Below are 55,740 nucleotides of genomic sequence, written 5' to 3' on the forward strand. Positions count from 1 at the left end.
GTTTATAAGACCGGATATGTGCAAACTGGAAATGATAATTCGGTGTGGAGTGAACCCTATGCAGTATCGGGGGCACAATGGTTGGCCTCTGGAGGTCAATATAATTGGAGTTATGTAGAAATTGTTAGAGAAGCGAAAGTTGAAGGAAGAATCTATTATCAATTTAAAGTAAATGGCAAATTAATAGGCTGGATGGATCAGCATGCATTTTGGGTGTTCAATGACACACCGCATTATGATAAAGAAGTAAAAATGACTGCCCAGATTACGGCTGGGGATCAAAATGGTATCTGGACGAAGCCGTTTGCAGAGAATGCAACACAATTTCTTGGTTATGGAGGTCAATATAACGGAAAGCGAGCGGAGATCATCCGTGAAGCAGAAACGAACCATGAAACGTATTATCAGTTTAAAGTGAATGGAAATTTGATAGGCTGGATGAATACGTCAGCTTTTAGTAATCTTGGGGATGGAATTGACTATGATAAATCCGTTTATAAGACCGGATATGTGCAAACTGGAAATGATAATTCGGTGTGGAGTGATCCATATGCTGTATCAGGTGTTCGCTGGATTGCACCAGGTTCCCAGTTCAATGGCAAAAATGTGAAAATTGTAAGGGAAGCAAAAATTGAAGGCAGGGTTTATTATCAGTTTAAGGTAAATGGTCAAATAATAGGTTGGATGGATGAAAATGCATTTACATTCTTCCAATCCCGCAAGCAAAATTTTATTGAATATCAAGGGACTGTATTCTTAGCTACCGATGCTGCACTTAATGTAAGAAAAGGACCAAGTACAAATTATAGTATTATAAAAACTTTACACTCGAATGATGTTGTTACCGTAATAGGAGAAAAAGTAGTTACAGTAAATGGAGAAAATCAATATTGGTTACAAATAAAGACTGGTAGTGAAACGGGTTATGTTTCAGCAACCTATATCCTAAAAGGAAATTCTCCTGTGAATGGCGGTAATTCGGCCAATCCGTCAACTCCGCCATCCAATCAAAACGCTAAAAAAGGAATTGATGTTTCACATCATCAAGGTGTTGACGCTCAAGGTAACACAACGATCGATTATACTGCCGTCAAAAACCAAGGGTATCAATTTGTCATTGCAAAAGCAACACAGGGACAGGATTATGTGGATTCATCGTTTGCTTCCAATATACAAAGAGCAAATGAAGCGGGATTAACCACCAATGCTTATCACTTTTTTGAAGCAAATTCGATAAATGATGCAATTGCAGAAGCAGATCACTTTATCGAAGTTTTAAAAAAGAGTCATGTCAATGGATATATATTTCTTGATGTCGAGGATCCACCACCACCTCAACTATCATTGGAAAAAGATCCTAATAAGCTGACAACTTATGTAAATGCATTTTTTAACCGGTTGTATGATAGTGGATATCGAAATTTTGGATTATACACCAACCGCAGCTTTTATTACGATCGTCTAATAATCTCAAACTTGCCTAATAATGCAGTGACATGGATTTCAAGATATCGCTACAAAAGAGAGGAAGGATGGGATTCAACTTACAAAGGTGCTGAAGTGCCATCAGATATCTGGCAATATCGAAAGGATGGATCAATATTTGGAATTGATGGCGAGGTTGATATCAATATTAGTTACAGTGATATTTTCTAAAAAGTTGAGAATTTAACAACACATTATATTTCTAAGTTTGGATATGTAAGTACCCCCTTGATGTTTAATTTTTATTAAATCATCCAGGGGGTACTGTTTAGAGAATAATTCTTGTTGAATAGGAACATATTCAAGTTATCTATCTGTCTTATATTAGTGTTATTGCTCGCCGAATATAGCCGAAAGTTGACGGAATTGCCTGTCCAATAAGTGCCAGCTATAATGTCCGTAGGACTTATAGCTGGCACTTATTTTAGGAAAGGAAAAAGGACATCTCTTTGATCGTGTAATACCACTTACACGAGAGACGTCCCCCAAATATCTACTATATGATTATTATATCAGACTATGAGCTTGTTGATAAGCATTTAACAGGTGTTTTCAGTCAAGAGTACGGAGAAGGTTCCTTGTCCCTGTTGCGGAGGACTCGTTAAAGTCATTGGAAGTAGACGGAGAAAAAGAAGGCGCCTATAGCGAATTCGATTTTCCGTCACCGCTTGGTGTTTATGGCCAGTCCAAGTATGCCGGAGAACAATTCGTTCACGACTTTCATTCTAAATTCTTCATTGCCCGTACCTCTTGGGTATACGGTCAATACGGCGGCAATTTCGTGAAGACGATGTTAAACCTAGATTCCCGTGAAATTATACCATGGTTGGTGGTTCAACACCCAGAAGACGGTATAAATCAATCTGTTTCTTGGTCAACTCGCCAATATGAGTATGGCCTCCAGGCTGACGGTATTGCTCAATGATATCCATTTCATCTAACAGTTCTTGTAACGTGTATTTTTTAAACAGCCCATGGTCACTCATGGCTTTTTTTATGTAAGAGAGATAGAACAGAGCCAGAAATTGAACGAAGAGTTTTCCTTCGAGGTTTTCTTCGGAGGAAACCGAGGTTCGCCGCATATTCAGCCGCTCTTTCAAGTTGCCAAATGCTTTTTCAATCATGTCTTTTGTCCGGTAGATTTCGACCGCTTCGATCGGATCCTTGATGCCGTTCGAGATCAGGGCGAAATAACCGAAATCCTTTTCTGCTTTGGCAATGGCCTCCGTTTTCGGCGTGAGGGACAAACCTCTGACCGGCGTTTCCTTCCATTCGTAGTAGCGAGTATAAAGCTTTTCATGATCAGGATTTCTTCGCCCGGATTGTAATTCTTCTTCAAGAGAATCCAGCAGTTTATTAAAGGCTGTTTTGTCATCGGTCGCTTTTTGATCGTTATAATAGAGATGCAGATAAAGCCGCTTTTTGTCTTTGACCGTTTCGCCAGATCTCTTTTTTACTTCCGTATAGTCCCAGTCGGTTAAAAACGACTCATAATAAAGGCCGCATCCGGAATGATAATGGCTCCTTGTGATCAGGCTCTGCCGCACATCATCTAAATGCTTCCGAACAAATTTCAGTGAGGTTCGGACACCAATTAAAAATTTGACATGATCTTGAAAGAAAGCGTTGATATTTTTCTCACTATAAAAGCCCCGATCCATAACCAGTTTGATTTTCTTTTGTTTCAGAAAATCCATGTCTGCCAGTAAATGACGAATCGTCTTTACGTCGGCAATGTTGCCCGGCAGTTTCCGATAAGCCACGGGCAGACCGGAGGTCTCACCATAAAGAAGAGCCAGATTAATCTGCGGAAGCGGTTCGTGATCCTTGTTTTTTCCATATTTGACCTGTTTCAGTGTCTTGGAATAGGACGAAATGGAGGTGGTATCATAGGCAAGAAATTCTTCACGAATCCGTCGCTTATTTTGGAGCAGAAAGAAATGATGTTTGGCATTTTCGGTGATTGAACTGAATAGATCGCTGCTTCGTTGGGAAGGGAGATTCCGTCCATAGGGATGAACGTGAGTTTTTGCCCAACGAGGAAAGCGGCTCATTGGATTTCGGTCTTCTAACACGAGGTAATAAGCCAGTGAAAGCAGCTGTTTGTAGGATTCTGGGAAACAACGTTCCAGATCTTCAGTGATCCCGAGTTTCGTGCCGATGGCATCAAACAAGTAGGTGGCTCCATAGAATTGACGCTGGTAGATAACGGAGGGAACAGGGCCACGTTTCTTATGGGTTAAAAGCTTCTGTATCGTTTCAGCATATTTTTTAGAAGGAATCAGTTCGCCGGTTTGCGGATCGAGCTTCCCAATACATTTTCGATGATTACGTGTCTGTTTCTTTTCTTTATCCCAGTACCCTACAGATTCATAGACGTAGGTAACTCCGTTTTTCTTATTCTTTAAATAGACCAGCGACATGTTCATCCCTCCTAAGAATGGTATAATTATACCATGCTTAGTCAGAAAAAGCAACATTAAAAATGCCTGAATCCCTTGATATTAAAGGGTTCAGGCATGATCATTGGTATAAATGTTTGGGAATGCAGGGTTAAAGCTCGCCGAAACCCATGATCAGCTCAAAGTGGTTAATGACCAACGTGGCTGTCCAACCTATACCAAGGACCTTGCAGAAAAAATTATCGAACTGTTTCAAACGGATAAGTACGGTGTATACCATCTCTCTAATTCAGGAAGCTGCACCTGGTATGAATTTGCGAAGGCAATTTTTGAAATGAAAGGGTTGGATGTTACAGTTAATCCATGCACGACAGAAGAATTTCTGCGTCCAGCCAAACGCCCGAAGAATTCAGAGTTTGAACATATGGCACTGAGGTTGAATGGGTTTGCGGATATGAGAGATTGGGGTAATGCTTTAGAGGACTTTCTGAGCATCGCGAATTGAACACAAAGCAATTGATAAAAAGAATGGGGCGATCGCCTCATTCTTTTTGATTGTTTATACTAATTAAACGGCCCAAATTTTTTATCTCTTGACACCTGCATGCCATTGCGGTATTTTGACAGTTGATCCCGAAAAAGCATTGAGATTTTTCGAAGATTATGTAAAGGCATGGTTAATAGATGTTAACAGGAACAATGCATGTAGAAATGAAGATTGCTTCATGAGTTTTCATCGAATGTATGATGCATGTTAAAGGAGAAATGGACAGCGTGAGTAGGCTAAAGAAGGTTATAAAAAGAAGGCTGCGATTCATTTTTGGACCGCTGTTAAATGGCTTGAAAAAAAACCATCGCGTGAGAAGGATTTATGCACGCTATTATGATCGGAGCGTCATAAAGAAGAATGTCATCCTTTATGAGAGTAGAGATGGTCATAGTATCACGGATTCTCCTTATGCCATTTTCAAGTATTTGCTGGGGCATGATCCGAAACAGAAGTACACGCATATTTGGAGTATTACCGAGGGAGATCCTGAACTTGCTGAGGTTACGAAAGACTATGCAGAACGGCCAAATGTTCATTTTGTACGGCGTAATTCGCGGGCGTATGTGAAGACGCTCGCAGAAGCAGAGTATTTAATTACTAATTCGACATTTCAAACGTTTTTTGTCCCAAAAGAGGGACAGAAATACATTAATACATGGCATGGGACGCCTTTGAAAACGATGGGCTTCGATATTCCTGGTAATCCGTCGCATTCGCAAAATGTGCTTCGCAATTTTCTTTCGGCGCATTATCTATTGAGCCCGAACGCACATACGACGAAAATGTATGCGAAAAGCTACAAAATGGATGGACTGTATTCAGGGGAAATATTGGAAAGCGGTTACCCGCGCATCGATTTAACCTTGACGACGTCTAAAGCGGAAATCTTGGCGAAACTGAGAAAGAAACAGGTGAGCATCGACCCGGCTAAGAAAATCTTCCTTTACACGCCAACGTGGAAGGGAACGAATGTCAATCATGCGCAAGGAAATATCAAACAGATTATTGCGGAGCGAAATTTCTTAGAGCAGGAACTGGGCGATCAGTACAATGTGCTGATCAAGGTACATCCTTTCTTGTACCCACATGTCCGAGGGCAAGAAGAATTACAAGGCAAGCTGATTCCGGATGTGACCGATACAAACGAACTGCTCAGCGTTGTCGACTTGCTCGTCACCGATTACTCAAGCATTTTCTTTGATTACCTCGTTACTGATCGACCGATCATTTTCTATTGCTGGGACAAGGATCTCTACGATACCGAGCGTGGGATGTATATTAAAGCGAAAGCGTTGCCTGGACCGACTGCATTCAATGTATGGCAGTTGGTTGATCTGGTCAAGCGCGTCAAAGAAGTTGAGCAAGACTATAAGCATGCCTATCAAAAAATGAAAGATCGTTTCGTCAATTATGATGATGGGCATGCAACGGAGCGCTATGTGGACTATATTTTTAATCATAAGCACGAGGAACGGATCAATCGTGTTCGCTTAAACAGCAAGAAGAAGAAAATACTGATCTATCCCGGTGGTTTGAAGAACAATGGGATCACATCGAGTTTTATTAATTTGACGAACAGTATTGATTACGATAAATATGATGTGACGCTCTTTACAAACACGCCGCATCGTGCCGAAGTGTTAAATAATCTGAACAAGGTTAATCCGAATGTGCGCATGTTGTTCAAACCGGGGATACCGATTTATAAATTGAACGAAATCTATCGAGATAAACTGATTCAGAATCGCTCATTAAAAGGTTATTTGAAGATGTTTTATCCGAAGAAAGCGTATAAGCGGGAAGTTAATCGCTTAATGGGGAATCAGAGCTTTGATGTCAGCATTGATTTCAGTGGCTACAGCTATTTTTGGGCGAAATATATTATTGAAGCGAATTCTGCGAAAAAGATCTGCTTTATGCATAACGATGTGAAAGCAGACAGTGAACGAACGATTGGGAACAAACATCCTCACTTGATTAATTTGCGCGGTATTTTTTCGCTCTATGATAAGTTTGATAAGCTGCTCAGTGTTTCCAAGGCGACAATGGAGCTGAATAAAGCAAAATTAAAGCAGTATGCCAATGAGGATAAATTCGATTACGCGGTGAATACGATTGATCCACAGAAAATACTCAGTCTGAACGAGGAAGAAGATGCGTCCGTTTCAGAGACCTTGTCGATTAAACCCGTCAAATTCAATGCTAAATTCACGGAAACGTATTCACAAGTTAACATTTGGCCGGAGCTGACTGATCCGGCGGCTTCCTCGCCGGTTGCACACCGTGTTCCGAAGCATGCCTCAGTCTTTGTTCTTGCGGAAGCGAGGGAACAGAATGAAACGAAGTACTGCAAAATCTTGATTAATTCAATTTATGTTGGCTGGGTGATGAAGCATCAAATCGAGTACCTTCAAGACGAAATTCTCGAGCAGCATGCGAGCCAAGCCTATGGATCGATTCAATGGCCGGGACACAATGGTTTATGGACCAAGCCATATGATGTCGCGGGTTGCCTGCGCATCTCTGACGTTCACTTTTTAAAGAATGTGCTGGTGCGTATAAAAGAAGAAGCTGTGACGACAACAGCAACCTATGCGCGAATTGCTGTTAAAAATCAAGAATTGGGCTGGCTGGATGCGAACGCGATGAAGTACCTTGGTGAAGAAAAAAGTGTTTCACAGCGCTTGAGACGAACAGTTAAGGAATTCATGAACCATGTCAAACATCGTCACGTCATTGCCGCACTGCCGAACCGTACGCTTGAGGAAGAGCGTTTGTCTCTTTTTGGAACGATTACGGAGGATTCGGATCGCTACACGATTTGGAACAAGCCCTATCCGAATTATGGTTGTAAACAAGTGTGCAACGCAGCTGAATTCGCCGGCAGAATCGTAACGATCCGAAAAAAAAGCACCACAAGAGTAGGCGCTTTTTACTTGTGCAACTGCGATCGAAAGACGCTCGGCTGGCTGGATGTACAGGCTGTGCGGACATTCGATGAATCCGAACGGACTAATGTGATCATTGAAGAGAAAGACGTCCACTATTCTGTGAGACTCAAGCGAGGTGCTGATCGTTCCATTTGGAAAGCGCCGATCGGCTTCAGCGAAAATGAACAGATTGCTTTGCTAAATGATGAGGTCAACTACCTGGTTAAGAAGGAAATTCAGACATGTGAAGCAAGAAGTTTGAAATTGTTCACTGATGACGGATCAGAATGCATCGGCTACATTGCAGACGATATGGCAATGCTCAATGAGAAAGACTTAAGAACGATTAATGGCGAGTTTATCGGAGAAATTGATCCAAATTGTTTCAACTTTATTTCGATGGGGCGCCTGTCACCAGAGAAAAATCAAAAAGAATTGATTAAAGCCATTGCGAAACTGGCCAAAGCGTATGCGAATGTCCGTCTTTATCTTCTTGGAAGTGGACCGTTGAAAAATGAACTCTTGACGCTCATTTCCGAGCTGGAGGTAGAAGATAAGGTCTTTCTACTGGGGCAAGTCGAGCAACCGTTCCGCATCATGCGGCAATGCGACTGTTTTGTCCTATCATCCATCTATGAGGGACAGCCGATGGTGCTTCTCGAAGCAATGACGCTCGGAATGAAAATTGTCGCATCAAATATTGTTGCGAATAGGTATGTGCTGAAGAACGGCATCTATGGGCTGTTAACGAAGGGTACGGATGACTTGAGTATCTATGAGGCGTTGAAAGAAATTTATGATCATCCGTCAATGAGCTTCAAGCCATTCGACTATGAGAGGTACAATGAACAAGCCATTCATGAATTTTATCAAAAAATTAGTGAATAATGTATAAGAATCGATAAAGTGAATCAGTAAGTGATAGAAACTTGGAACACCGCTGCATCATTTTCGCATTACATTTGTAATGATATAAAAGGATATGTGGGAAACCAATGGGCAGAATTAAAGTTGCTGTAATCGGAAGCTGTGCCTCAAGAGATAATTTTAATCATCATTTTGTTCCGAACTATAAAGAGTTCTTCCAATGTGTCGTTTCACAGAATCAGATGTCGATGATTTCACTCATGGCAGATCCGCTTCCGTTTGATGCGGATCATGTAACGGGTGATGTTTCAGATTATGCTAAACAACATTTTATATCGGAGTTAGAGAAATCGGTCTTCTATAACCTTTTAATCAACGATCCGGACTATGTGATTTTGGATTTCTACGCGGATGTATTCTATGGGGCGCGGAAAATCAATCAATCGTTTATCACCAATAAGGTTTGGCAGTTTAAGAAGATCAATATATACAAGCATTTTGAAATAGGTGAAGCGATTTCCTTTCCAAAAAATAAGCCATCTCTGCTTAAGGCTTGGACATGCAAAAAGAAAGAACAGCGCTTCATGACGCTTTGGAAAGATAGTGTCGATCAATTTGTTTCGTTTATGCGCGACTACTTGCCTAACTGCAAAATCGTCATTAATCAATCGCGATTCACGAACGCGTAGTTTGATGAGGAAAAAGGTGAGATTGCCCGAATCACCGATAAATTAAACCACCAATACGACCTTGAACGATTAAATCGTATCTGGTCGGAGATGGACGCCTATTTCATTGAGAAGTACAAGGTAAAATCGATAGACTTCGGGGATAAAAAATATCTTGCAGATCCGAATAATCAATGGGGATTGTTCTACCTGCATTTTGAAAAGACACATTATCTGGATTTTCGCGATCGGTTCTTGAAGATCGTTTTCGATGATTTGCTCGAAAATCAAAAAGCACGAAAAAGAATCAATTCCTGCTCGGTTAATCTGATCAAAAATGCTACGTTCAATTTGGGCAAGAAATACTGGACCTGCTGGCAGGACGCATTTGTCATTCACGAAAATGGGACAAAAGCAAATAGCGTAGCGTTCAAACAAGCGCATCTGAAGGAGGATACCAATCGGCAACTTTGGTCAAACGCAGTTGAGATCAATGCCGACGGTAAATCAGCCTATACGTTGTCCTTTGATGTGCGTATTGAAAACAGACGACGCGTTGATAGTAAACAAGCGATTTTTGGTATTCGACTGTACAACAAACCTAAGTCTATCTTTCAAAAAGATTCGGTGGCTCATTACTACTTAACCATGCATCAGTTTCCCATTAAGGACAGTGAGTGGACGAGGTGTACGTTTACTTTTGCGCCAACTGAGGGACGATTCATAAAAGTGGGGCCTTATCTGTTTCGCAATGGTTCGGTTGAATGGCGGCGCATCCAATTAGAGAAGGGAAATCATGCCACCTCATGGAAGCCGGGCTACAGAGAACAGTGAATCAAGGATTGAGAGCCGAGTTGTCCGGGTGCATCATGAGTAACCGCATTCGATGTCTAGTGATGGCTAGTCCAACCGAAATCCGACTGCATCGCGCACTTAGGACATAAACGAGAGACACGCGCGCCGTGCAAGGGGGGACAGTACTAAAAAGCAGAAGCATCATCTAGAAATGATGCTTCTGTTTGCCATTTTTTTGAGTACGTGTCTTTCTCGCCTTGGCACCTCTTCATCGATAAGCATCATGTGTGAATCGATCGAGGATGGCTGTTTATGACAGAATAAAAGTACAGAGTTCTGCAAGGAATTTGTGCAGAACTAAGTCGCATAAAAAATAGGCTTGCTAGCCCTTAACATAACCTCTACCATTTGGTGTTTGGATTGAGCGATCTTAACAGTGGGAGGAAATGAAAGGAGGCTAGCAATGTCTGAAATCAATTGTATGAAGCGCAGAAAGCAAAGACTTTTACCGATTAGTGAAATCAAGAAAGGCTGCCTGTAATGGGTAAACCGCAAACCTGAAGATGGAAATCGTCTTCATAGTATCCCCCTGATAAGAATGATGAAAAAAATAACAGGCCCCCCTACATTATACACATGCGTATAGCCGTGGTAGGTGTATAGGTGTGATGAGAAACGCAACTTTGTACACTTGAATCGGGTAGTATTGAACGGTATGCTAATCACAATCACAAACGTTATTTAGATGTTTCCATCAAAGATGCAACCTCAACCGTTACCATTCAACAATGCTGGTTTCTAGATTCAATGCCCTCTGCGTTGATCAATTTAGAAATTAAGGGCAACTCTCCAATCGCAATAGCAAGAAAATCTATTAGTAATGAATGAAAAAAAGAAATGCGCCGTTGTAGGATCAATCATCCATGAATCGTGCAGACGTATCAACGGACATTGATATTCGGAGGATTTGAAAAAATGGAAAAATTCGCATTTTATTTAGAGTCCGACGGCAACAGGCCGGTAACCAACAACGATGGGTCGCCAAACGAGATCATTCGTGCGGTGTATATTGCCATTGAATAGTGCCAGCTGTGCCATATTTTAGGGCGTGTTAGGACAAAATATAGAGCCACTTGTGCCATAACCAGAGCCACCTCCTGTATACTAGGTTTGCACCATCGGTGCAAATTCATTAAATAGGAGGTTTTCGTGTGATCAAATACCGTGAAATCTTACGTCTTCATGCACAGGACCTAAGTATTCGAAGCATTGCTTCAGGCGTGGGTAGTTCTAGGAATACAGTCAGTGACGTCTTGAAACGTGCTAAGGAAAAAGACGTTTTATGGCCGCTTGAAAAAGATGTTGATGACGCAGAACTGCAGGCACTTCTGTTTCCAGAAAAGAATCAATCAGAGGTGAGACAGAAACCGGACTGTGACTACATTCATAAGGAAATGGCTCGGAGCGGTGTGACTCTGTCTCTGCTTTGGCACGAATATGTTCAATTATGCCGTGAGCGCAGAGAGATCCCTTATAGCTATCGGCAATTTTGTCGCTTTTATACGCGTTACGTCACAAAGACAAAGGCAACGATGCGGATTAAGCGAAAGCCAGGAGAAGCAATGGAAGTCGATTGGGCGGGACAAACAGCGTCAGTTAACGATTCGATCACTGGACAAGTGCAGCCAGCCTATGTTTTTGTCGCAGTCCTTCCCTGCACCCAATACGCGTATGTTGAAGGTTTTTTGTCCATGGACACATCGAGTTGGATCCAGGCACATATCCATGCTTTTCAGTTTTTTAACGGCGTTCCTCGAACCGTTGTCCCTGATAATCTAAAAACAGGGGTTGTTCATTCCTCAAGTACAGATCCGATTATCAACCGGACTTACCAAGAATTAGCGGAACATTATCAGACAGCAATTATCCCCGCAAGAGTTCGTCATCCCAAAGATAAGCCAAATGTCGAAGGAACCGTAAAAATCATATCAACTTGGATTATTGCCGCACTAAGAAATGGTCAGTACTTTTCCATTCAAGAACTTAATGAAGCCATTAAAGAAAAGTTAATTGAATACAATCAAAAACCATTTCAAAAGAAAAATGGAAGCAGACAATCCGCTTTTGCGGAGGAAGAGAGCTTTGCACTGCTCCCTTTGCCTGCTTCCCCATACGAATTAGCCACTTGGAGAACAGCTACCGTACCCTATGATTATCACATATCTGTAGAAAAAATGTATTACTCCGTTCCCTATGAATACTTAAAATATCAAGTAGATATTCGCATGACTCAGCATATTATCGAAGTCTTCTATCACGGCATGCGCATTGCCTCGCATGTTCGTCTCTATGGAAAATCAGGTCAATTATCCACAAACCCCGATCATATGCCTGATCAACATAAAGACTATTTAACTTTTACTCCAGAGCATTTTTTAACATGGTCAAAAACCATAGGCACTCATACACAGACAACGGTTCAAGGATTTCTCGCTTCCTATAAAGTGGAGAAACAAGCTTTGAAATCCTGTTTAGCCCTTTCGAAACTTGCGGACAAATATTCAATAGAGCGATTAGAATCTGCATGCATGAGGGCTCTCAGTTATTCTCCAAGACCTAATATCAAAAGCATCACAACGATCTTAAAGACTGGACAAGATAAACAGCGGCAAGAGTCACTAGAGCAGAGAAATACCAATGAACAGCAAAAATCCCATGGATTTATTAGAGGAGCAGCTTATTACGGGAGGACAGAAAAATGACCAATGACAGTACACTTTCAAAGTTAAATGATATGCGCCTAAGTGCAATGGCTGAGTATTATCATGAACAGCTTCATAATCCTCAGTTTAATGACCTATCCTTTGAAGAACGATTCAGCCTGCTCGTAGATCGAGAATGGGATCGCAGAAAAAACAACAAGCTTGACCGTCTCATCAAAAATGCCGGACTCCGATATCCTCAAGCTTGCATTGAAGATATTGAATATCATCCGGATCGTAAACTGGATAAAGCTCAAATTCTCCGATTAGCCTCTGGCAAATACATTCAAGAAAAACATAATCTGATTATCAAAGGAGCCTCTGGAAACGGTAAATCTTATCTATCCTGTGCGTTCGGAATCGCTGCATGTCGGCAATTTTATACCGTAAAGTATATTCGTTTGCCCGATCTATTGGATGAGCTCGCTGTTGCCAGAGGAGAAGGGATATTTCAAAAAGTAATGAAAATGTACCGAAAGGTAAATTTGCTTATTCTCGATGAATGGCTTCTTACTTCACTAAAGGGAAATGAAGCAAGGGAATTACTTGAGATTGTAGAATCTAGACATCAAACAGCCTCCACGATATTCTGCTCACAGTTCGATACACAAGGCTGGTATGAAAGCATTGGTGAAGCGACCTTAGCCGATGCGATCTTGGATCGGATCATTCATGACTCTTATAGCCTTTTAATTGACGGTGAAGTATCCATGAGAGAACGCCATGGGATAAAGCAATAAATTAAGCTGAGCCACCATCGCTCGATGGTGGCTCTTCCGTTGGTAAGAGTGGCTCTCAAATCTGTCCGAAGCGGCTCAGAAATATGGCACAAGTTGATCTTTACGATGGCAATATACAACAGGAGGCGTGTTTTCTATTATAATGAAAAAATGGAAAAGCGAACGGATTCTAACCCCCCCACAATCGAAGCATTGCGTGAGGAACGTGATGCGCTCAAAAGAGAGAATGCCGAACTGATACTCAAGCTAAAATGGTTCGAAGAACAATTGCGCCTGGGCAAAGAACGGCAATTTGGTGTTTCCAGTGAAAAAACCAATTCGGTACAGCTCACACTGTCGCTCTTCAACGAAGCAGAAAGTGATGCCGATCCTCAAGCTCCAGAGCCTACCGTTGAAACAATCACTTACAAAAGGAAGAAAAAGCAGGGACAGCGTCAAGAAAAGTTGGAAAACCTACCGGTTGAAGTGATCAACTATACATTGTCTGCACACGAACAGACCTGTACGTGTTGCGGTGGTGATTTGCATGACATGTCAACGGAAATTCGTGAGGAACTTAAAATCATTCCTCCTCAGGTTAAAGTGATCCGACATGTTCGTCACACCTATGCCTGCCGGCATTGTGAACGACAAGCCACGCAAACACCCATCATCACGGCACCGGCACCGAAAGCTGTTTTTCCAAAAAGCCTGGCTTCACCATCAGCGATGGCCTCCATCATGTGCCAGAAGTATCTAGATGCTCAGCCGCTCTATCGACAGGAACAACAGTTGAAGCGACTCGGTGTAGCCCTGTCTCGGCAAACCATGGCCAATTGGATGATTTACGGAGCAAGTCATTGGCTTCAGTTGATCTATGATCGGATGAAAGCCAAGCTGGTTAAGCAGGATCTTCTTCATGCCGATGAATTATGTTGAGCTCAACATAATTCATCTTATGAAGAGTCATTTATTATGTTGAGTCACTCTTATTTAATTTAAAAAGGTCGCTGGACGCCTGGTATTTGGGTACATTTTATGGAAATATAACTTAACATAATATTTTGATGCTATCTTTAGAATGGGAGGTGCATCAAAATGCATGCAAAAACGACGAAAATTCTCCTAAGGTATGAGGTCTACTCAGATACCTTAGAAGATTACCTGAACCTAGAGGAATTCAGGAAACTATCCCCACTGACTATTTCATCCAAAAGAATCACGATTATTTCTTTTATGAATTATCTTGGCGATAGTAACGTAAGAAATTTCCAGAACTGTAATCAAAGTAATGTTACCGGTTATTTATCTTCCCTTTCCAAATTATCTTCTTCCACCATAAGTGGACGCACATTTATTTTGCGTCACTTCTTTAATTTTTTACACACCAGAAACTACCTTGTTCTCAGGCAATGAACTATTTCCAGTCATATTTACCAACAAACGTGAACGTATACTTTCATTTTATTCCATTGAGGAAATCAGACGAACCATTTCTTCCGTAGACAGAGGCACATCTTATGGAAAAAGGGACTTTGTCGTTTTGCTACTCGCTGCGGAACTTGGTATCCGCTCCAGTGACATCATCCGATTAAAAATGTCAGATATCCATTGGGAACGCAATACAATTGAGTTTGTTCAGTATAAGACTAAGACTTTCAATCAGTTACCATTGTTGGAAAATATCAAATATGCATTAATTGATTACATTAAAAATGAACGTCCAAAAACCAACTCAGATTACATTTTTATTGGCATTAAAAATGGTGGGAAACCTTTGACTAATTCTTGCATACATCATGTGGTCTCTAAGTATTTCATAAAAGCTAACATTGATATTTCGGAGCGAAAACATGGTCCACATGCTATGCGACATTCTTTGGCAAGCAACATGCTCCATAACAACACTCCGATGCACGTAATTAAGGAAGCCTTAGGGCACTCGAACATCAACACCACGAGAATGTATCTTAATATTGATATTGATGCTTTAAGACAATTTGCTTTGAAGGTGCCTTGTGAAACAATATGATACCTTCAATTTTCCTAAGGTCTACCGTTACATTGCTTTGGAGTATGTAAATTATAAACAGTCCCTAGGATTCAAGTATTCGTACGCTGAACAGTCAAAAGTAAACAGGATGCTTCGTTTTATATATGCTCATTCGAAATCAGATCCTATACTGGCTTTACAACCAGAACTGGTTAAAGCATATGCAACAAAAAATGACAATGAAAGTGCCAGAACCCTTCATACAAGGCAATCTCATATAAGACAGTTTGCCTTATTCTTAAACTTGAGAGGTATATCCGCCTTTGTCTACCCGAAGGAGCTCGTTAAAGTTTCAAAAAATTTTGTCCCATATATTTTTACCAAAGATGAAATGAACCGAATCTTTCGGGAAGCTGATGCAATCAAACCAAACAAGAATAAATTTGTAAATACCCCTTATATATATCCTGCGGTAATCCGTGTGTTATATGGATGTGGTTTACGTGTGAGTGAAGCCCTTGCTCTCAAATGTGAACACGTTGATCTAGATAACGGAATTCTTGTCGTTATGAAGGGAAAAAATAATGTTTCCCGGTTAGTTCCAGTATCTGGATCACTAAGACAGTATTTATCCTATCTATAATTCAAAGGTTGTGAGAATGGGAAATCCACACTTTTTCCCAGCACTTCACAAGGAAAGATATTCTCCAACAACGATCAGGAATCAGTTTAGAAGGCTGGAGGAGAAAGCTGGCATATTCCAGTTAAGTACCGGAAGGTACCCGCGAGTCCATGATCTAAGACATACCTTCAGTGTCCATGCCCTAGAACAAATGATTCGTAAAGGTATGGACCCTTATTGCTCACTTCCAATCCTCAGCACTTATCTTGGGCACAAAGGTGTGGAATCGACAGAAAAATATCTGCGTTTAACTAAACAGTACTTTATTGATATCCTTCAGTTTAGCCACGAAAATGCAGAAAAGATCTTTCCGGAGGTGTGATTATGCGCAAAAAGGAATTATCTTATTATGTTACCAGCTTCTTTACTGAATATCTTAGTGGAGAGGCAGGCCTGTCAATCAATACCATTAAATCATACCGGGATGCGTTCATACTTTTCTATAAGTACCTTGAAGAAGCTGGTATCTGCAAGATCAGTAAACTTAAAATGGATATGTTGAATGCAGATAATATAACTGGATTTTTGGATTGGCTGGAACAATCGAGATGTTGCAGTATTGGTTCAAGAAACCAACGCCTTGCGGCGTTAAAAGCTTTCTGTAGCTATGTCATACGCCGAAGCCCGGAGGAGAGTGCCTTGTGTCAGGGAGTCTTAAAAATACGTATAAAGAAAGCACCACAGAAATCTGTCGAATATTTAAGTGGAGCAGCCGTTGAATATCTCCTCAAAATACCTAACAGTCATTCTATGCAAGGTATTCGCGAGCTTGCAATGATTGCTTTAATGTACGAATCGGGTTGCAGAGTTCAGGAACTCATAGATTTAAGAGTTGGTGACATTGCCTTTCGAAGTCCAAACACGCTTACCCTAACAGGAAAAGGAAATAAATCAAGAGTGGTTCCTATAAGTATCAACGCCGCGAACATTCTAAAAGCTTATTTGAATTCCGCTGGTATTGATGACACGGTTCACCCAGTATTTGTTAACAGATATAATAAAACCTTGTCAAGGTCAGGAGTTTCCTATGTACTGGATAAATATGGACAAATAGCAAGCAAAGCAAGATCAGATTTATTTCCGTCTAAGCTACATCCGCATATATTGAGACATTCCAAAGCAATGCATCTTCTTGAAAATGGAGTGAACCTCATATATATTAGGGATTTTCTTGGACATTCATCAGTTACCACAACGGAAATTTATGCAAGATGTAATCGAAGAGAAAATATATTGAGCAGGCTGGTACTCTAATTACCGAGGCTGTAGAAGAATATAGTGATGGTGAAAAAAAAGCATTGATTGACTGGCTTCGGAAAAATATCTAAATTATTATGTTGAGTGGTTACGCCATATACCTCGTGTCCGTGCGGCATGGTAACCCTCAACTTTACATAATATATCACTCTACATAAGATGAAACGATACTTCAAGTTTTGAAGGAACCTGAGCGGCCAGCTACATCAAAATCCTACCTATGGCTTTATCGAACGGGACACCTTGGCCCTCCAATCGTATTGTATGATTATCAAACAACGCGAGCGAGTAAGCATCAGGCTCGATTCTTAGCTGATTTTAAGGGCTACCTTCACGTGGATGGCTACGCTGGCTATCCTGCGCTTCAAAGCATCACCCTGGTCGGGTGTTGGGCACATGCGCGGAGAAAGTTCAGCGAGGCAATCAAGGCTTTACCGGATTCGGCAAAAGATTCGGTTGTACTCGCTAAAGAAGGCCTTGCTTACTGCAACAATCTATTTAAAATTGAACAGAACCTCAAGAAATCCAATGCTTCCGATGAAGAACGCTACCAAACGCGACTCAAGCAGAGCAAGGTTATCGTTGAGGCTTTTTCAGCATGGCTGAAAAAGCAGACGCCTCGAGTCCTTCCTAAAAGTGCATTAGGTAAAGCCATCCATTATTGTCGTACACAATGGGAGAAACTGATTGTCTTTTTACAGGATGGACGGTTGGAGATGGATAACAATCGAGCTGAGCGCTCGATCAAGCCCTTTGTGATGGGACGAAAAAACTGGCTGTTCAGTAATACGCCAAGAGGTGCAGTAGCTAGCAGCACCATATACAGTCTCATCGAAACCGCAAAAGAAAACGGCTTGATTCCGTTTCAATACCTTAGCTATTTATTCGAACAACTGCCCAACCTTGAAGACCAGACCAACGAGACACTCGATAAACTACTGCCTTGGTCCTCAAGTCTTCCGGAAAACTGTAAACTATCTTCCCAACAATCATAAATCAAGCCCACATCTTTGACTAGGTGTGGGCTATTTGACGCTTACAGGGCAAATCAAGTGTTTGACAATTCTATAATATATTTCTAAATAGTACTGAACTGGTTTCATATGGACTATTTCGATGGCACTACATCCCTTGGTGATGACGGAAATAATTGTACACAATATTACCTTTGAGATTGATTTTTTCACTATTGAAAGCATGATATATTATCCTGAAATCAGTTTTTTGGGAGACATGGGATTAACCTTATGATCACGCAAAAGTCGATCGATTTCACAATGTTTCAGTTATCGGTTGATTTTATTATAGATGATTAATAGTCGCATGCATTAGTTATAAAAGATTTTTAAGTGCCTGTTCAAACATTTGATTAAAGTGATCAAATTCACAAATTAAATCTCCACTTGGTTTATCGAGTTCAACAAATTTGTTTTTTTCAATATCATAGGCATACCAGGAGATATTTCCATCTCCCAAAAAAAGATAATGGGTGTTGCTTTCAATGTCCCACCAAATTTCATTTGCAGAAATTAGATTGTTATTTTCATCGCCTGGATCAGAGTTATAAATGACTAATCCATTATAGTTTAACCCATCCATTTTATTTAAAAAATGTTCATACTCTGAAAACCATAGATTATGTCGTACATGGTCCGACACCCATTTTTTTAGGCGATCTATATTTTCTTTTTTTGCTGATAATCTCATTGAACGGCCGCGTGATTTTTTTTTGTTCTCAATTTGAGATAATAATTGATCCAACATGTTTTTACTCCTTTTCGGGATAAATGTGATTTCTAGGGATTGGCCATTGAATGTGAACAGAATCTCCTTCATTCAAATGCCCTGTTAAATTTTTCTGGGCATTAGTTAAAGCCTTATGGTATGGATCATTTCTAATTAAAACAAGATTGCTATAAACATTTGTACCTCCATCATCCAATGGCAATTTATGATGAACCTGATAATTATCTGGGATACATCCATCCTTCAAATCTTCAATGTCTACATCACTTAATCCTGCATCTATTAGTCTATTGATTGAATTTTGATCTTTGACTAGATACTTCGCGAAGTTCTTACGAACAGAACTGTCAAATTTTCTTCTTAATTGATTGAATTCATTTCTGTTCCGCTTCGTATAAGTTATCTCTTTCATATCCACATTATCTAAAATAATAGTTTCCCCTTTTAAAGTACCTGAGAAACTATGATCATCAAAAGCGTAATTATGTTTATTTTGAATTGTCTTTTTAATTGACGCTTGCTGAATGATGCTTCTGACGTTATTAATAGGATCAATAAAGGTACTCTTTCCAGCGCTTTCGCCAATCCTTGAAAGCTTATCTCTTAAGCCAGAGGAGTTAATTGAATTATACGGGACATCTCCTGCAATTTGAACTTTTGGCGCAAATGGGTTATTCCATCCGTTAATTTTATCTGCTGCTTTGTTTGCGTGTTTAACTACGCTTGCTTTTGCTAGTGTACTTATTTTCTTTGCCGATGTGCCCAATTTTTCCAGGTTAGCCACTTTGCTGACTTGACCAATGCCTTTGGTTCCGACAACTGAGGTAACCAGCGTTGTTAATGTGTAAGTAACCCATCGTGATCGTGTATACGCATCCCCATGAACCATATCTTTGTCATAGGATTCAGTTATCGCTTGGGCAATGAGTGCCGACGTTTGCTTCCAATTCCATAGTGCCATAACCGTGTTTGTTGCGGTTTTTAGGGGATCCCGGACCATATCGATAAATCCATAGACTATATCTTTACCTGTATCAATTAAACCTTGCGTGATCCCACGGTTGATTTTTTCCTTTAAAAGGTACATACGAACATCGGGAGGCAGGCTGGCTTCAGCATTCATTATTCGTGCCTGTTCCTGCTGCTTTTTGATCTCCAGATACTGCTGTGTTTGCTTCCGCATTTCATCCTGAACTTGATAGATTTTGCTGTCGTGATAGGCGGTCGCGTTGAAATGCATCGGTTGCACATCGGCGCCTTGGAGAGTCGCGTGAATCAGCTCTTCGTACAGTGCTTGGATGTGCGGCAGGTCTTCAGTAATTTGACGGTATTCATTCGTTAAGGACTGATCGAGATCCTGAACATCGAGCACCATCTTTGCGCGCTTCTTATCTGCAGCATCAAGTTCCTGATCGACGTCGTGGTTCGAAAAGACGTTGATAGGTTCCAGATCCGATATACTGCTCAGAATCTTGGCGATGTCATCACGCTGCTCGCGTACCATTTCCTTGGAACGCGCGTAGCTCATGGAAAGGTCCTCATTCAAAAAAGGGACGTGAACCTGTGTATCTCCGTCGAGGTTCTTGTCATCAAGCGTACCAGAAATGCCTTGAAAATAGGCAATCTTCTTGTACTATTAAGAAGAAATGTAAATTTCAAGGAAAATAGTATAAGTGCAACTAAGGCTCAGCCGGGCCTAAAGGCTTGGCTTCACCAAGATTTCTTTATCAATCAGCCGCAGCCAGGCATCGACGACATTGATTTGTCCTGAATAAAAGTGTTTAATCGCGGCCGCACCTTTGCCTTGAAGATCAGAGCCGAGTCCAGCGATCTGCTGGAATGCGGTGCGTAAGTTATGGAATTGATCGCGTAACGTTTGGTAGTGTTTGGCGTGTGCTTTGGCGGCTGTGATTAGTGATTCGGCATCGTAGGTTTGTGTATCGCCGGCTGAGCCAGAGCCGCCTATGGTTACTCTCAATTTATCACCTTCAGAATAGGAACTGTTCAATGGGATGGAAATGCAAAACGTGATGTGTTTCTGGAAGGAACAAGCGATGAAGGTTCATTGTTTTAATTTGTCTCTAGTATACAAAAGGTGACCAATTGATGAACACGGGCGAAATGCCTAAAAGGGCATTGAGATTTTACGAAAACACAAGTGATCGACATGATTCGACATTAAATGCCCTGCCATTATGACTATGCAACAGATAACCTAAGGTCAAGATACAGATAGAGGGTACAACACCAAAAATAACCGAAAACTGTTGAATCATTTGGAATGCTTGGCGACTTCCGAGTGCGTGATTTCTGGGGAATAAGCCGATCAATCCCCGGCCACATTCGTTGCTTTGTACCTTTGATGTACAACCAGCTACTTTTCAAAGAACGGTGGCTTTCCCCCATTGATTCAAGCTGTTCTTTTAGAGGAATACGTACTTGAGCCATCCCTGAGTCTTTCCTTTAATTTTTTTAAAGAATAGCTTGACAATAATTGATACCGCTTACATAATGATATTCCCGGTTTTTCTTATTGCGACTATGCCTTTCGCAGGGAAGATTATTAAGATTGCCCAGATGAAGTGTGGCGAAGCGGGAAACTCCTTGTTATCCTGGATACAAGAGGCGAGAATCAGTCGAAAACAAAGCCTTAACCGTTCGAAAGGAGTTTGTCATGAATGAATCAGATAACGAATGACCGATATAGGCAAAACTATCATATCATGCCCCCAAAAGGATGGATGAATGATCCCAATGGATTATGTTTTTTTAAAGGCTATTACCATGTCTTTTTTCAGTATCATCCCTATAGTGCAGAATGGGGACCAATGCACTGGGGCCACATGCGGAGTATGGATCTGGTCCATTGGCAAGAGTGCCCAATCGCGCTAACGCCAGGGGATAACGAAGACAAAGACGGTTGCTTTTCCGGCAGTGCTGTGGTCAAAGATGGTCGGCTCTACTTGATCTACACAGGCCATCACGACAAAGAAAATACAGACCAGAAACAGTACTGGCAAAATCAAAACCTTGCCTACAGTGAAGACGGAATTCATTTTAAAAAATACGAGAAAAACCCAATAATCAGTCACCCGCCTGAAGATAATGACATTGACTTTAGAGATCCAAAAGTTTGGCTGGAGAATGGTAAATGGTTCATGGTTTTGGGTAGCCGCGATCAATCCGGATTGGGAAGAGTCCTGTTATATGCCTCTCATGACTTATTGAACTGGGACTATTTCGGTGTGATCAGCCAATCAAATCATCCGGAAAAGGAAGGGTATATGTGGGAATGCCCTGATTTTTTTCAGCTGGATGGACAGTATATCCTATTAACCTCGCCGCAGGGGATTGTTTCACATCATGACAGGTGCAAAAACATTTTCCAAAGCGGGTATTTTATCGGCGATTATAAAGACGGTGTTTATACGAGAGGCTGCTTTCGAGAAATGGATGCTGGGCATGACTTCTATGCAGCACAAACCATCGAGACCGATGATGGCAGGCGTATTTTGCTCGCTTGGATGGCGATGTGGGAGAACAAGATGCCTGAGCAAGCGGACGGATGGGCGGGAACCATGACGCTTCCGAGAGAATTAAAGCGGGTTGGAGATAAATTATATGCATACCCGATCCAGGAATTAAAAGCGCTTCGATCAAAGCTTCTTCTATCAAAAAATGAATCCACCAACACGATCAATTTTTGCAGCAAGGCACATCAACTGGAAATTGATGCTAAAATGGATTGGAGGAGTCATTCAACGATCGCTTTAGTGATGAATGATCATAACGGAAGTGCGCTTATTTCTGTGACTTTTAACGCTGATGATGGTAAAGTTGTCCTTCACAGGGTCGGTCCTGATGCAGAGAGACAAACCGTTATTCAGCAATCCGATGACTTAACAATGAAGGTCTATGTCGATACGTCATCTTTTGAATTGTTTATTAACCATGGAGAAGCCACCTTTTCAGAACGGTTTTACGCGGAAGGCGCGCTTTCCTTTAAAATAAGTGCACAAGAACGTGTTTGGTGCACAATGCATGTCTATGAACTGGGAAATCATCGCAACAATGCGATGATTGATAAATGAACGATGAGGAGATGGAGGACATGTTATTAGGCAGTATTGAAGCAGGCGGTACGAAGTTTGTCTGTGCGGTTGGAAATGAAGATTATCGAGTACTCGAAAAAGCAACGTTTCCGACGACCGATCCAAAGACCACGTTTGCACAGGTCATCGACTTTTTTAAAAAATTTAACGATCTGGCCGCGCTGTCGATCGCTTCTTTCGGTCCGATCGAGATCCAAAAAAACAACACAAGATACGGATACATTACCGAAACACCAAAAAAAGGATGGAGCAATACCGACTTTGTCGATCCGATAAAAAAAGCGTTGAACATTCCCGTATTTTTCACCACGGACGTAAATGGATCGGCATACGGCGAATATGTTCTTGCGCAATTATTTAATGAAAAGATACGATCGTTGGTCTATTTAACCATTGGTACCGGTATTGGTGGCGGGGCGATCATCGACGGAAAGATTGTCGGATCCCAAGGCCATACCGAAATGGGGCATGTGCGAGTCAAACGCCATCCGGATGATTTAGATTTTGAAGGGCTCTGTCCGTTTCATCACGATTGTCTTGAAGGACTTGCCTCAGGGCCAACCTTTGAAGCGAGACTGGGCATTAAAGGACAGGATGTCCCAAAGGATCACCCGATTTGGGACATCGTCTCGTACTATGTTGCGCAAGCTGCCATTCAGCAAACAATGATTCTTCGCCCGGACAACCTTGTATTCGGCGGTGGAGTAGTCAGCGAACCGTTCCTGGAAAAAGTACGGCGCGACTTTGCGCAATTAAACAATCAGTATGTTCAGGTCCCTGACTTAACGACCTATATCCGCATGCCAAGAGCCAAAGACAACGGATCGGCAACACTAGGCAACTTTGCACTGGCATTTCATGAATTAGGAAAATGACGCGTGCGTGATCAATCGATGAACAGGTAAACCTTCCCCTTTGCGTAGACAGATGTAGGTCGTCTGTTTCGCCAAAGGGGAATTTTGTTTAAAAAAGGCTGTTTCTTATATCTATTATCATATTTTTATTTTTGCCATACAAATGCACCAAAGTATTTAAGAACAAGGATGTATCAAAAAATAAGAAAATCATTGCTCTGAACTCTGCTGTAGCAGGTTGTTGCTTAGTCTCTCAATATTTTCAGCCTGAGCGGGTTCTATAAGCGTATATCCAACAGATTTTTCAATGGTTTGCAACTTGGTAAGTCACTCATCTAAAGGTAATTTATGATGAACATTATAACCTCTTGGAGTGCAAACCCTGCCGGAGTTTCTATCTGAAAAAGCGTGAATTCCGGATTGTTTTTGTCCCCTAGATCTCTGTATCTCTTTGTGTTAGCTACAGCGGGTGCTTTATTTGATTTAGCCCACTCCGAGACTATCAATACCAAATAATCCGCCAGAACCGTATGTAGTTAAAAACAATGCTACTCTAACTGAGATGATAGGCACCGGCTCATTTTCTCTGATTTAGATCCCCCTTTTTACACAATGATACCTCATCGTTTTGTTCTCATTCTATTACGCTTATTTTCTACAGTGATTTCTTAGTAGCAATGGGCAATACACGTGAATTAACTTAAACTTTACGTTGCGCAAATAGTAGATTAATGAACCGGACGTAATATATAAATTGTGCAGCGAACCGGTTTTCTGATGGAGGTGCCCTATGGCCACGATTAGAGATGTTGCGAAGAGAGCGAACGTAGCAAAAAGTACAGTATCTAATGTGTTTAGTAAGAAGAAAGAAATCAGTAAGGAATTAACGGATAAAATCTTGAAAGCAGCTCGGGAACTCAACTATCGACCCAATTATTTTGCTTCTACTCTAGCAACGAAGAGGTCACGAGTGATTGGTGTATCGTTTAATACTGATACAACATCTTCAACCGATTTTCATCAAAACATGATTCGGGGGATTCTATCGGTTTGTGATGAACGCAACTACTATCTGCTCATTAATCCCTCAGGAAAAAAGAGAAAACATTTTTTTCCGGTTGATGGAGAGATCATTTTGAATCCGGAAACCTATGAATCTGATTCGAATGATGCGATCAAACGTGTATGGGTCGGCGCGCCTCCGCTCAATGAAAAAGAGGGCGCGTTTCATGTCGATAACGATAATGTCCATATAGGGTATATGGTTACTGATTTTTTGATCAAAACCGGGGTTACAACGCTTTGTTTTTTAAACTCACAGGAAACGAGAACCTATGCTAAGGAAAGAAAGAATGGATTTGACCAAGCAATCCATGAACAGGGTCACTTGGTCAAGAGGTATCGCCACGATTTCCTAGAAGAAGATGACCCGCAGGATTTTGCTTATCAAATCGCAAAAGAAGAACTGATCCAGGGCACATCTCAAGGCTTTATCACGGATTCAGATATCATGGCAAAAGGGGTTTACCGGGCGGCTTATGAATGCGGCAGACGCATACCAGAAGATGTATCGGTCATTGCAATCTGTTCCGGTCTCAATACAAGTGATGTCTTTCAGCCTTCTTTAACTGTGGTTGAGCTGAATGAATTGCGACTGGGGCAAAGAGCCGCACAATTGTTAATCGATCTTATTGAAGATAAAAGCGAGCAAACGTCGAACAATCAACAAATCGAATCGTTTATCAAAGTCATGAAATCAACACGATCATTTCCTCAAAAAACAAAGAAATAAGGAGTCAATCAATGGACTTTTTAACGTTTCATCATGTCTCAAAACAGTATCGGGATGGGAAAAAAGAGACCGCTTCTGCTGTGCATGATGCACATTTTTCCATTCAACGCGGAGAGCTCATCGTATTTGTCGGACCTTCAGGATGCGGAAAGTCAACGTTTCTACGCATGGTTGCTGGACTAGAGGAGATTACATCTGGAGAAATTATTCTAGAAGATCAACGGTTAAACGATGTGGACGTAAAAATGAGAGATATTGCCATGGTCTTTCAAGATTATGCCCTATATCCGCATATGAGTGTTGAAGAAAATCTAGCGTTTGGTTTGAAGAACCAAAAGATACCTAAGCAAAAAATAAAGCAAAAAATCGATGAAGCGTGCGCGATCTTGAATCTGTCGGAGTTAAGGCAGCGTCTGCCCAAGCAGCTTTCAGGGGGGCAGCGTCAGCGGGTAGCATTGGGACGAGCAATCGTCAAAGAACCTAAAGCGTTCCTGCTTGACGAACCTTTGTCCAATCTTGACGCCAAACTTCGCGTGCAGACGCGAAAAATGATTGCGCAATTACATAATCAGCTTCAAGCGACGATGATCTATGTTACGCATGATCAAACAGAAGCCATGACTCTGGCAGATCGAATTGTCGTCATGAATCGAGGAATCATTCAGCAAATTGACACGCCGGAACGCATTTATCTGCATCCCAATAATCTATTCGTGGCAGGCTTTATTGGATCACCACCGATGAATCTATTGCATGTCCGTATTAAGGACGACCAAAGTCTTGCTGTAGGGACATTCCGCTTTTCCATTCCTCGCAACTATAAGGAATCGCTTCAAGCATTTATTGGAAAGGAGGTGATCCTTGGCGTTCGACCTGAAGACATCCAGCTCGAGGAGTCTTCCACAGCTGAAGAAGGGATGAAGCCTTATCTTACCGAATTTCTCGGCTCGGAAAATCTGATCTATTTTAAATTGAGAGAAGGGGAATTAATCGTAAAAAAGAATCTTTCATTAAAAATGTCCCCGGACATGAGTTATCGGCTCATCATTAATGGAGAAAACATGCATTTTTTCGATCCACAATCAGGAGAACATTTAAAAAGAAGGAGCCTTACATGAAAATGAAAAAAATGGTCTTAATTTTTCTTTGTACCGCTTTGCTTGTCGGTGTGCTTGCAGGATGTGGAAATGCAAACGAAGCAAAAGAGAAACAAACCGTAAACATTTTGACCTCTGTGACCGGTGGCAAAGATGAAGAAGGCATGAAAGCTTTTGCAAAAGAACTGAGTCAGCTAACTGGTTATAAGATTAACATGATTAAGCCCGCAGACGATTACAATACGGTACTGATGCAAAAGTTAAAAGCAGGTGGAGAGAACTTGGACCTGATTTACTTCGATCAGAGCCAGCTGCCTGATTTAGTGAAACAAGGAGCCCTTCAAGACCTGACCGGAAAAGTGAAGGACTCCAAAATACTATCAAACAATTCAATAATACCAGAAAAAGAATGGAATAACATTAAAATCGATGGAAAAATTTATGCAAGTTTCAATAAAAAAGAGATTGAACGCGTTGTTAACGTTAATGAAGGCATGATCAAGAAGTACAACATCGATTTTTCGCAGGAAGACACGCTGGATGACTACTATCACTTGTTTCAGCAGTTGAAAGAAAAAAACAAGACACAAGGTTTTTATCCTTTTAACGTCTCGCTCAGTCTGCTTTTTGATCTTCAACCGTGGTTTGCCAGTGAAGGGCTTAAAGGCGGAATCGTTGTCGATCAAGACGGCAAAAAAACGGTTCCGTGGAGCACCGATGAAGCAGCACCTGTATGGTCTTGGCTGAGAAAGCTTTATAAAGAAGGATTGATGGATCCGGACGCATTGACGGATACGACAAAAGAATTGCGAAATAAGTTTCAATCATCGCAAACCGCTGTGGTTACCGATTGGGCTGCATGGACAGGCCTCTATAACGTTAATGCGGGAACCAGTTACCCGAATGCCTTTAAGGCCGTTGCTCATGGCGGAACCAAAAATAAAGAGGGTGCCTACATGTTAACACGCGGGGCTGCTTCCTTGTGGGGCATTCCAGCAACCAGTAAAAATGTTGACGGCGCGATGAAGGTCTTGGAAACATTTGCAACGCAAAAAGGCGGAGACCTTTTGTCAATCGGAGCCAAAGGCTACGATTATACGGATAAAGATGGAAAGGTTGAGCTAACCGAAAAGGGAGAAGCTGCGGGCAAAGATCATGGCGCACCATTCCCAATTTCAGAACAATATAAGTCCCCGCTTCCGTACAATCCAGGCGTTGACGAAGCTTTAGGATTCTTGAAGTACGCGTCCACAGAAAGCTATCTTCCAGAAACGACCGATTACACCACTATTGTGTCTAAAGAGGCGATCAAAATGGTTAAGGGTGAGGTTTCGGTTGATCAAGGATTGAAAGAAATGCGTGAAAGCTTGAAAGCAAAACAAGTGGTTGATTAAAGGCCGAGAAAGCATGCCAATCCAGAGCGTATCAATGTGAGCCAAATAGAAAGGAGGAAGGTGGATTTTTATGGATCTCAAAATGGATTCATAGAAATACACCTTTCTTATAGAAAAGATCAGATTTTGTCTTGAGCACAGCCATTCACGACAAGCGCTCGGGCGCCTGATTCAATTCAATGAAAGGAGGAATGATTCAATTGCGGCCATTCGTTGCATCAACGTCTCAGACCTTACGAAAAATGAAAAAATATCGTTTTGTTTATCTCATGCTCATTCCTCTGCTCGTCTATTTTAGTGTCTTTGCCTATATACCGCTGATTATGGGATTTGTGCAGAGCTTCCAAAAGAGTAAGTTATTAGGAAATGTCGAATGGATTGGATTTGAGAATTATTTTGAGCTATTTGCGGATAAGGAGTTTCTCTCCTCGCTCTGGAATGGCTTTTCAATCGGTTTAGGTACTTTTGTTCTTGTATTCGTTGGCGGCTTAATGCTTGCCATACTTCTTAATGAAATAAGAACGAAATCGTTTCGTTCACTGATCCAAACAACTACTTTTTTACCTTACCTATTCTCATGGACGATTGTTGGCGGTATTTGGGTGTATCTGTTAAGTTCACACGGATTAGTGAACAGTCTATTGATCGCTTTGGATCGCGATCCTTTTCATTTTTTAACGGAACCCCAATATGCCCAGCTCATTATGATTCTGACCGGAGCGTGGAAAGACATTGGCTACACAGCAGTCCTGTTCTTGGCCAGTATCCTTGTGATCAATCAAAATTTGTTTGAGGCTGCTCAAATTGATGCCGCTTCACGGGGGAAACAAATCATCAAAATTATTCTTCCTGAACTGGTCCCAACGATGAAGACGATTTGCTTACTTGGCGTCATTGGTCTATTCACCAATTTCGATCAGGTCTATGTGATGGGGAATCCAGCGATCATCGATTCCGTGAAAACGCCTTTGGTTTATATCTTTGAACGAGGAATTACCAAATTTGATATTGGTGTGGCAACATCAGCTTCTGTGATTTTGCTTATCCTTACTCTTTTGGTTACCTACGTCTTTCAAAAACTGGTGTTCAACAAAGAATGGAAGTGAATTCGTTTGCGCTTTAAAAAGCAAAAAAATCAACTGTCGCGTCCCGTACGCTTTTTAAGCAGTTTACTGTTGCTCGTTCTCTTTATTTCAATGATTGTTCCGTTTCTTAATGTATTGGCCATCGCCTTTTCAACGAATAAAAATTCAATGATGCCGGGGATTACACTTTTTCCAAAAGAATTCTCGATCGAGGGTTTTCTCACGATATGGAAGACGCAGAACTTGTGGCTCCCCTTTTTGAATTCCTTACTCGTCGCTACCCTTGGCACATTTCTTCAGGTGCTACTCTCGGCCCTTGTTGGCTACATTTTGACAAAAAAGGATTTGCCTTTGCGCAAAGTAATCTTAGGCTTTGTCTTACTTACAATGATGATTCCAAGTGAATTGACTCTGGTTTCTCTCTATAGTCTCAATCGCGATTTGGGCTTACTCAATACGTATTCGGGATTGATTGTTAATGGATTGATGTCCGGCTTCAGCATCATTCTGATGAAAAATTATTTTGAATCTATTCCCTCGTCATTATTTGAAGCGGCACAAATTGATCATGCGAGTGAATTTACTATATTTATGAAAATTTATCTGCCAATGTCCATTCCGGGCTTGGTTACGGTTGGATTCATTTCTTTTGTTTCAAAATGGAACAGCCTGCTGATACCTGCGACTATTATTACCGATCAAAATAAATATACCTTGCCGGTCGTTCTCCGCTCCTTGATTTTTAATAGTACGGCAAATTCAGGGACGGCGTTTATTGCACCGAACGCGATTATGGCTGGTATAGTCATTTCGGTTATTCCTTTAATTGTCGCCTATATTATTGCGCAAAGATTCCTAGTGGGTGGCATGAATCTCGGCTCGGTAAAAGGGTGAGTTGTTGTGCAGGAACGACGTGATCACTCGAGTGCGGAGCGGTTAGGAGGGAGAACGACACATCCATTAAGATACGCCGTGGGTATGTTTGGTACGTCGATTCCGATTAATCTGCTCCGTACCTATGCCGCGATTTATTGTATTGATCAAGTGGGCATCACATCAAAGCAGTTTTCTATCATTCTGTTTGTTTACACAATTGTTGATGTGTTGAATATCTTCTGGTTTGGCTATTTATCGGATCGTACGCAGACGCGTTGGGGACGAAGGAAACCGTGGCTTGTCGTGTCCACACCATTACTCGTTTTTTCTTTAATTGGTTTTTTCAGCCTGCCATTTAGTGAAGGCAATGTTTGGATTGGTGTTTATCTCGGGATCTTTTATATTCTGACCACCGCGTTGGATTTGATCATTAATTTGAACTATGGATCACTTTTTCCGGAGCTCTTTCCTGAGATCAAGACGCGCATTAAAACGAATCTTCTCAGACAGGCCTTTCAAGTTGCCGCGATGGTGATCAGTATTGCGTTAACACCGGTTATAACGGAACGTTTTGGTTATTTGAGTGTGGCGATTATTTATGGCGTGCTTGCTTGGTTCATTATCTGGTTCAGTGCTTTTGGCTGTCATGAACGCTTTCATCACCAACCAAAAGTCAAAGTCAGCTTTACCGAGAGCTTCTCGATGGTGATGCGGGAAAAAAATCTTTGGACCTATGGCTTCGCAACGGCATTTTATAGCATTTCGTTTGCTCTGTTTATGCAAAGTATGCCCTTTTTTATCAAATATGCGCTGCATCTCGATGCAACCAGGACATCATTGATCTTCTTTGTTGTACTTCTGGTAACGGTCGTTGGCATGGGGGTATGGGGACGCATTTCGTGTTTCTTTTCTGCTCTGAATGTTCTAAGAGTGGGTACGGGCATCATTCTTTTTGGCTTTTTTTTACTGCTGTTTTCCAATGATTTTCTAACGCTGACGTTATTTAGCAGTTTAATCGGATTTGGCATTGCGGGCGTTATGATTTCTTCAGATCTTGTTGGCGCTCTATTAATTGACCGTGGCTATGAGAAGCATAAAAAAAGATTAGAAGGTGTGTACAGCAGTTTTTTCAATCTCATGTACCGCGTCAATGGAATCTTTATTGGCTTCGCTTTTTTTCTTGTCGAACAGTTCTATCATTTTTCGAGTGGGACATCCCCAGGTGATGCACCGGATCAAGCGGCAAAATTTCTCTTTGTTGTTTTCCCACTTGCTACCGCAATACTCAGTTTACTGATGACTTTTTTCATCAGTAATGACAATGAGAACACGCAGCATGTGGCTAACGAAACACATCTAAAAGAAGGAGAATGATTCAAATGTCAGAAAATAAACGCGTCATTAAAAAATATATTGAGAAAAAAGATGAAGGGTCCTATCTGCCCCTCCATTTCGAGGTTGGGGAAGGGATTGAACGTCTGGATATCGAATACAGTTATGAGAGAGTAAAGCAAACGAAAAGAGAAGACGCCACGTTCGCTAAGGAGCAGGCAACGCTTGATTTTTCAATAACTGCTGCGGATCAATGCTATCTTGGGTCATCAGGCTCAAATCGTGCGCACTTGTTTTTCTCCAGTACGGAAAGCTCTGTGGGCTTTCTGAAGTATCCAATTAAATCTGGAGTGTGGACGATTACTCTAGGCGCTTATAAGATTCCGGAAGAAGGAATTGAAGTCACCTATACAATTTTATTAACGCCGAAGCGCCGAAGATTGTTTAAAGGGGACACGCATGTGCATACCAACCGTTCTGACGGAACACTCTCAATTGAGACCGTTGTACGGCAAGCAAGAGAGCTAAATCTGGATTTTCTTTTTATCACCGATCATAATAACTTTGCCATGGATACCAATTATTTTAATTCAGAAGCATTAACGGTTATCCCTGGAATGGAGTGGACCCAATACAAGGGCCATGCGGGATTTCTCGGTACCGTCAAACCATTCGACGGAAATTTTGTCACCCATTCGCTTAACGAAACGCGAAGGAAAATGACAGAGGCAAAGAATCACCAGGCATTAACGGTACTCAACCATCCATTTTGCCCGGATTGTCCTTGGGAATGGGGATTTGATGTCCCTTATGATGCGATCGAAGTTTGGAATGGCGTAATCGCTGAGCGAAATGAACGGGCCATTGAGTGGTGGCACAGCCAACTTTGTGATGGGAAGAAGATTCCGGCGATTGGCGGAAGTGACTTTCATCGCCCAGGTTTATTCAACAGTTTGGGCGTACCGACGTACTGCGTCTATGCCTGGTCAAAAGATCCAGAGGATATTCTTTTGGCAATACGCCATGGAAGCGGCTATATCACGTATACAATTACCGCACCGAAACTGGATCTGACGTGCGGAGAAGCTTCATTCGGCGATACTACAGACGTGAATCGTGACATCATGGTATCGTTAAGTCAGCTCAAGGGCGGCGAAGAAATTCACTTTATTACCGACAAAGCTCGAGAAGTGGAAACCGTACAAAAGAATTGTACAGAGCTTGAACGTGTGAAGCGGCTTCCTAACGCCAAATTTCTGCGTGTCGAGGTTTATGGAATCTACGGCGGAACAGAGAAGAAATTAGAGGTTCTTTCAAATCCTATTTACTTCGAGGAGGAAAGTGATTAAAGAGACGTAGAATGGGCGGGTATACCTCTTTAACCGCAGGCGGATGCTGGAGCACAGAAGAAACGACCGGTAGCAGATATAGGCTAGTCCGATCGTTTTTTTCGTAGAATTTTTTACATTCTCTCAATTTATCTGATTAGTAGCTTCTGGTTCCCGGTACTTGCCCGATGAGGATCAATAGGAGATTGGTTTGTATAGTCCGTACATCACATCCACATTAGGCGTGTTCAGAACCGTGTGTCATTTTTGGTAATACTCTTTCAACATAATTACAAATAGATCGACCGCCTTGGTATAAAAACACGCGAATGCAGATTTTATGAGTTTTTTTCACTCATTTTCTTCCCATGCCTCTTTTGAGTCCATTAATCGGTTATAGAAGAATTCCTAAAAATTATCTGCTTCAATGCTGTCAATTCCTCAATTTTCCTGTGTCCAAGCAATAATAATATTCATCACAGTCAGTTATATGAATGGCAACTCTTATCGATTGAAGGAAACCAAAGCCTGGGTGGAGTAGCAACAGTTGAGTTAACCGCTCGTCCGTTCCCCAAAGCCGACTAAATTAGGTGTTGGATTTTTGAATGACGAAGTGGGGTATATTTAAAACGATATTTATGTCAAATAGGATAGCGTTCCGCTGGGTGGATTAGGAAACGAGTTATAGCTTTGTGGATAGCTCTTACCCAATATCCTAATGCTGCTTTAACCGCCTTTCAGACACGTTGATCGAAGCTATTTTTAATAGCAACGAAACGATCAGTAACGATGAGCTCGTTAAAATCGGTATTAAAATGATTGACGACTATCTCGATCAACGCCTAATTGTATAAATGAAGGCCAGGAGGGACAATCCGATTGTTAGTTTACCCTCCTGGCCTATTTTTTGGCACGAGTGACCTATTCTGATGGCCGCCTTCAAAATAAGGATATGTTCTTCTTCCAAAGACATACCACTTTCGAATAATTCTTCGAATGTAGCATTTAATCTTTGAATATTTCTGGAATTTTACTTCGCCAAACTTTTAATAATTCTTTAAACTCTCCAGTTTCAATCGTGTTCTTGCAAGGAGCTTCAATTTGAAAAGGATTTTCAACACTCGTTACTTCTTTTTTTATGAGTACATTGTTTGCATTCAATTCAATTTCAAAGTTTTCATATGTTCCGTTTAAGACTTTATCGATGTATCCTATATATTCATCTACTTGTTCCTCTGAAGCGATATTTTCAATGAAATCTGTGAAAAGACTAATTTCTTCCGGCAAAGTTATTCCTAAATCACCAAAAGGATCTTTTTTAAATTCATATGAATACTTCATAAGTTTTAATTCACCCTCTCAATTATTTTTTATATAATGGATACGCAGTTGCAATGGAACCATCTTTATTTAAGTACATTTCGATTTTAATACCCGATGAAGTGATTCCTCGATATTTATTTAACCGAATAGGTTTCCTAGATTGGTAGGCTTCATCAATAGCCCTTATTACTTCAGCACGGTTCCAGTCTTTTGGAAAGAAACTTGAATCTGCTATTTTTCTTACATTATCAATCTTAACTTTTGCCATATAAACTCTGTTTTTGTCAGGAACTTTTTCAGTGCCTGGGACTATTTCTCCTCCCATCATGCTTTCGTGGTGATATCCAACAGCCTTTCCATGTTTATTCACTATTCCATGATAAATGTGCTTCATCGTTTCTAAAGTGTATTGTGGATCTTGTGACACAGCGTCAACATTCTTTACAGACGCCTGCTGAATCAGATCCCGCACCTGATCGATTTGATTGGGGAGTGGGGCGGTACGATCTGGCAGCTGCTGCAGTTTATCTCTTAATCCCTTGGTATCGATCACATTGTAAGGGATCGGACTGTTTGCAAATTGTGTGCGGGGATATAGGGGAGTACTCCACTCATTAAGTTTATCACTCACTGATTCAGCGTGCTTTGCCAGTGTTGTTTTTATGGTGTTGCGCGCTTTGCTGGCGGCTTCGCCTATTTTTCCGGCCTTGGCAACTTTGCTGATTTTGTCAATGCCTTTGGTACCGACAACAGAGGTTGCCAGCGTGGTGATGGCATAGGTGACCCATCTTGTGCGTGTATAGGCATTGCCGTGCACCATCTCTTTATCAAACGACTGAACCAATGCGTTTTTGATGAGGTTGGCCGTTTGAATCGGGTGGGTCGCTGCGTGCCAAGTACCTTTGAGCGTTTCGAACAGATGGGTTGCTGACTCCCATAGACCGAGGACGGTGTCCTTGACTGCATCTTTTGCGCCGTCGCGCAAGCCATACTGAATTTCCTGATCCATGATCGCCGCTTTGGTTGCGTTTTCCAGCAGGGGATTGACGGGCTGCGTGTCTTTTTTCGACACGTGCCCGGCGTGCATTGCATCTAGAGGTTAGGAAAGCTCGGTAGTCAAAATCCGATTGAATACCAGACTTCAACCACCGAACAAAGCTTAAAACTATGTCCAACTTATTGGTTACATAGATCTTTTTTACTTATATGAATACTCATGTAAAAAAGGAATTCTTATTTTTACGAATCATTCGTTCTAATCTTTTTTTCATATGATTTTATTTCTTATTTTTCAACTTTGTCTATTAATGTTTTCAATTTTATGAGATTGGGGTGATAAAGCTACTTCCATCTTTCCAGACAGGAGGTCTCCCAAGCTTCATAAGTTCTAAATCGGAAGGGGAAAGTTCAAGTATAATAAGACATTATGAATGATAAAAGAAGGCAAGTACACGTCCAACTTTTATTTGGATTTTAATTAATGATTAATTAGCCTAATATCAATCATATTCTATATATACTTTTTGATCGCTATTTAATTCCAAAAAAGATATGAGTTCTTTAAGAACATTTTTTATTGCTTCTTTTGATGTACGGTCACTATTGAAATGATCTGCATTTACTAATTTTAATTGACGAATGGTTAACGGAAGATCGCTGATTAGCCATGGAGAATTATCATACCAACCTTCATGGTAGAAATACTCTTTAACAATTCCTTTTTTCTCAATGCCTAATTCGATCAGACTGTCCAATATCATTTCAAAATATCCATTCCAAATAACTAGCTTATTTATTCCACTCACCAAAGAAAGTTCGCTTTCTCCTTCAAAGCCGTCATAGAACTTTGTATTGATCATTTTTTTACCCCTTCCAATGCCCTTTATTCAAAAGATTGATCTGGTCTTTTGTGGCTTTATTGGCTTTTCTAGCACTTATTGCAGCATACCATTCGGTCGCCGCAATCCATTCATCAACATCTATTTTAAAAAATGTTCTAGGCTTATTGCTGCCATTTCCGGGTACCGTTCTCTGAATAACCCAAGTATTTCCTTGATTCTTTGGAGCGCCAGGAGTCCTTGTATGCCATCTTGCTTCATATTTATAATGGTCCTCACTCCATTTATAGGAGATTTGTTCATAACCAGTAGATTTACTTTGTGCTTTTATTTTCGCATCATCAGGGATTTCAATTGGAGCTTTTTGTTTATACTGATCTGCAAGTTTTATTTGTTCGTCCAATGATAAGTTTGATAATTTAGGAACAATACTGGATTGACTCGTTTTTTCACTACTTTTTAAACCATCAACTTTTTTAGCCGACGCCTGCTGAATCAGATCCCGCACCTGATCGTTTTGATTGGGGAGTGGGGCGGTACGATCTGGCAGCTGATCAAGTTTATTTCTTAATCTTTTGGAGTCAATCACATTGTAGGGCACCGGACCGTCCGCAAACTGCGTGCGGGGCAGGGGAGGGCTGCTCCATTGATCCAGTTTTTGATTGACCCATGCTGTACTCTTGGTTCGTGTTGTTTTTATGGTGTTGCGCACTTTGCTTGCAGCTTCGCCCATTTTTCCGGCTTTGGCCACTTTGCTGATTTTGTCAATGCCTTTGGTACCGACAACAGAGGTTGCCAGCGTGGTGATGGCATAGGTGACCCATCTTGTGCGTGTATAGGCGTTGCCGTGCACCATCTCTTTATCAAACGACTGAACCAATGCGTTTTTGATGAGGTTAGCCGTTTGAATCGGATGGGTCGCTGCGTGCCAAGTGCCTTTGAGTGTCTCGACCGGATGAGTTGCTGACTCCCATAGACCGAGGACGGTGTCCTTGACTGCATCTTTTGCGCCGTCGCGCAAGCCATACTGAATTTCCTGATCCATGATCGCCGCTTTGGTTGCGTTTGCCAGCAGGGGATTGACGGGCTGTGTGTCTTTTTTCGACACGTGACGTGCCTGTTCCTGCTGCGTTTTAATCTCCAAGTACTTTTGCGTTTCCTTTTGCATTTCATCCTGAACTTGATAGATTTTGCTGTCGTGATAGGCGGTCGCGTTGAAATGCATCGGCTGCACATCGGCGCCTTGGCGGGTCACATGGATCAGTGCTTCATAGAGTGCTTGGATGTGCGGCAGATCTTCACTGATTTGCCGGTATTCATTCGTTAAGGACTGATCCAGATCTTGAACATCGCGTGTTGTTTGTGCGCGCTTTTTGTCAGCGGCATCTAAAGCGTGATCGACGTCGTAGTTGGAAAAGACGTTGATCGGTACAAGATCAGAAATGTTGCTCAAAATTTTGGCGATGTCATCCCGCTGCTCGCGCACCATTTCTTTGGATCGCGCGTAGCTCATCGACAGTTCTTCATTCAAGAAGGGGACGTGAATTTCGGTGCCTCCGCCAAGATTTTTATCTTCGATTGAACCGGAAACACCTTGGAAATAGGCAATCTTCTTGTCAATCAGCCGCAGCCAGGCATCAACGACATTGATTTGTCCTGAATAAAAGTGTTTAATCGCGTCCGCACCCTTGCCTTGAAATTCGGGGCCGAGTCCTGCGATCTGCTGGAATGCGGTGCGCAAGTTATGAAATTGATCACGTAACGTTTGGTAATGTTTGGCATGTGCTTTGGCGGCTGTGATTAGTGATTCGGCATCGTAGGTTTGGGTATCGCCGGCTGAGCTAGAGCCGCCTATGTTTACTCTCATTTTATCACCTTCAGAATAGGAACTGTTCAATGGGTTTGATGAATAAGGAATGCAACGCGATGTGTCTCTGGAAGGAACAAGCGATGAAGGTTCATTGTTTTAATTTGTCTCTAGTATACAAAATGTGACCAATTGATGAACACGGGCGAAATGCCTAAAAGGGCATTGAGATTTTGCGGGAAAGCAGGCAATCGACACTATTCGACATTAAATCCCCTGCTGTTATGACTATTGCGCCATAATCAGCAATAGAGAATGAAAATGAAAGCCGAAAGTATAAAAAGCCGATCCATCACCTATCGCTTGTGTTTTGGATCGATCTTTTTGTATCGGTTGGATTTGTTTTGTGGTGCATTCCGCGTGTTTAATTTCTTTTCAGTATTTCTTCGATAAACGTATTGAGATATTGACGTTCTTTATCCGTTAGTTTTTTTACATTATCCATCAGCTGAATTATGTCTGAATAAAGATGATATTCTTGTCCAAAAAAATCGCCTAAAGATATTTCTAGAGCTGTGCATATAGAACTGAGTTTATCAATTGAGGGCATTGTACGTCCCTTTTCAATATCGCTTAAATAGGACTGTGAGAAGTAATTTAAAACAATAAAAAAGGAGATTAATAGTGAATTCTGACCCCCTTTTAACTAAAATATGCATCTATTTTCAGGCAGGAGTGTCCTTCCGACTATTTTTTGTTTTTTCCTTAAGCACAAAAAAATCGACCGGTAGCGTGTGCTGATCCGGTCGATGATTTTTTAAGTATCATTTGCGTTTTCTTAACTCTTCTTTTAAAGGCTGCAGTTTTTTGCGCAGGCACTTTTTCCATGAGCGGACGGTGTGTTCGGAGACGTGAGCGGCTTCGGCGATTTGTTTGGTGCTCCAATCGTGAAATAAGCTGAGCTTGAGATACAGCGCCTCCCGTGGGGTGAGGTTGGGTAAATGCTCTTCGAGAAGCCGGAGCATTTGCATGTTGAGCGGTTCGGTGGCTTCATCAGGAATGTCGTAGCTGCGATCGCTGTCCATGCAATAGGATTCGCGGGTCGTGTTTCTGTAATGCTTGCGCAGATGGTCGGAGAGACGGCCGTTCATCAATGAGGTTGCAAAAGCAATGAACACATTTTCCGGATTCTTTTCGGGTGTGACCTTGGCGATATCGAATTTGAAGTTGGCTTCCCAAAATGCGTTACGCGCGATCTGCAGGGCTTCGTCGTAATCTGCATCACAGAACAAATAGTTCGTGTAGCGATCGGTGTTCTGGCGTGCTGTTTTTTTGATTTTCGGTTCGTACTTCCACATCAGTCTTTCAAAAGCGTCAGAGGCAGATTCGAACGGGGCAGCAAAATAGTCAGTAAATGGCATAATATGGAGCTCCTTTCGGGGATTAAGTTTTTTGTAAAGGATTTGAACGCGGCAAGTGGCAGGTGACTGATGTGGTTCATGATGAATCATGCGCTATGTTTTTTATATAGGGAGATTGAACAGGAAATGGTGGGAAAAATCAGAAAAAATATGGAGTGGCCCTGCATTTTGTTAAAAGGGAGTGTTGGTGAATTGAGCTGTACATGGTGGACATACAAGAAGCAGTGCGAGTAATGCTTTCATTTTACGGAATATTGATTGCTTTTTTACAATAAATAGCAAAAAAGGAAGGATTAGTCGCTGAATTACGAACAAACAGTGAACGGTATTGATTGATGGAGAAACGAATTGCTATACTTAATGAAGTCAGAAAATAATGATAATAAGGGGGGCTGTGCCAATGATTCCAAAAGGCCTAAACACGAATCATATCTTGCTTGCTGTCGAAGAAATGGACAACGCGCAGCTGGTCCGGCTTCATGAAGATCCGGATCAATTTGAAAAGCACCATCTCATGATGAACGGCAAATTCTATCCTTTGGGAGGCATTGTCATGCGGGCCATCTGGTACGCCACCCAAACCGAGCCGCAGCTTGGCGACTACCGGAGCAGCGACGAAATCAAAAGGGTTGTTGAATCATTGGGTTTTGTCGTAACCTCTGAGCGCATGGTTTTAAAAAATTAAACCGTTCGGATACCAAAATATTTTGCAAACAGGTACTAAAGCCAAAACGAACGACATGTTCTCTAAACGACCACCTGCTAAAGCAGGTGGGTTCAGACATAAATGTCTGCGACTTAAAGTCGCCATTCAAGACTGAAGTCTTCTGAAGGCCTTGTGCTCAATGCACACTGAATTCTGACTGAACTCAGTCATCAATCCTGAAAATGTCATCCTTGATTTTATTTGATTGGTTGGCAATATAAGTACGGATAATTTCCTCTGTCACCGTGCCCACCGTTGCACAGAAATAACCTCTGGACCATAAATGCTGGCCCCAGTATCGCTTTTTCAACTCTGGAAATTCATCCTGTAATAATCTAGATGAACGTCCTTTCAGATACTGCATGACTTTACTTGGAGCCAGACTTGGTGGACAGGAGATCAGCAGATGAATATGCTCTTTACCTACGCTTCCTTGCAGTATTGTGATCCCTCTAGCCTCACACCCTTGCCGGATCAGTTCCCGTAACCGGACAGCAATTTGGCCTCGCAACACTTTATAGCGATATTTTGTTACCCAGATCACGTGATACTTGATATCATAGATCGCATGACCACTTTTTTGATAACCGTCCATACTTTTCACCTCTGTAAAAAGTATGGACACGAAAAGATAAGGCTAAAAGCGAATACCGTCTAAAGACGGTGGGTTTAGACCCCGCTTTTAGAAACTAAAATGGAGTGAGAAATACGTGTTGGTTGTCAATAAGGCATATTTATTCATAGAGTCGGGAGAGGTTAATCGACCTCTTTTTCTTTTGCATATTTCATAAACATTATCTGAACAGTCAAGAAATACAGGATACTTTATTTAAAACAAAAATATATAAAATCGACGCCCAGAGTTTCCCTAAGGCCAAAGCTGGTTAAAGCTGTGTTGCTCAATTGAAAATTAAAAAGCGTCATTTGGTTGAAGTATTTTTCGATGTAAATTATACTGTTCCTAAGAAAATAATTCCAAACTCTGTCTTGTAATGACCCGTTGCTATTTCCAACATTTTTGAGTATGCGTTGCATATAAATACACCATAATAATAAAACAATCGCAATCAAGCGAATCTTTTATCTCATCGGGGTGTATTTATATGTCTCTTTGTAGGGGGGCTATGACAATGAACACTGTTAATATGAGTAGAACGACCATTTCAACGAATGTCCAATACAGTATAAATGATCGTCTGATTAAGGATCAGCCCTTTTCTTATCATTCCGTCTTACAGTCAAAATTGGATGAGGTTCGGGAAAGAATAGGTTATGGATTTATGAAAATAAAAGGCTGTTTACTTGAATCTACGTTGAAGGCTGGCATTAATCAGGAAGAATGGGATCATTTGATGAAAGAAACACTTCTAGTACAGAAGTGGTTTGACAATAAGGGTTTTCAAAAATTAAAGGATTTAGAGAAGAACATCCATAATAAAATTATTGGATCAAATGATTTTGAACTATTAAATAGTGTATTTGATAATCAAAAGGCTATCTACCTTAATCTCTTTACCTCAGATCGTAATTTTGAGAGGGATCAAGTAGAAACCATGTTAAGTTATTTGGCGGAATTGCCATCTTATTTGGAATTTGATCTTAATCTTGATGAACTTCCTAATAGAAGTGAGATTAGAAGAACGATTAAAGTTAATATAAAGCAAGAGATTCAATCGGATATAAAATACAAACTTGCTGGATAAGACGAGGTAAAATTAATGCCTAGTAAATATGATACATTAATTTCAATCATCCAACTTAATGATATCTATGTTTCGAAGTTAAAATGTAGTAGAAATAAGAAATTTCAAGAACAGAATCACTCACTTAAGGTTCACTTGGAATACGATGTTAAAAGTATTGAACAAACTGGAATTGAAATTATTATTCCGGTTTTTTTTAGAGTGGCTCCATATTACGCAGGAGAAAAGGGTGAAACACCATTTAATAAAGTAAATAAAGAAAGTATCTTGTTTTCGATAGAGTGTACTTTAGAATTAAAGTATATGATTGCAATGGATGAGAATCCAGAAAAACAGGATATGACAGATTTTGAGACTGAATTCCAGACATTTGCTGAAAATAATGTACCTGTCAATGTATGGCCCTATGCGAGAGAACTTTTCAGCAGTCTGTCGACAAGAATGGGGCTATCCTCACTTGTTATTCCGGTTTTTAAAAAATTACCAAAATATTAGAGGCTGCTGTATGACTTTAAGTTTCATTGGTTGTAAAAACTCCAAGAATAATTCTTTAGTTACGTGCATTGTAGATGAGATACACAAAAACATTGATACGTTTATTTATATAGGAAGAATTTTTGATCTGTATAAAAACAATCTGCATCATCGTTTTCCCCAAATAGAACAGACAATTCGATTGACAATACATAGTCCAAGATTTAAGGCTACTTTAGCCACAAAAGAATATTTAATAAGAATCATGATTGAGATCTATCACCAGAAGCGTTTCTCAGATCTTCGGGGCGAAATTTTAGAACAAACAATATCTCTCCTTGGTCCGTTTTTTGTACTATGGGAAGATCAGACATGCTATTTAGAACCTACTATTTATGATGGAAACTATTTAGTGGGAGAAAGTGAGAACTTGTGCGACTCTGTTTTCCATAAATGTGATAATAAAACCATGGAATTTATAGAATGCAAGGCAAACATTGCAAGTGTGATTCCTGGGAATTTACCGTTTGGAAAAATAAAAAAAGAGCATCAGAATAAGATAAAGTATCTTGATCATGTACATCGTTATCTGACCAAATATTATAAAGAGCCAAAAATAGTATTTGCTTGCTATAATAATAATTACGAAGGTCGTTTGAATAATGCAAGAGATAATTGGGGCTATTCGTACATGAATTTTCTGGGTCCAATGGACATTGTAAAACAAGCTCAAGCAAAGTGATGCTCCTTATGTGTTACGGCATGGCACGACAAAGAGTGCCGAAGAGTTCAACTGGAAAACGAAGGATTGAAGGACTAACCAGTGCTCGAAAACTAGAAAGACAGTCCAATCCCGAATGATAAAAACGAATTCCCCAAATGGCGATGTGCCGTTTGGGGAATTTTGTGGATGAACCATTAAAAACCCCCTGAATTCTTGGATACCAATTCAGGGGGATGTGTTGGGCAGATAATGATTTGTAAGCGCTGGTTATCACGTTTCTTGATTCATCGGATAGAAACAGGAAACGTCATGGTGTTCGGCAAGCTGGGTCAATTCAGGATCATGCGTTTTGCAGTAATCTTGTGCAATCGGGCATCTAGGATAGAACGCGCAGCCTGATGAATGAGTGATCAGACTCGGTTGGTCTTCTTTCACAAAGGTCCATGTTCTTGTTTTTGCTGTTTTAGGATCAGGAATCGGGATCACTGAAAGCAGCTTGTTGGTATAAGGGTGTGAAGGATGTGTAAAAAAGGATTCGTTGCTTGCTAGTTCCTTCACTTGTCCCAAATAAATAACGGCAATTCGGTCCGCAATATTTTTGACGACCGATAAATCATGAGAGATAAACAGGTACGTGAGATTAAATTCTTTCTGCAAATCTTTCAGCAGGTTGATGATTTGTGCTTGAATCGATACATCCAAGGCGCTGACCGGTTCGTCACAGACAATCAGTTTTGGCTTTAGCGCGATGGCTCGGGCAATGCCAATGCGTTGACATTGTCCTCCGGAGAACTCATGGGGCAGGCGGTTGGCATATTTCGGATCAATGCCAACCAGATCCATTAATGTCCGGACGTTCTTTTTTATGGCTTCTTTTGGATAGCCAAAAGCTTTTAATGGTGCGGCAATGATTTCACCGACGCTCATTCTTGGATTAAGGCTTGAGAATGGGTCTTGAAAAATCATCTGAACATCTTTTCGGAATTTATGCTTTTCAGCATGCGTGTATTGAAAAATGTCTTTTCCCTTAAATAAAACGGTTCCGGAGGTTGGTTTCTGCAGGGTCAAGAGTGTTCGTGCCAGCGTACTTTTCCCGCAGCCGGATTCGCCGACAATGCCGAGCGTTTCGCCTTCTTTAACGGATAGGTTCACGTTGTTTACGGCTTTCGTCTCATCGCTATGATGCTTTAGAAAACCGTGTTTTTTCGTAAACGTGACGTTCAAATCTTTGACTTGTACGAGTTCACTGCTCACCGCGTTACACCTCCTCAGGCTGCTTCTGTTCAAAGCGATGCTTGCTTTCTTCAAACGCTTGCGCGGTTAACAGGCATGCTTTCTTGTGATGATCCCCAGCAGTGGTCAGTTCAGGCTCCGTATCCATGCATTGCGGTGTTGCAAAGGGACATCTTGGACTGAAATTGCACCCGGCGGGAGGCGAAACCAGATTGGGCGGCTGCCCGGGAATGGACATCAGACGATCATGGCGCGTCAATTTCAAGCTGGGAATCGCGCGCAACAGTGACCATGTATAGGGCATCGCGGTCTGATAGAAGATGTCTTCCGCCGTTCCTTCTTCAACGATTTTTCCCGAGTACATAACTAAAATGCGATCAGCGAGTTTTGCAACAATGCCCAAGTCATGGGTAATGATGATGATCGCCGTCTTGTATTTCAATTGGATTTGTTTTAACAGCCCTAAGATCTGTGCTTGAATCGTTACGTCCAGAGCCGTTGTCGGTTCATCAGCGATCAACAGTTTCGGCTCGCCGGATAATGCCATTGCGATCACAATGCGCTGGCGCATTCCTCCTGATAATTCGTGCGGATAACTTTTCATACATTGTTGGGGTTGATGAATCCCAACATCGCTGAGCAACTGCAATGCTTGAGCTTCTGCTTGTTTATGAGCGATCTTTTTGTGGCTTTGAATCGCTTCGATCAGCTGTCTGCCCACTTTAAAAATAGGATTTAAGCTTGATAGAGGATCTTGAAAGATCATCGCGAGTTCATTACCGCGAAGCGCGCATAATTCTTTAGTCGATTTTTTTAACAGATCCTTGCCCTCAAATAAAATTTCACCTTGAGGATAAAACACAGGGGGTGAAGGATTTAATTGCATTAAGGATTGGGCTAAAACGCTTTTTCCGCTGCCGGATTCACCAACAATGCCGATTGTTTCACCGCGCTTGATTGAGAAGCTCACATCATCAACGGCTTTTACGAGACCGTTGGATGAATCAATATAGGCTTTTAAATGGTTAACCTCGAGCATTAGATCACCTCCTGCTTTGTCGACTCTGTTTTTGCGCGTTTCAGCTGCGTTTTGCGCTTGAGAGGCTGCATGGTTTTAGTCCTGTGCGGATCAAGGAGATCTCTTAATCCGTCTCCGAGAATATTTAACGAAAGCACGGTGATGACGATCGCAATGCCGGGGAAGATACTCAGCCAAGGCGCGATTGTGATATATTCCTGTGCTTCCTGCAGCATGTTTCCCCATGTTGGAATGGATGGACTAATGCCCAGACCCAAAAAGCTTAGGGCTGCTTCTGCTAATATTGCTTTTGCAAACGTAAAGGTTGCCTGCACAATGATCGGAGAACTCACGTTTGGCAACACGTAGCGAAACAAGATCGTGAATGGACCTGTTCCGGTGGTCACAGCCGCCTCAATAAACTGAAGCTGTTTGACTTTCAGTACCGCTGAGCGAATCACGCGCGTCATTTGCGGGAAATTGGCAAAGGTCAGGGCAATGATGATATTGGTCATTGATCCGCCGAGTGCAGCAACAAGAGCGAGCGCCAACAGTAAAGCAGGAAAAGCCATCATCCCATCAATAATGCGCATGATGATAAAATCAACTTTTCTATAGTAGCCGGAAACGAGCCCCACAAGAGTGCCTAAGACGGTCGCAATGAATGCAACGGCCATCCCGATGAAAAAGGAAACCTTGGCTGCAGCAATCGTTCGTGCAAAAACATCGCGCCCAAAGTGATCGGTACCAAACCAATTGTGGGCTGAAATGCCATGTAGGCGCTGAGTGGCTTCGATATGTGTCGGTGAATGCGGCAGCCACCAAGAAGAAGTCACCGACGCCAACAGCAAGACAATCAAAATGCCGGCAGCAATCCAAATTCTTTTTTTCAGCATGCTTTAAGCCCCTTAGTTATATCGAATCCGAGGATCCAATAAAGTATAAATAAGATCAACGAGCAGATTGACCAAGACATAGATCACAGCAATAAACAGAATGACGCCTTGTATGACGGGATAATCGCGTCGATAGATGGAATCAATTAACAATTGACCGATACCTGGAATCGTGAAAATTGTCTCCACGATAACCGTCCCGCCTAATAGTCCGGCAACCATCGTACCGACAACGGTTGTTGTAGGAATCAAGGCATTGACAAATACATGTTTTAAAAGCACGGCGCTTTCACTAAGCCCTTTTGCTCGAGCCGTTTTCGTATAGTTCTGGCCAATTGCTTCCAGCATGCCGTCGCGCAGCATTCTTGCGATCAACCCCGTCTCCACGCAAGCTAAAATAACGGCCGGCAGGAAGAGGTGGTAGAGCCCGTTGAAGAAATTTCTGGAAAGCGGAACGTATCCTGCAACCGGGAAAATAGGAAACGTGACCGCAAAAATCAAAACAAGCAGTATGGCCAGCCAAAACGCAGGGATGGAAACGCCGAGTAAAGAAAGCGAAATGAAAATAGGATCTAGTAATGTATTACGCTTCCAAACAGCGATGACAGCTGTAGGGATTGCAACAAGTAATGTTAAGACAAGTGCAAAGACCGTCAAATTAATGGTTGGTCCGATATGGGAAATGATGATTCCTTTTACAGATTCAGATGAATACACCGATTGGCCCAAGTCTCCGGTTAAGAGTTTCTTCATCCAATCCAAATATTGAATAAACAAAGGTTCATTAAGCCCCAATTTATTCTCTAATTGATGAATACTTGCGCGGCTGGCGTCTTGTCCCAAAATCAGTGCAGCGGGATTGCCTGGGGTCAAGTGTATGATCAAAAAGACAATCAAGCTGACAATAAATAATATAGGGATTAACGATACGACACGCGTTGCGATATATCTAAGCAAGACTTTTCCTCCTTCATCTGCTGGAACGACTCAGACGATGCACGGTCTCATTCACTTGTCTTCCAAGTGTTCCAGAATCGTTCACCTAACCAACTGTCATAGTGCAGCTTGGTGCTTCGCAGATCAAACGATGATTCGTTTGCGATCTTATAGAAAGGCAGTTCGCTGTATACCGTTTCGTTCATTTGTTTCAAAACGGCTTTTCTTTGAACATCTGTGTCCGCCTTGCCCCATTGCGTTAAAAGGGAAGACCATTTTTGGCTTTTATACCAGCCGCTATTATTCGAATTCAGCACTAACATGCCCAATTCACTTGGTGAGAAGCGTGTCGACCAACCGACGACTTCCAGATCCCAGTTCTTTGGATCTTTCCATTTCGCGAGGAAGGTTGTCCATTCATAAGGAACCAAATTGACTTTAAATCCGACTTCTTCCATTTGCTGCTTGACGATTTCTGCAATCCGTTTGTAGTTATCGTTGTCATTCGAGTAAATGATCGTCAGTGGTTTGCCGTCATAACTTGATTCTTTCAAAAGCCGTTTTGCTTTGGCTTTATCATAGGCAAGGTAACCCTCAGTGCCTTCCTTGGTATAGAGCTGTTTTTGTGAAGGATCGAAAAGGGCGCCGTCCAGCTGATAAAACTTTTGATTTCCATAAGTTGCTTGCGCAATTGCCTTTTTATCTAACGCTGCATTCAATGCTTGCCGCGTTTTTAGGTCATTGAACGGCGGTTCACTTTTATCGGGTGTCAGCGTCGAATAACCATTAATATAAGTCACCGGTGCGACTTGTTTGGAACGCTTTAACGTGTCGTAGAGATCTGAAGGAATGCCTTGCGCATAGTCATATAAGCCGGTTTTCAAACCATTTTGCCTGACGGTCGTATCTTTGACGATCAAGTAGTCGACTTTATCGAAATAGGCCGTTTTCTTCCCGGTCAGGCCGCCCCAATTTGTTTCTTTGCGCGATGCGTACTTTTTAAACCGTTTTAATTCAATCTTTTGCCCTTTGTCCCATTTTGCGAATTGATAGGGACCGGTTCCGATGAGCTGCTTTGTATTTAAAGGTTGATCAAGCGCTTGTTTCGCTATTTTTTCAGGAATGATCGCCAATGCAGATTTCGGTGCGCTCATACTTTCGATAAAGGAGGAGTAAGGCGTTTTCAAATCAACACGAAGGGTCTGATCATTTAATTTGCTTACTTTTTTAATATAGCTGTTCGTGATTTGGCCTACAGAAGATACTTTTCTCCATCGGTCCAGTGACGCAATGACATCATCGGCCGACATCACCGATCCGTCTTGAAACGGGACATGTTTGCGAAGCGTGATGGTGTAGTGTTTCTTGTCGCTGCTTACTTTATAATCGGTTGCCAGTAACGGCTTAATCGTGTAATTTTTATCCAAAGCAAAAAGTGTTTCGAAAATATTCCAACCGATATCCCGTGTCGCGGTGGCCGAAGTAAACGACCAATCTAATGTATCAGGTTCTGAAGCATAGGCTACTTTCAAAGTCCCCCCTTTTGTAGGGGCAGAATCTGTTTGATCGGAAGCTTGCGATCCGCAGCCGACGAGAGTAAACACCAGAGTTAATCCAATCATTAAACAAATAAAACGATTCATTCGAAGATGGTTCACAGCAAAATACCTCCATTAAAAATATTAAATTTACCTTTTTACTATGAATTGACATGCAATTCATTCCAAAATGCAGCGTGAAATTAAGACGTACAGCTAAAGTCTTGAAACCTATGTAAAATTATTTGGTAATTTTATAGGCTTACTCGGAAAAACACCAACATAACTGTCTCAACGATGAGGCATCCCCCCTTTGTCTTCAGCAAACCCATCTACACCAAGTTAAAGAAATGAAAAAAGCGTTCTCTTAACCGGATAAGAAAACACTTGGTAGGTTTCCTTATCTTTCAGATTTCCCTGCTGGACTTAGCACCTTGTCGCCGATACGGCGACGGTTGCTGAAGCTTCATCGGGCCAGTCCCTCAGCTTCTCTTGATAAGAAGTATGTGATTCCTATATTCAATTGAAAACATTATATATTAATGTGTTTCTTAATTCAATACCTTAGGATGGGCGAACAAAGATGGAAGGGAGGATGTTGTATTTAGCGAAAAGGGATGCTTGATGGGGCGTGGATATGAGCACGAGCGCGTCTGAATCGTTGTTACACCAGCGTGTGTTCCGTTCAGTGATGTTCACGTTTTCTTAATAAAATAATGCAGCCCCGCAAAGGATTGATCTATCAATCCTTTACAAGATTTTTATGTAAGATAATATAACAAAATGTTAAGACATATTAAAATATTATATTGACATTTAAATATTTAGAATATAATATTAAGTCATTGAAAAACATAACGTCATAATACGTATTAATATTATCTCATTATTCAAAATGGGTTGATATAAATCTATCGTTAAAGGAGATGTATTGAGTTGGGGAAAAGGGTATTTAAAATTATTTCATCATTGTCGTTCATTTTCATTCTGATGTTCTCGCTGGCTGCTTGCGGAAGCAATGGGGACAAGAAGACGGGTTTGGAAAAGATCAAGGCGAAGGGAACACTCGTTGTCGGCCTCAGTGCAGCAACCCCTCCATATGAATTTCATTACAGCAACAACGGCAAAAATGAGATTAAAGGTGCTGATCTTGAACTGGTGAAACGCATTGCCAAGCAGATGGATGTCAAATACGAGATTAAGGATATGGATTTTGATGGATTGCTGCCAGCTTTGCAGAGCGGAAAAATAGATATGATCGTTTCTGCAATGAGTCCGACACCGGAACGTGAGAAAGCGGCGGATTTTTCAAAGGTCTACTATAAAAGCACAAATGTGTTTGTTGTACGGAAAAGTGAATTGAGTAAATACGCGAAGCCTTCTGCGTTGAAAAATGCGACAGTGGCTACGATTAATTCCTCGACTCAGCAGGCGGTTACTGAAAAGTATTTTCCAAAAGCACATTTAAAACTCCTCGGGAAATCGAATGACTTGGCGCTTGCCGTTGCCCATAATAAGGCCGACACTATGCTCGTTGACGTACCAACCGCTGAGCTGCTCATTCGAGCGAATCCGTCGCTTGCGCAAACAAATCTAAAATACAATGACGATACTGCCGGCGCAGCGATCGCGATGCCGAATCACTCAAGCAAAGATTTGAAGGATGCGGTAAACACCGCGATCACGAAATACAAAGGGCAGTATGAAAAATGGATTATCGAACAAGTGAAGTATGTTAAGGAATAAACAAGAAGCTGCACGCGTCAAATCATGAGCCGTACGACATTGTCTTTTCAATATTTATATAATTCCAATAATTGTGATTGGGGTTGGAATTCTTGAATTTCTCTTTTTTGGGATCATACTACAGCTTCTTCTTACAAGGGGCGTATGTCACTGTATTGCTGGCAATTATTTCAGTAATTGCCGGTACGATTTTAGGAGTCCTATTAACCTTAATGAGACGTTCCAAAATTAAAGTGGTTCGCTGGATCAGTATTGCTTACGTTGAATTTATCAGAGGGACTCCATTACTTGCGCAAGTGTATCTCGTCTATGTTGGCTTGCCGATGCTTACTCAACTTAATATTCCCGACTTTACAACGGGGGCTATTGCGCTGACGATCCATGCCTCGGCCTATATCTCGGAAACGATGCGCTCAGGGATTGAAGCGGTGCCTTATGGTCAGTCAGAAGCCGCAAGAAGTCTTGGCATGAACAGCAGAAGGACAATGCTTGACATTATTCTTCCGCAAGCTTTTAAAAACATTCTTCCGGCGCTTGGCAACCAGTTCATTGGCAACATTAAAGATTCATCCTTGGTGTCCGTGATCGGGATCGCCGAGCTCATGTATGAGACAACCACGGTACGCGGGACAACCGCGCTTGGACTTGAACCGATTATCGTGTGTTCCTTGATCTATCTTGTGCTGACCTTAACGTTGACAAGATTGCTCACTTTCATTGAAAGGAGGTTAAAAAGCAGTGATCACCGTTAAACATTTGTACAAGTCCTTTAAGAGTCATGAAGTGCTGAATGATATAAACTGTACGATTCATGACGGTGAAGTGATTGTCATTATCGGTCCTTCTGGCTCTGGAAAAAGCACGCTATTACGCTGTCTCAATTTATTAGAAACACCGACTCGGGGATCGATCATCATTGATGAGCAGGATATTACGAATCAGAAAGTCAACATTGATCAAGTCAGGGAAAAGATGGGCATGGTTTTCCAGCAATTTAACCTCTTTCCTCATAAAACGGTGATTAAGAATATCTGTCATGCCCCCATCCGTGTCAAGAAAATGAAAAGGGGTGATGCAGAACAGCTGGGCATGGACTTACTGAGTAAAGTTGGATTGAGAGACAAAAAGGATGTTTATCCAATTACCCTCTCCGGCGGCCAGCAGCAGAGAATCGCGATTGCGCGGGCACTGGCGATGCAGCCGACTGCGATGCTGTTTGATGAACCGACATCGGCATTGGATCCCGAAATGGTAAGCGAAGTTCTGGCTGTCATTAAAGACTTGGCTAAAGAGGGCATGACGATGGTTATCGTCACCCACGAGATGGGGTTTGCCAAAGAAGTTGGTGATCGCATTCTCTTCATGGATGGCGGCCAAATCGTTGAAGAAAATACGCCAGAGGAATTGTTTCACCATCCACAGCATGCACGCACGCAAAACTTTCTGTCTAAAATTCTTCATTAACTAATTGTAATTTTTGGGAGGAATCATCATTGGAACTTAATCAAATCATTCAATCGATTCAGAGCAAGCAAAGTGAAATTAGCAGTGTTTATTTTGTCGGATGCGGAGGATCGAAAGCGGATCTCTATCCAGCCTTCTACTTTCTGCGAAAGAATGCAAAGAAGCTGATTGCCGGCCACTTTACAGCGAATGAATTTAACTATGATACGCCTGCTGCAGTTGGCGAACATAGCATCGTGATTACGTGCTCGCTGGGCGGAACAACTCCGGAAACCGTTGAGGCAACCAGTCTTGCTAAATCACTCGGTGCGCATACAATTGCTGTGACCCATGCACCGCAATCGCCTTTGACGAAAGATGCAGACTATGTGGTCACGCACGGATTTCATGAGAGCTATGCGGCTAAGGTATCAAAACCAACCAAAGTATTGACGCTGGCTGTAGAAATCTTGAATGCTTTCGAAGGGTATGACGCCTACGATCATTTTATCGAAGGTGTAGAGAAAATTTATGATGTGATCGATGACGCAACCGAATTACTGCTCCCTCAAGCAAAACAATTTGGTGAAGCATACAAGGATGCTCCGGTCATTTATGTCATGGGCAGCGGAGCGACAGCAGAGGTCGCCTATTCCTTCTCAATTTGTCTACTGCTTGAGATGCAATGGATCAATTCAAGTTCATTCAATAATGGCGAGTTCTTCCATGGCCCCTTTGAAATCGTTGAAAAGGATAAACCGTTCCTGCTGCTGATGAACGAGGGCAGCACGCGTCCGATGGATTCACGAGCATTGGAATTCTTAAATCGTTTCGATGCGCAAACCACGGTTGTAGACGCGAAGGATTTCGGGTTGCTCAATTATATTGCCGAAGATGTCGTTGATTATTTTAATCCGATCCTGATCGAGGGTGTGCTTCGCGTTTTTGCAGAACAATTAGCAATTGCTCGGAATCACCCGTTGTCAAAGCGTAGATATATGTGGAAACTGTCGTACTAACTTTTCTGCAAAAACGGAAGTTGGCGCAATTTCACGGCAACCGTGCTGAGTGCCGATAAACTGTATAAGGATCATCGCGTTCCTGATCGGACCGATGATCTTTTCTATTAAAAAACGGAGTTTGACTACCTGACACAAAAAGAGTGTGATGTGATGAGCTATGCTATCATTATAAAATAGAGTTCATTTCAAACTATTAATGATTGGAAGTCGGACGATGCTAAACAAAGATAACCTATATCCACTCTATATCCAAGTTAAAAGAAAGATCATTGAGGATATTCACAATGATACGTATACGGAAGGCTCACGGTTACCCTCTGAAACCGAGTTGTGTGAAAAATACGCGGTCAGTCGCATTACGATCAGACGATCTCTACAGGATATGGTGGAAAGTGGTTACCTCGTTCGCAAACAGGGGAAAGGCACCTTTGTAAAAAGGGGAAAGATCAAGCGAAGCTTAATTTCGCCGGATGGCTATACAGAGTATATGAAAGAGACGGGCCAGAAGCCGGAACGTAAGATCGTTGAGAAAATGATCAAACCGTGTTCTCCGTTTATTGCGAAACGATTAGCGATCCCGCCTGAAAGTGAAATCTTGGAACTTTGCCGCATTCTCTATATTAAAGATGTTCCGCTTGGCTACGAGGTGAATAGCTATCCAATCAGTCGTTTTCATGGTTTGGAAGCGTATATCGATGACCATGTTTCAACCCATGAAGTCTTGCAAGAAAAATATGGCGTAACCTTAAAAAGCACTTATAAGGTGTTGAATGTTTTGCTTGCAAATGAAAAAAACGCAAATTACTTGAATTGTAACGTCAGCACGCCCGTCTACCAGCTGGACAAGACGGCTTTTAACCAATACAACACAGCGATCTATCATTCACTGATGTACTATGATGTGAATCGGGTTAGCTTCGTTATCGAAGATCAGAAAGACGAGTGATTCTGCAAAGAACCACATTAAATCGCAAATGGAGGAAGGTTTCAGATGTGCGTTTTTTAGGACTTGGCGATAATGTCGTTGATATCTATGAATCGAGACAGACGATGTATCCTGGCGGCAATGCCTTGAATTTCGCAGTATTCGCGAGAAAGCTTGGGTTTGAATCCGCTTTTCTCGGCGCTTTTGGGACGGATCAGATTGCTGAACATGTCCAGTCATCCGCTAAGGCTTACGAAGTGGACCTCTCTCACTGTCGCATTTATGAAGGCGAGAACGGCTATGCCCGAGTCACGCTCAAAGACGGTGATCGCGTTTTCTTGGGAAGCAATCGCGGCGGCGTCCTAAGCCAATATGGCTTAACGCTTTCTAACAAAGATGTGGACTATTTAAAAACCTTTGATTTGATTCATTGCAATATCAATGGCTTTTCTGATGATGCGCTCCCATTGATTCACCAATTAGGTATTCCGATTTCTTATGACTTTTCCAGTGAATTTACGGAAGAAGATATTAAGCGCGTCGCTAAGTACATTGACATCGCTTGTTTTTCATGCAGTCATTTGACCGAGGACGAACTGAAAGACCTAGCTTCACACGTTGCTGGATACGGCTGCGGCGGTGTGCTCTGTACTCAAGGCGAACAAGGCGCTTTCCTTTTTACAGAAGGGCAATGTTATCGCCAGCCAGCCCATTACATCAAAGCTCGAGACACCATGGGAGCCGGAGACGCTTTCCTCACTTGCTTCCTCGTTCACTATTATAAGGCGCTTGGCAATGCTGCCGACAAGACAAAAGCAATAAAAAAAGCCCTGGAATTGGCCGCTGATTTCTCAGCGCAACAGTGTCTGGTTGAAGGCTCCTTCGGTATGGGGAAAAAGGTTGACATAACTGAGGAATAACAACTGTGAAGGAAGAATTTGAAGCGAAAAGAAGCTGATTGCACAATGAATCAGCTTCTTTTCTGTGCGCCCGGCATGGACGACAGCTAGGCGGTGAAAGTCCGCTACAGGCTTGGCAGTAGGAACTGTTAGCCAAGGGCAAGGGTGTCCATCGTGAGGTGGAATCTGAAGGAAGTCTAAGGCAAAGTGCTGAACTGATGCACAAGAACCAGCTATAAGGCTGTGCGTCATGGATAAGGTTGCTAAACAAACCAAAGTCCGATACCGCCCAAAATGACGAGCAGTAGAGTTGGCAGTTACATGGCACGAAGGTTATCGCTCTTACCCGGGGAGATCTGCATCATAGGGGTTGCCAACAAGAAGGACAAAAAGTCCTACAGCGACAAACTGCGCAGTGATGTGCGGCTGAATGATGCAGAAGTCAGCCGAGGTCATAGTAGCTACCTTGGCAGCGAAGGACCGAACAATAATAATTCTCATTGATATTGGAGGTGGAGGCCGTGCGACAATCGCAGAAAACAGAACATAAAGCTGACCGCCGGAAGAGGGTAGGCATGGAAGGCCAAGAGCACTCCGGGGCGCGTAGTACGACTTCTGGTGAAAATACAGCTGAGAATGGCACTTCAATGATGGAACTTGTCCTGTCGCGAAAGAACCTGAATCAAGCTTACCTTCGGGTGAAGCGTAATAAGGGGGCGGCAGGAATTGACGGAATGACTCTAGAAGAAGCACTGCCCTATCTTAAAGAACATCGGCAAGAATTATTAGCATCATTGCGCAATGGAACCTATAAACCAGCTCCGGTAAAACGGGTAGAAATCCCTAAACCGGATGGTTCCAAGCGCAAACTCGGCATACCGACCGTTGTTGATCGGATGATCCAACAGGCGGTGGCTCAAGTGATGATGCCAAGGTTCGAAAGAGGGTTCTCAGATCATAGCTATGGGTTCAGGCTGCATCGCAGTGCTCATGACGCGATCCACCGAGTGGTGTCGCTCTACAATCGGGGCTATCACCATGTTGTGGATTTAGACCTGAAAGCCTACTTTGACACGGTCAATCACGATCTTCTCATGAAATTTATTGGCCAATACATTGATGATCCGTGGCTCTTGCATCTGATCCGTAGATTCCTGACGAGTGGAGTGATGAACGGCCGACTCTTTGAGATAACGGACAAAGGAACACCGCAAGGTGGGAATCTGTCGCCTCTGTTGGCCAACATTTATCTCAACGAACTGGATAAGCTACTCACCGCAAGAGGTCACGAATTCGTGCGTTATGCGGATGACTGTAACATCTATGTCAGAAGCCGGCGCGCGGGATACCGAGTTCTTGCCA

47 protein-coding genes, 4 pseudogenes and 1 riboswitch (1 of these 52 cut by a window edge) are annotated in these 55,740 nt (G+C 41.9%); of the genes and pseudogenes, 36 read left to right on the forward strand and 15 right to left on the reverse strand.

Annotated features, from left to right (window positions below; genetic code table 11):
* Both AA84_RS0112605 and AA84_RS19420 read left to right on the forward strand, forming a co-directional pair.
* Positions 1 to 1,656: the 3' portion of a GW domain-containing glycosaminoglycan-binding protein gene (locus AA84_RS0112605; protein WP_028977500.1), read on the forward strand. Its footprint begins 1,350 nt before the window's first position; the window shows 1,656 of its 3,006 coding nt (coding positions 1,351–3,006); its start codon lies beyond the left edge, outside the window; the stop codon is at positions 1,654 to 1,656.
* Between the two features lie 448 nt (positions 1,657 to 2,104).
* Positions 2,105 to 2,287: pseudogene (locus AA84_RS19420) on the forward strand (sugar nucleotide-binding protein); the annotation flags it as partial.
* A gap of 13 nt (positions 2,288 to 2,300) precedes the next feature.
* Here the strand turns inward: AA84_RS19420 and AA84_RS0112610 are convergent.
* Positions 2,301 to 3,908: an IS1634 family transposase gene (locus tag AA84_RS0112610; RefSeq protein WP_028977501.1), complete on the reverse strand. Its 1,608-nt coding sequence runs from the start codon at positions 3,906 to 3,908 to the stop codon at positions 2,301 to 2,303.
* Positions 3,909 to 4,020: 112 nt separating this feature from the next.
* Here AA84_RS0112610 and AA84_RS17830 point away from each other — a divergent pair, with 112 nt between their 5' ends.
* From AA84_RS17830 to tnpC, 13 genes and pseudogenes are all read left to right on the forward strand, one after another.
* The gene (locus tag AA84_RS17830; protein WP_037563614.1) at positions 4,021 to 4,392 is read left to right on the forward strand and encodes an SDR family oxidoreductase; all 372 of its coding nucleotides are present in this window, start codon (positions 4,021 to 4,023) and stop codon (positions 4,390 to 4,392) included.
* A 269-nt stretch (positions 4,393 to 4,661) separates the two neighbouring features.
* Positions 4,662 to 8,255: a CDP-glycerol glycerophosphotransferase family protein gene (locus tag AA84_RS0112620; protein ID WP_051578005.1), complete on the forward strand. Its 3,594-nt coding sequence runs from the start codon at positions 4,662 to 4,664 to the stop codon at positions 8,253 to 8,255.
* Positions 8,256 to 8,362: 107 nt separating this feature from the next.
* Positions 8,363 to 8,923, forward strand: coding sequence for a DUF6270 domain-containing protein (locus AA84_RS19425; RefSeq protein WP_051578006.1), 561 nt, complete (start codon positions 8,363 to 8,365; stop codon positions 8,921 to 8,923).
* 90 nt (positions 8,924 to 9,013) lie between these two features.
* Positions 9,014 to 9,736: a hypothetical protein gene (locus tag AA84_RS19430; protein ID WP_051578007.1), complete on the forward strand. Its 723-nt coding sequence runs from the start codon at positions 9,014 to 9,016 to the stop codon at positions 9,734 to 9,736.
* 1,172 nt (positions 9,737 to 10,908) lie between these two features.
* Positions 10,909 to 12,459, forward strand: coding sequence for an IS21 family transposase (gene istA, locus AA84_RS0112635; RefSeq protein WP_028977503.1), 1,551 nt, complete (start codon positions 10,909 to 10,911; stop codon positions 12,457 to 12,459).
* Entirely contained in the window at positions 12,456 to 13,199 is a 744-nt protein-coding gene (gene istB / locus AA84_RS0112640) for an IS21-like element helper ATPase IstB (protein WP_028977504.1), read from the forward strand. The genes istA and istB overlap by 4 nt, the downstream gene beginning before the upstream one ends.
* A gap of 150 nt (positions 13,200 to 13,349) precedes the next feature.
* Positions 13,350 to 14,108: pseudogene (locus AA84_RS17840) on the forward strand (transposase); the annotation flags it as partial.
* Between the two features lie 168 nt (positions 14,109 to 14,276).
* On the forward strand, positions 14,277 to 14,594 hold the full coding sequence (locus tag AA84_RS19645; RefSeq protein WP_081791788.1) for a site-specific integrase: 318 nt from the start codon (positions 14,277 to 14,279) through the stop codon (positions 14,592 to 14,594).
* Positions 14,578 to 15,210 carry a site-specific integrase gene (locus AA84_RS17845; protein ID WP_160168728.1) on the forward strand — a complete coding sequence of 211 codons (633 nt, stop codon included), beginning with the start codon at positions 14,578 to 14,580 and terminating at the stop codon, positions 15,208 to 15,210. The genes AA84_RS19645 and AA84_RS17845 overlap by 17 nt, the downstream gene beginning before the upstream one ends.
* A complete protein-coding gene (locus AA84_RS19520) occupies positions 15,197 to 15,814 on the forward strand; it encodes a tyrosine-type recombinase/integrase (protein ID WP_201770053.1) in 618 nt (205 codons plus the stop codon). The genes AA84_RS17845 and AA84_RS19520 overlap by 14 nt, the downstream gene beginning before the upstream one ends.
* 16 nt (positions 15,815 to 15,830) lie before the next feature.
* On the forward strand, positions 15,831 to 16,175 hold the full coding sequence (locus AA84_RS19650) for a tyrosine-type recombinase/integrase (RefSeq protein ID WP_201770054.1): 345 nt from the start codon (positions 15,831 to 15,833) through the stop codon (positions 16,173 to 16,175).
* A gap of 2 nt (positions 16,176 to 16,177) precedes the next feature.
* On the forward strand, positions 16,178 to 17,107 hold the full coding sequence (locus AA84_RS17855) for a tyrosine-type recombinase/integrase (RefSeq protein ID WP_051578013.1): 930 nt from the start codon (positions 16,178 to 16,180) through the stop codon (positions 17,105 to 17,107).
* Positions 17,108 to 17,268: 161 nt separating this feature from the next.
* A pseudogene (gene tnpC, locus AA84_RS17860) lies at positions 17,269 to 18,105 on the forward strand (IS66 family transposase); the annotation flags it as partial.
* Positions 18,106 to 18,442: 337 nt separating this feature from the next.
* Here the strand turns inward: tnpC and AA84_RS0112670 are convergent.
* Entirely contained in the window at positions 18,443 to 18,874 is a 432-nt protein-coding gene (locus tag AA84_RS0112670) for a YrhA family protein (protein WP_028977505.1), read from the reverse strand.
* Positions 18,875 to 18,878: 4 nt separating this feature from the next.
* Positions 18,879 to 20,864, reverse strand: a pseudogene (locus AA84_RS18440) (T7SS effector LXG polymorphic toxin).
* Between the two features lie 670 nt (positions 20,865 to 21,534).
* Between AA84_RS18440 and AA84_RS0112685 the strand changes: the two are divergent.
* From AA84_RS0112685 to AA84_RS0112730, 9 genes are all read left to right on the forward strand, one after another.
* Complete coding sequence (locus AA84_RS0112685; protein WP_028977507.1) at positions 21,535 to 22,947, forward strand: glycoside hydrolase family 32 protein; 1,413 nt, start codon at positions 21,535 to 21,537, stop codon at positions 22,945 to 22,947.
* Between the two features lie 20 nt (positions 22,948 to 22,967).
* Entirely contained in the window at positions 22,968 to 23,843 is an 876-nt protein-coding gene (scrK, locus tag AA84_RS0112690) for a fructokinase ScrK (RefSeq protein ID WP_028977508.1), read from the forward strand.
* A gap of 769 nt (positions 23,844 to 24,612) precedes the next feature.
* Positions 24,613 to 25,614, forward strand: a complete 1,002-nt coding sequence (locus AA84_RS0112700; protein ID WP_028977509.1) for a LacI family DNA-binding transcriptional regulator — start codon at positions 24,613 to 24,615, stop codon at positions 25,612 to 25,614.
* A gap of 11 nt (positions 25,615 to 25,625) precedes the next feature.
* Positions 25,626 to 26,732: an ABC transporter ATP-binding protein gene (locus AA84_RS0112705; protein ID WP_028977510.1), complete on the forward strand. Its 1,107-nt coding sequence runs from the start codon at positions 25,626 to 25,628 to the stop codon at positions 26,730 to 26,732.
* Positions 26,729 to 28,105 carry an ABC transporter substrate-binding protein gene (locus AA84_RS0112710; RefSeq protein WP_028977511.1) on the forward strand — a complete coding sequence of 459 codons (1,377 nt, stop codon included), beginning with the start codon at positions 26,729 to 26,731 and terminating at the stop codon, positions 28,103 to 28,105. The genes AA84_RS0112705 and AA84_RS0112710 overlap by 4 nt, the downstream gene beginning before the upstream one ends.
* Before the next feature lie 191 nt (positions 28,106 to 28,296).
* Positions 28,297 to 29,211, forward strand: coding sequence for an ABC transporter permease subunit (locus AA84_RS0112715; RefSeq protein WP_051578016.1), 915 nt, complete (start codon positions 28,297 to 28,299; stop codon positions 29,209 to 29,211).
* A gap of 6 nt (positions 29,212 to 29,217) precedes the next feature.
* Positions 29,218 to 30,084 carry a carbohydrate ABC transporter permease gene (locus tag AA84_RS0112720; RefSeq protein ID WP_037563616.1) on the forward strand — a complete coding sequence of 289 codons (867 nt, stop codon included), beginning with the start codon at positions 29,218 to 29,220 and terminating at the stop codon, positions 30,082 to 30,084.
* Between the two features lie 6 nt (positions 30,085 to 30,090).
* A complete protein-coding gene (locus AA84_RS17870; protein WP_152540375.1) occupies positions 30,091 to 31,440 on the forward strand; it encodes an MFS transporter in 1,350 nt (449 codons plus the stop codon).
* A 5-nt stretch (positions 31,441 to 31,445) separates the two neighbouring features.
* A complete protein-coding gene (locus tag AA84_RS0112730; RefSeq protein ID WP_028977514.1) occupies positions 31,446 to 32,747 on the forward strand; it encodes a CehA/McbA family metallohydrolase in 1,302 nt (433 codons plus the stop codon).
* Between the two features lie 984 nt (positions 32,748 to 33,731).
* On the opposite strand, the gene AA84_RS0112735 is transcribed toward AA84_RS0112730, so the two are convergent.
* From AA84_RS0112735 to AA84_RS0112760, 6 genes are all read right to left on the reverse strand, one after another.
* The gene (locus tag AA84_RS0112735; RefSeq protein ID WP_028977515.1) at positions 33,732 to 34,067 is read right to left on the reverse strand and encodes a hypothetical protein; all 336 of its coding nucleotides are present in this window, start codon (positions 34,065 to 34,067) and stop codon (positions 33,732 to 33,734) included.
* A gap of 22 nt (positions 34,068 to 34,089) precedes the next feature.
* Complete coding sequence (locus AA84_RS19440) at positions 34,090 to 35,121, reverse strand: EndoU domain-containing protein (protein ID WP_236628089.1); 1,032 nt, start codon at positions 35,119 to 35,121, stop codon at positions 34,090 to 34,092.
* A 427-nt stretch (positions 35,122 to 35,548) separates the two neighbouring features.
* On the reverse strand, positions 35,549 to 35,908 hold the full coding sequence (locus AA84_RS0112745; RefSeq protein WP_028977516.1) for a hypothetical protein: 360 nt from the start codon (positions 35,906 to 35,908) through the stop codon (positions 35,549 to 35,551).
* Between the two features lie 4 nt (positions 35,909 to 35,912).
* A complete protein-coding gene (locus AA84_RS0112750; protein ID WP_028977517.1) occupies positions 35,913 to 37,754 on the reverse strand; it encodes a ribonuclease YeeF family protein in 1,842 nt (613 codons plus the stop codon).
* Between the two features lie 364 nt (positions 37,755 to 38,118).
* On the reverse strand, positions 38,119 to 38,373 hold the full coding sequence (locus AA84_RS19655) for a helix-turn-helix domain-containing protein (protein ID WP_152540378.1): 255 nt from the start codon (positions 38,371 to 38,373) through the stop codon (positions 38,119 to 38,121).
* 145 nt (positions 38,374 to 38,518) lie between these two features.
* The gene (locus AA84_RS0112760; RefSeq protein ID WP_028977518.1) at positions 38,519 to 39,115 is read right to left on the reverse strand and encodes a sigma-70 family RNA polymerase sigma factor; all 597 of its coding nucleotides are present in this window, start codon (positions 39,113 to 39,115) and stop codon (positions 38,519 to 38,521) included.
* A gap of 400 nt (positions 39,116 to 39,515) precedes the next feature.
* Between AA84_RS0112760 and AA84_RS0112770 the strand changes: the two genes are divergently transcribed.
* Positions 39,516 to 39,800: a hypothetical protein gene (locus AA84_RS0112770; protein ID WP_028977519.1), complete on the forward strand. Its 285-nt coding sequence runs from the start codon at positions 39,516 to 39,518 to the stop codon at positions 39,798 to 39,800.
* Positions 39,801 to 39,984: 184 nt separating this feature from the next.
* Here the strand turns inward: AA84_RS0112770 and tnpA are convergent, their stop codons facing one another.
* Complete coding sequence (tnpA, locus tag AA84_RS0112775) at positions 39,985 to 40,416, reverse strand: IS200/IS605 family transposase (protein ID WP_028977520.1); 432 nt, start codon at positions 40,414 to 40,416, stop codon at positions 39,985 to 39,987.
* Between the two features lie 535 nt (positions 40,417 to 40,951).
* Between tnpA and AA84_RS0112780 the strand changes: the two genes are divergently transcribed.
* The 3 genes from AA84_RS0112780 to AA84_RS0112790 are packed head-to-tail and all read left to right on the forward strand — an operon-like array spanning position 40,952 to position 42,740.
* Positions 40,952 to 41,524: a hypothetical protein gene (locus AA84_RS0112780; RefSeq protein ID WP_028977521.1), complete on the forward strand. Its 573-nt coding sequence runs from the start codon at positions 40,952 to 40,954 to the stop codon at positions 41,522 to 41,524.
* Between the two features lie 15 nt (positions 41,525 to 41,539).
* A complete protein-coding gene (locus tag AA84_RS0112785) occupies positions 41,540 to 42,019 on the forward strand; it encodes a hypothetical protein (protein WP_028977522.1) in 480 nt (159 codons plus the stop codon).
* Positions 42,020 to 42,029: 10 nt separating this feature from the next.
* A complete protein-coding gene (locus AA84_RS0112790) occupies positions 42,030 to 42,740 on the forward strand; it encodes a hypothetical protein (protein WP_028977523.1) in 711 nt (236 codons plus the stop codon).
* Positions 42,741 to 42,992: 252 nt separating this feature from the next.
* On the opposite strand, the gene AA84_RS0112795 is transcribed toward AA84_RS0112790, so the two are convergent.
* The 5 genes from AA84_RS0112795 to AA84_RS0112815 are packed head-to-tail and all read right to left on the reverse strand — an operon-like array spanning position 42,993 to position 48,463.
* The gene (locus tag AA84_RS0112795) at positions 42,993 to 43,976 is read right to left on the reverse strand and encodes an ABC transporter ATP-binding protein (RefSeq protein ID WP_028977524.1); all 984 of its coding nucleotides are present in this window, start codon (positions 43,974 to 43,976) and stop codon (positions 42,993 to 42,995) included.
* 4 nt (positions 43,977 to 43,980) lie between these two features.
* A complete protein-coding gene (locus AA84_RS0112800) occupies positions 43,981 to 44,994 on the reverse strand; it encodes an ABC transporter ATP-binding protein (RefSeq protein ID WP_028977525.1) in 1,014 nt (337 codons plus the stop codon).
* A complete protein-coding gene (locus AA84_RS0112805) occupies positions 44,994 to 45,869 on the reverse strand; it encodes an ABC transporter permease (RefSeq protein WP_051578019.1) in 876 nt (291 codons plus the stop codon). The genes AA84_RS0112800 and AA84_RS0112805 overlap by 1 nt, the downstream gene beginning before the upstream one ends.
* Positions 45,870 to 45,881: 12 nt before the next feature.
* Positions 45,882 to 46,826, reverse strand: coding sequence for an ABC transporter permease (locus AA84_RS0112810; RefSeq protein ID WP_028977527.1), 945 nt, complete (start codon positions 46,824 to 46,826; stop codon positions 45,882 to 45,884).
* A 47-nt stretch (positions 46,827 to 46,873) separates the two neighbouring features.
* On the reverse strand, positions 46,874 to 48,463 hold the full coding sequence (locus AA84_RS0112815) for an ABC transporter substrate-binding protein (protein WP_028977528.1): 1,590 nt from the start codon (positions 48,461 to 48,463) through the stop codon (positions 46,874 to 46,876).
* A gap of 277 nt (positions 48,464 to 48,740) precedes the next feature.
* Positions 48,741 to 48,845, reverse strand: a riboswitch (SAM riboswitch).
* A gap of 434 nt (positions 48,846 to 49,279) precedes the next feature.
* Between AA84_RS0112815 and AA84_RS0112820 the strand changes: the two genes are divergently transcribed.
* The 8 genes from AA84_RS0112820 to ltrA all read left to right on the forward strand — a co-directional run.
* A complete protein-coding gene (locus AA84_RS0112820) occupies positions 49,280 to 50,089 on the forward strand; it encodes a transporter substrate-binding domain-containing protein (protein ID WP_028977529.1) in 810 nt (269 codons plus the stop codon).
* A 92-nt stretch (positions 50,090 to 50,181) separates the two neighbouring features.
* Entirely contained in the window at positions 50,182 to 50,841 is a 660-nt protein-coding gene (locus tag AA84_RS0112825) for an amino acid ABC transporter permease (protein ID WP_028977530.1), read from the forward strand.
* Positions 50,828 to 51,553 (forward strand): amino acid ABC transporter ATP-binding protein, encoded by a 726-nt coding sequence (locus AA84_RS0112830; protein ID WP_028977531.1) that lies wholly within the window; start codon positions 50,828 to 50,830, stop codon positions 51,551 to 51,553. Before AA84_RS0112825 ends, AA84_RS0112830 begins: the two co-directional genes overlap by 14 nt.
* Before the next feature lie 29 nt (positions 51,554 to 51,582).
* Positions 51,583 to 52,551, forward strand: coding sequence for an SIS domain-containing protein (locus tag AA84_RS0112835; protein ID WP_028977532.1), 969 nt, complete (start codon positions 51,583 to 51,585; stop codon positions 52,549 to 52,551).
* 217 nt (positions 52,552 to 52,768) lie between these two features.
* The gene (locus tag AA84_RS0112840) at positions 52,769 to 53,500 is read left to right on the forward strand and encodes a UTRA domain-containing protein (protein WP_028977533.1); all 732 of its coding nucleotides are present in this window, start codon (positions 52,769 to 52,771) and stop codon (positions 53,498 to 53,500) included.
* A gap of 47 nt (positions 53,501 to 53,547) precedes the next feature.
* Positions 53,548 to 54,399: a PfkB family carbohydrate kinase gene (locus AA84_RS0112845; RefSeq protein WP_028977534.1), complete on the forward strand. Its 852-nt coding sequence runs from the start codon at positions 53,548 to 53,550 to the stop codon at positions 54,397 to 54,399.
* 300 nt (positions 54,400 to 54,699) lie between these two features.
* Complete coding sequence (locus AA84_RS18865; RefSeq protein WP_152540377.1) at positions 54,700 to 54,882, forward strand: hypothetical protein; 183 nt, start codon at positions 54,700 to 54,702, stop codon at positions 54,880 to 54,882.
* Between the two features lie 143 nt (positions 54,883 to 55,025).
* A partial coding sequence (ltrA, locus tag AA84_RS0112850; protein WP_236628091.1) for a group II intron reverse transcriptase/maturase occupies positions 55,026 to 55,740 on the forward strand: 715 nt, incomplete at its 3' end.

This window comes from Sporolactobacillus terrae DSM 11697 (genome assembly GCF_000648615.1).
Classification (GTDB): domain Bacteria; phylum Bacillota; class Bacilli; order Bacillales; family Sporolactobacillaceae; genus Sporolactobacillus; species Sporolactobacillus terrae.

What these genes read in the sequence shown, in the direction of transcription:
- AA84_RS0112745 (WP_028977516.1), bottom strand. Translation starts at nt 35,908, where the DNA reads ATGATCAATACAAAGTTCTATGACGGCTTTGAAGGAGAAAGCGAACTT.
- AA84_RS0112705 (WP_028977510.1), top strand. Translation starts at nt 25,626, where the DNA reads ATGGACTTTTTAACGTTTCATCATGTCTCAAAACAGTATCGGGATGGG.
- AA84_RS0112715 (WP_051578016.1), top strand. Translation starts at nt 28,297, where the DNA reads ATGATTCAATTGCGGCCATTCGTTGCATCAACGTCTCAGACCTTACGA.
- AA84_RS19430 (WP_051578007.1), top strand. Translation starts at nt 9,014, where the DNA reads ATGGACGCCTATTTCATTGAGAAGTACAAGGTAAAATCGATAGACTTC.
- istB (WP_028977504.1), top strand. Translation starts at nt 12,456, where the DNA reads ATGACCAATGACAGTACACTTTCAAAGTTAAATGATATGCGCCTAAGT.
- AA84_RS0112785 (WP_028977522.1), top strand. Translation starts at nt 41,540, where the DNA reads ATGCCTAGTAAATATGATACATTAATTTCAATCATCCAACTTAATGAT.
- AA84_RS0112610 (WP_028977501.1), bottom strand. Translation starts at nt 3,908, where the DNA reads ATGTCGCTGGTCTATTTAAAGAATAAGAAAAACGGAGTTACCTACGTC.
- AA84_RS0112790 (WP_028977523.1), top strand. Translation starts at nt 42,030, where the DNA reads ATGACTTTAAGTTTCATTGGTTGTAAAAACTCCAAGAATAATTCTTTA.
- AA84_RS0112710 (WP_028977511.1), top strand. Translation starts at nt 26,729, where the DNA reads ATGAAAATGAAAAAAATGGTCTTAATTTTTCTTTGTACCGCTTTGCTT.
- AA84_RS0112735 (WP_028977515.1), bottom strand. Translation starts at nt 34,067, where the DNA reads ATGAAGTATTCATATGAATTTAAAAAAGATCCTTTTGGTGATTTAGGA.
- AA84_RS18865 (WP_152540377.1), top strand. Translation starts at nt 54,700, where the DNA reads ATGGCACGAAGGTTATCGCTCTTACCCGGGGAGATCTGCATCATAGGG.
- AA84_RS0112840 (WP_028977533.1), top strand. Translation starts at nt 52,769, where the DNA reads ATGCTAAACAAAGATAACCTATATCCACTCTATATCCAAGTTAAAAGA.
- AA84_RS0112730 (WP_028977514.1), top strand. Translation starts at nt 31,446, where the DNA reads ATGTCAGAAAATAAACGCGTCATTAAAAAATATATTGAGAAAAAAGAT.
- AA84_RS19650 (WP_201770054.1), top strand. Translation starts at nt 15,831, where the DNA reads ATGGGAAATCCACACTTTTTCCCAGCACTTCACAAGGAAAGATATTCT.
- AA84_RS17830 (WP_037563614.1), top strand. Translation starts at nt 4,021, where the DNA reads ATGTTTGGGAATGCAGGGTTAAAGCTCGCCGAAACCCATGATCAGCTC.
- AA84_RS19425 (WP_051578006.1), top strand. Translation starts at nt 8,363, where the DNA reads ATGGGCAGAATTAAAGTTGCTGTAATCGGAAGCTGTGCCTCAAGAGAT.
- tnpA (WP_028977520.1), bottom strand. Translation starts at nt 40,416, where the DNA reads ATGGACGGTTATCAAAAAAGTGGTCATGCGATCTATGATATCAAGTAT.
- scrK (WP_028977508.1), top strand. Translation starts at nt 22,968, where the DNA reads ATGTTATTAGGCAGTATTGAAGCAGGCGGTACGAAGTTTGTCTGTGCG.
- AA84_RS0112770 (WP_028977519.1), top strand. Translation starts at nt 39,516, where the DNA reads ATGATTCCAAAAGGCCTAAACACGAATCATATCTTGCTTGCTGTCGAA.
- AA84_RS0112800 (WP_028977525.1), bottom strand. Translation starts at nt 44,994, where the DNA reads ATGCTCGAGGTTAACCATTTAAAAGCCTATATTGATTCATCCAACGGT.
- AA84_RS0112760 (WP_028977518.1), bottom strand. Translation starts at nt 39,115, where the DNA reads ATGCCATTTACTGACTATTTTGCTGCCCCGTTCGAATCTGCCTCTGAC.
- AA84_RS0112700 (WP_028977509.1), top strand. Translation starts at nt 24,613, where the DNA reads ATGGCCACGATTAGAGATGTTGCGAAGAGAGCGAACGTAGCAAAAAGT.
- AA84_RS0112670 (WP_028977505.1), bottom strand. Translation starts at nt 18,874, where the DNA reads ATGTTGGATCAATTATTATCTCAAATTGAGAACAAAAAAAAATCACGC.
- AA84_RS19645 (WP_081791788.1), top strand. Translation starts at nt 14,277, where the DNA reads ATGCATGCAAAAACGACGAAAATTCTCCTAAGGTATGAGGTCTACTCA.
- AA84_RS0112805 (WP_051578019.1), bottom strand. Translation starts at nt 45,869, where the DNA reads ATGCTGAAAAAAAGAATTTGGATTGCTGCCGGCATTTTGATTGTCTTG.
- AA84_RS0112780 (WP_028977521.1), top strand. Translation starts at nt 40,952, where the DNA reads ATGAACACTGTTAATATGAGTAGAACGACCATTTCAACGAATGTCCAA.
- AA84_RS17855 (WP_051578013.1), top strand. Translation starts at nt 16,178, where the DNA reads ATGCGCAAAAAGGAATTATCTTATTATGTTACCAGCTTCTTTACTGAA.
- AA84_RS0112750 (WP_028977517.1), bottom strand. Translation starts at nt 37,754, where the DNA reads ATGAGAGTAAACATAGGCGGCTCTAGCTCAGCCGGCGATACCCAAACC.
- AA84_RS0112685 (WP_028977507.1), top strand. Translation starts at nt 21,535, where the DNA reads ATGAATCAGATAACGAATGACCGATATAGGCAAAACTATCATATCATG.